This window comes from Novosphingobium sp. BL-A-41-Hi4A-0G (assembly GCF_055521735.1).
Map to the genome: position 1 here is coordinate 394,623 of NZ_JBVFVU010000002.1, position 56,831 is coordinate 451,453.

Consider the following 56,831-nt stretch of genomic DNA (forward strand, 5'->3'; position numbering starts at 1 on the left):
CCATCAGCACGAAGCTGCCGGCAGAGCCATCGGCACGCACCAGCGCCGCGATTTCCGGGGCCTCTTCGCGGCGGAAATCGGTGCCGACAACGGCCTTCGCACCCTCCCGCAGGAAAGCGCGTGCGATTGCAACGCCAATATTGCCCACGCGCCCTGCGCCGGTGACGATGGCGACCTTGCCGTCAAGCTTGCCCATGGCCTCAGTCCACCGCGATCTGGCGGGCGAGATCGGGCATGATCGGCGGGATCTGCTCCTGCATGAAGCGGATGCGGCCACCGATGATCTGCTCGCTCATCTCGGGCTGGCTGTGCACCCAGAACTTGTTCTGCGCCATCTGCTCGAGGAACAGGCGGCAGCCTTCGTCGAGGTCCATGCCGTAGTCGCGCATCATCTCGAACATCGCGCGGCGATGCTTCGCCGCATTGTCAGGCTCGCCTGCGCCTGCTTCGGCGTTGAAGATGTTGGTGCGCAGCATGCCAGGGATGATGGCCGAGACATGGATCGGCAGGTTCTTCAGCTCCATCTCGAGGTAGAGGCATTCGCTGAACGCCTGCACTGCGTGCTTGGTCACGGTATAGGCGGTCTGTCCCGGCATCTGGCCGAAAGCGCCGACCGACGAGAGATTGCCGATCCATGCTTCCTTGCCGCTGGCAATGATGCGCGGCACGAAGGCGCGGACGCCATGGATCACGCCATGAAGGTTGATGTTGAGCGTGGCTTCCCAGCGCGCCGTCGGCACTTCCCAGGTGTTGCCCACCGTCTCGATCCCGGCATTGTTGATCAGCAGGCGCACTTCGCCGTGCCGGTCGAACACCAGTCCGGCAAGGCGGTCGAGTTCTTCGGGGATCGAGACGTCGACCTTTTCGGCCTCGGCCTTGCCGCCCGCTGCCTCGATCGCGGCGACGGTTTCAGCGGCTGCCGCCTCGTTGATGTCGGTCACCACCACGGTCATGCCGAGCGCGCCTGCGCGCCGCGCCAGACCTGCGCCAATGCCCGAGCCCGCCCCGGTGACGACGGCCACGCCGCCTGCGAATACGTCCTTGTCGAGTGCCATCTGGTTTACTCCTGCTGCTCGATCAGTGGGACAGCATCTGCACGTTTTCGCACAGCGCGCCTTCCGGGTCGGTGGAGAATACTACGCGCACGCCGTGCTCGGCCTCCTCACGGACCGGTCCGACCAGCTTGCCGCCATTGGCAGTGATCTTTTCCACGAGCGCATCGACATCCTCGACCACGAAGCCGAGAATGACCTGCTGGTCGCGCGGGGCATGGCGCTCGGTGAAGTTGAACATCACCAGCGAGCCCTTGGTCCAGTCACCCCCAGGGGCAAGGATCACTTCGCGGAACGGCTCGCCATCACTGTTGCCCGCCACGCGCTGGACGATGCCGTAGCCATAGACCGAGGTGTAATAGGCGGCCATCGCCTCCTCGTCGCGGCAGATCAGCTTGGTGAAGCCCGACAGTGCAGTCATTTCCGGTTATCTCCCATTTTGCCCCGATAGCGTGACCTGAAGCCGCCTCGCAGGCCTGTCGCACGCACTCGCTCGGGCAATGTGACTCAGTGCCCACTTACTCTTGATTATCGTAGCTCATTCGCGCATTGATTACGCAATGACAAGATGAAAGACGCATCGGGAGAAGTGATGCAGGCGTTTTCTGACGAGCTGATCCACGAAGTCCATCACGGACGCGTGGTTCGCTGCTTTGCCAGTCGGCCGCGCTCGCTCGCCGACTGCCTCGCGCAGGCCGTCTCGCGCGCGCCGGAAGCGGAAGCGGTGGTGGATGGGTCACGTCGGCTGACCTACCGGCAGCTCGACGAGGCGGTGCAATCGCTCGCCTCGGCCCTTGCAAATGCCGGTCTTGGCAAGGGCGAGCGCGTCGCCATCCTGCTGGGCAACCGGCTGGAATATCAGGTCATCGTCCTTGCCTGCGCGCTGGGCGGGTGGATCGCGGTCCCGCTCAACCTGCGGCTGAGCAAGCCTGAGATCGCGCAGGCGCTCGATGCCAGCGGCGCGGCGGCCCTGTTCCACGAAGCCGGGGCGGCGCTGCCCGATATTCCCGAAGCGCTTGTTCACCGCTTTGCCGTTGCCGACGACGCCGCCCTCCCCGCCGCCGCGCCGCGCCAGTTCGATCCGGTGAACGAAGACGAAGCGGCGGTGATCCTGTTCACATCGGGCACGACGGGCAAGCCCAAGGGAGCAGTGCTGACCCACTGCAACCTGGTCCACTCGCTCCTCCATTTCCGCCGACACTACGATCTGCGGGAAGGCGAGCGCTGCCTGCTTGCCGTCCCGGCCAGCCACGTCACCGGGCTTGTAGCGCTGCTCGGGGTGAGCGTCGCGGTGGCAGGCTGCCTCGTGATCATGCGCGAGTTCAAGGCGGCCAGGTTCGTCGAAATCGCCCGCCGCGAGCGGATGACCTACACGCTCATCGTCCCGGCCATGATCGCCCTGATCCTGATGCAGCCCGACTGCGACCGGACGACCCTGCCCGACTGGCGGGTCTGCGGGTTCGGCGGCGCGCCCATGCCCGACGCGACGATCGCCGAGATCGCCGCGAGCCTGCCCGGCCTTGCCCTGCACAACACTTATGGCGCAACCGAGACGTCGTCGCCTGCGGTGATCATGCCCGCGCAGGAAGCGGCAGCACGCTCACGCCAGATCGGCCTGCCGGTGGCGTGCTGCGATCTGATCGTGATGGACGCGCAAGGCCGCGAAGTGCCGCGCGGCGAACAGGGCGAAATCTGGATGGCAGGACCGATGGTCAGCCCCGGCTACTGGAACGATCCTGCCGCTACCGAGACGGCCTATGCCCACGGCTTCTGGAAATCGGGCGATATCGGGGCAATGGACGAACAGGGCTATGTGTCGCTCCACGACCGGCTCAAGGACATGATCAACCGCGGCGGGTTCAAGGTCTGGTCGGTCGAGGTCGAGAACACCCTCTGCGCCCATCCCGCCGTGATCGAGGCGGCGGTAGTCGGCAAGCCCTGCCCGGTGCTGGGCGAGCGCGTCGTGGCCTTCGTCCATCTCAGCGAACCGGCAACCGCCTATGCTTTGCGCGCCCACGTCGCCGCGCTGGTGTCGGACTACAAGGTGCCCGAGGACATCCACATCGAGGCCGTGCCGCTTCCCCGCAATGCCAACGGCAAGCTGCTCAAGCGCGAACTGCGCGAGCGGCTCGCCGTGAACTGATCGCCGCGAACTGATCGCCCTGAACTGACCCGACATTCATCCGAAGGAACGAGCCGAATGCGCAGCTACAAAGTCGAAAATGGCGTGGTGGATCTTGGCCGGGTCAAACTCGACGTGCCCGATACGATCAGCGAGGAGGCCAAGGCCTACCTCCGTTTCGATCCCAACCAGCAGATGCCCGAAGACGCCCCGCCGGTGCCGATGTGGCTGATGCGCGAGCCACTGGCCCCGATGTTCGAGTGGCTCAACCAGCAGGCGCTCGAAGCCTGGCCCTGCACGATCGAGGAAGCCGCGATAGCGGGCGTGCGCTGCCACCGCATCAAGCCCAGAGACGGCGTGCGCCATGCCGACAAGCTGCTGATCAACCTGCACGGCGGCGGCTTCGTGATGGGTTCGGGCTCGTTGGTGGAAGCCATTCCGATCGCGGGCGAGACCGGTTGCGAGGTCATCGCCGTCGACTATCGCCTTGCGCCCGAACACCCCTTCCCGGCCGCTGTCGACGACATCGTCGCGGTCTATCGCGATGCCCTGAAGAGCCATGCCGCCGGGGACGTGATCCTGTTCGGTACCTCGGCGGGCGGCTTCCTCACGGCGATGGCGATCATGCGCTTCAAGCAGGAAGGCCTGCCCCTGCCCGCCGCGTGCGGCGTGTTCACCGCGGGTGGTGACGTGACGCAGCTTGGCGATACCTTCAACTACCTGACGCTCTCGGGCTTCTACGGCCACCTTGGGGCGAAGCTCGACGATCCGCAATGCGAGCGCGGCGTCTTCGTCGGTACGGCCGACCGCAACGATCCGCTGCTCGCCCCGATCAAGGGCGATCTTTCCGACTTCCCGCCGACCCTGCTGGTGACCGGCACGCGCGATGCCGTGCTTAGTTCCGCCGCGATGTTCCACCGCGCCTTGCGCAAGGCCGGGCGGGATGCCGATCTGCATGTGTTCGAAGCGATGCCTCATGGCTTCTGGTTCAGCGTAGCCATGCCGGAATCGCGTGAGGCGATCGACCTCATGGCCCGCTTCTTCGAACGCCATCTCGGCATTGCTGCTGCGTGAAGCGGAACAGGGAGAGTAACCGCGCAGCCCGGAAGGCTTCGGGCCATCGCGGCAGCGGCAGCAGCGGCACGGGCAACCAGCCCGCGTCGCCCGACGCCACCGACCTTGCCATCATCCGCGCACTGCGTGCCGATGGGCGGGCAAACAACCAGCAACTGGCGGCACGGCTCGGCCTCACGGCGACGACCGTCTCGGCCCGCATCCGCCGCATGGAAGAGGCCAACCAGTTGCGGGTTGTCGCGGTGTCAGACTTTTCGGCGCATGGCTTCAACGTGCTGCTGCGCATTTCGGTATCGGTAAATGGCCGACCCGCGTCGGACGTTGCGGCCGAGCTCATCACCCTGCCGGAGGTCGTGGCTGCGCACATCGTCACCGGCGCCCATGACATCGACATGCTCGTCGCACTGCTCGATTTCGACGACCTGTCGGAATTCCTGCTCGACAAGCTGCCCGCAGTCCAGGGCATCCGCACGCTGACACCGGCAGTGGTGGTGGACATCGTCAAGTACAAGTTCGACGTCGCACCGATCGACTGAATCAGCTGGCCACGGGGTTCGAGATCACCAAGGTTGTCGGCGATCTCTTCCAATCCCTGGCTTCAATCCACATCCGGCCAGACTTGCGCGAAGAACGGGTTTGCCGCCTTGTTCGCATCGTAGCTGTCCTGATCGACCATGCAGGTCGGGCACCAGTGCCCGCCCTTCAGGTAAAGCCGCGGCGTCATCGCGAAGTCGTGGCCTAGCGCGCAGCGGAACTGCGTCGGTTCATCGGCATTGCCCACGGCGCCAAGATGCTTGCCGCCACGGAATTCTGCAGCAGCCTTGAGATCGTCACCGGTCCAGTCATGCTCGGACTTGTCGGTGTCATAACCGTGACTAAGCAGCGAGACCTGGCGGGACGGCTGACGGAATTCGAAATCGGCCCAGTCGCGCGGCAGCTTCTCCCACGCCTCGCGCGATCCGAAATAGGCGTCGATGTGTTCGCGGTCGTCATTGGCGATCCAGTTGAGCGTGCCGCCCGGGCCCTTGGCCAGCTTCTCCATCCGGCTGCGCCCAGCCCCCGGAAACCACCGTGCGATCAGGCGAACCAATGCCGGCATGGTTGCCACCATGCCTCGCGCCCAGTCCTCAAGCGTCTCCGAGCGGAACGGTACCAGTTCCTCGAGCCGGTCGGAATCGGCGTACCACTGGCCGTGGAAATTGCGCGTGGCCGACCAGTGCGGCAAGTAGCTGGCAAAGGCCTCCTTCTGCCCCAGCGCCCGCGCCGTGATCCGGGCGAACTCGTGGTTCACCACCCGCAGCTTCTCGCCGCCGCCGATGTTGTAGAACTGCTTCCAGAACGCTTCGGGCACCGCATCCTCGCAGGTATTTGCCGCAAGACGGGCCGAGTCCCCCACCGTCACCCATTCGAACACGCCGTTGAACGGGTTGTGGAAGATGATCGGATCGAAGATCTTCCACATGTTCGGGTGGGCGATGCCCGTTTGGCGCAGCGAGACCCAGTGCCTGATCCCGCTCTGCGCGACGATCGCCTCGGCCTCGGTCTTGCTCACGGCATACTGGTCGAACCGGCTGATCTTGATCGGATCGCCAGTGCGGCCCCAGTGCACCGGGGCATTGCGATGCCCGGTCTGCGCGACCGTGCCGATATAGACCAGCGCTGTCGTCTCGGCCTGCCCCGCCGCCTTGATCGCCTCGACAATGTTGCGCGCCCCGCCGACATTGACCTTCATTGTCAGTTCGGGGAACTTGTCGGCAAAGGGTGAAACCATGCCGCCAATGTGCAGCACCTGATCGACGCCCTCTACGGCTTGGCGCATATCCTGCGCACTGGTGAGATCGCCCCAGACCCACTCCACCGCGGGATGGCGCTCGAAGCGCTTGACCACCGGATGATTGCGCTCCTCCGGCCGCACCAGCGCGCGGACCCGGAACCGGTCCGACCGGGCGAGCAGTTCCGCCAGGGTAGCGCTGCCCATGTTGCCGGTCGCGCCGGTCAGGAACACGGTCTTCTTCGTGTTGATTGCCACTGCGGCGCTCCCTCAAAAATCGATCCCGAAAGTTCGATAAATTTCGCGATCCGTCAACCGCATGATTCGCGGCTTTACTTGGCATCGCAAATTAATGTAAGCGCCCACTTATAACGTATGGGAGATTGCCGAGATGGCCTCGATTCTTGCCGCAGAGCAAACCAGTTTCACGCCTCTGGCCGACAACGCGGAACTGGCAGGTGCGCTCGACGAGGCCAACGTGCCCACCCTGCTCGCGGCTTACGTCTCTCTTTCGCACGACCAAGCCATGCTCGAGGCTTTTGCGCCCCACATCCGCCCCGCCTTCTCCTACCCGCCGACCGATATCCCCGAGGATCTGGCCGACGAGCTGCGCCTGAAGCTGCGCCACCTCCTCACCACCGGCGAAGGCATTGCCGCGACCGAGCCGACCGACGCCCTCGTGCAGCGGATCATGTCGGTCACTGTGGGCGAGCCGGTCGAGGACGAATTCATCGAGCTGGTCTATGACCAGTGCGGCTTCCGCCCGTGGATCGACCGCAGCAAGCTGCCCGACCGCCCTGTCCCCAAGGCGGGGTTCAAGGTGCTGGTCATCGGCGCGGGCATGACCGGCATGGCCGCCGCCACCAAGCTGCGCGAGGCGGGCTACGAGTTCGTGGTGATCGAGAAGAACGCCGAAGTCGGTGGCACTTGGTACGAGAACCGCTACCCCGGCGTCGGCGTCGATACGCCCAGCCACTTCTACAGCTTCAGCTGGGAAATCTGGCCCGACTGGCAGCACTACCATCCCCACGGCGCCGACATGCAGCGCTACATGACCGGCGTTGCCGACAAGTACGACCTGCGCCGCGACATCCGCTTCAACACCACGGTGGAAAAGCTGTTCTGGGACGAGACGTCCTGCACCTGGACCGTCACCGTCCGCAATGCCGATGGCACCAGCGATGATCTCGTCGTCAATGCGGTGATCAACGGCCATGGTCCGGTAAACCGTCTCAAGATGCCCGACATCCCGGGGCTCTCCGACTTTGCCGGTCCGGTGGTCCATACCGCCGCCTATCCGGCAGACCTCGACCTCAAGGGCAAGCGGGTTGCCGTCATCGGCACCGGTGCCAGTTCGGCCCAGCTCTGCGGTGCAATCGCGCCCGAGGTGGCCGAGCTGACCGTTTACCAGCGCACCAGGCACTGGGTCATCTACAATCCCGAGATCGCGCACGAAGTCAGCGAGGGGATGAAGTGGGCGCTGTCCAATATCCCCACCTTCAAGGAATGGTTCCGCTTCCGGGTCTATTGGGCAGCGGCTGACGGCCTGTTCTCGAACGTGCTCAAGGACCCGGCGTGGGAAGGCAACATGCTCGCCGTCTCCGAGGGCAACGAGATGACGCGCCAGTACGCGCTCGGTTACATGCAGCAGCGCTTTGCCGACCGGCCCGACCTGATCGAGAAACTGACTCCCGATTTCCCGATCTTTTCGAAGCGCATCATTCTGGACAACGGCTGGTTCGATGCGCTTGCCCGGCCCAACGTCCACCTCGAAACGCAGGGCATCGCCCGCATCCTGCCGAACGGCATCGAGGCCAGGGACGGCTCGGTCTTCGAATGCGACGTGATTATCTGCGCCACCGGCTTCAACGTCTCGCAGATGGTCGGCAACCTCGTGATCAAGGGCGAAGGCGGGCGCGAACTTGGTGAGGAATGGGGTGCCGAAGATCCGCGCAGCTATCTTGGCATGTGCGTGCCGGGCTATCCCAACTACTTCCACACCGTCGGCCCCAACAGCGCGCCTAACCACGCCGCCGGCCAGAACCTGATCTCCGAAGCGCAGGTCAACTGGATCATTGAGGCGCTGGACCGCATCAACGAAGCCGGCGCTCGCGGTTTCGAGGTGACGCGCGAAGCCTTCGACGCCTGGAATCGCAAGGTCGACGAGCGCATGCCGCAGATGATCTGGACCCACCCGCGCGCCAATTCGTACTACAACAACTCGAAGGGCCGCGTATTCCTGTCCTGGCCCTGGCGGCTGGTTGACTTCTTCAACGCGACGCGGCGGCCGGAGCCGGGAAGCTATCGCCTGATCGAGTGAGCGATCCTGCACGTCACCTTGCGCGGGATCGCGGTTTGGCCCTATTCGCTTGGCCGTGATCAAGCGCATCCGCCTGCCGGCACGAGAACGCCGAGCCATCATTCTCGCCGACGCCCGGGCCATCTTTGCCCAGTGCGGATACGAGGCCGCGCGCACGCAGGACATTGCCCGGCAATCGGGCGTTTCCGAAGCGCTGATGTACCGCCACTTTCCGTCAAAGGAGGTCCTTTACCGCGCCGTCCTGCGCGACGTGATCCGCGATCAGGACGCAAGCTACGAGAAGCTGTCGCTGCAGGAATTCAACGGTCGCGCACTGGTTCGCAATCTCCACGCCTACTTCAGCATCGTGGTCGACCCTGACGAAGTGCGCATCAGGGAGGGCTTTCGCCTGCTGCTGGCAAGCCTCGTCGGTGACACGGGCTTTGCCACGCTGGTCTATCGCCGTGCCAACCGGCTGATGAACCATCGCATCACGGCGGCCTTGCGGAATGCGCGCGAGGCTGGCGAGATCGTCGGCAGGGAAATCTCGGTCAGGAACACTTCGCTGTTCAGCGAACATGTCGGCACGGTGATCAACGTGCTGGCGGCAAATATCGAACGCTCGCCCTACGAAGGCAGTGCAGAGGATCTGGTCCGCGACGCAGTCTGGTTCTGCTGCCGCGCGGTCGGCTTCACCGACGAAGCGATCGAGCGCCACCTGCAGGACTGAATTTCCCCGGGGCCCCCTCGATCCCGCCTGCCATCCGCTACCCCAACCTTGGTGCGCCCACGCGTGCGCAACGCTGTGCGCCGACTAAATTCGCGAATATCGAAAGCACATTGGCTTTCGTATTGACGATTTGCGTATCTGATGACATCTTGAATTACGAATACACTGCACGTCAGCCGGAAAACGAGTCGCCGTGCGGTGAAAGGGATTTGGGAGAGTTGGGGAACATGGCCAGCGCTGTCGCAATTTCGCAGACGGATGCGATTCCAACGGGTGAAGAACTCGTCGCCCGCGCAAGGGCGATGATCCCGACCTTGCGCAAGCGCGCCAGGGCCTGCGTCGCCGGGCGCGACGTCCCCGCAGAGTCGATTGCCGAAATGCAGGAAGCAGGCTTCTTCCGCATCCTGCAGCCCAGGCGCTGGGGTGGGTACGAGATGCACCCCAACGTGTTCTACGACGTGCAGAAGGCTCTGGCCGAAGGCTGCATGTCCACCGGCTGGATGTACGGCGTCGTCGGTTGCCACCCTTACGAGATCGCCCTGTTCCATGAAGAGGCGCAGGCCGAAGTCTGGGGCAAGGACACTTCCACTCTCGTCTCCTCGTCCTACCAGCCCGTCGGCAAGGTTACCCCGGTCGAAGGCGGCTATCGCCTCTCGGGCCGTTGGGGTTTCTCGACCGGTTCGGTTCACTGCCAGTGGGTCGTGCTTGGCGCGATGGTCCCGCCGCGCGAGGCGGGCGGCGCGCCCGACATGCGCGCGTTCCTGCTGCCGCGCGCCGACTACACCATCGATACCGATAGCTGGCACGTCTTCGGCCTCCAGGGCACCGGCAGCCATGACGTGATCGTCGATGATGTCTTCGTGCCCGAGCACCGCACCCACCGTTCAATCGACGGGTTCCTGTGCACCAACCCCGGGCAGGAGACCAACACCGGCCCGCTCTATACCCTGCCATGGGCGCAGGTGTTCATGCGCTCTGTCTCGACCGCCGCTTTCGGCGGTGCGCGCGCGGCCATTTCCGCCGCGATGGACATCGCCCAGAGCCGCATCTCGACCAACACCGGCAAGGCATCCAAGAACGATCCCTTCCTCCTTGCCGCCATCGCCCGCGCGCAGGCCGAAGTGACCGAGATGGAGCAGACCCTGCGCCTGACCTTCGAGGAACTGATGGCCCTGGCCGAAGCGGGCAACCCGATCCCGATGGAGAAGCGCACGCTGTTCGCCTACAATTCGGCCACGGTCGTGCGCCGCATGGCCGATCTGGTTGACGACATGGTCAAGCTTTTGGGCGGCCGCGCGATTTACACCTCGAGCGCGATCATCCAGCCTTGGCTAGACCTCAACGCCGGCCGCGCCCATGTCGCCAACGATCCGGCCAATCGCACGCTCGATGTTGTTGGCGCAATGCTGGGCGAAGCGCCCACTTTCACCTTCCTTTGATCGGAGCGCTCCTTGGCTGACCTGACCCACGCAACCTACCGCGTCTCCGGCGGTTACGACATCGTCATTGCCGAAGCGGGCGACGCATCCGCGCCTGCCGTCGTGTTCCTCCACGGCAGCGGCCCCGGCGCTTCGGGCGCGTCCAACTTCCGCCAGAACATCGATGCCTTCGTTGATGCCGGATACCGCGTGATCCTGCCCGACCTGATCGGCTACGGCGGCTCTTCCAAGCCCGAGGGGCTGGACTACACCCTCCAGTTGTTCACCGACACAGTGTACGAAGCGCTCGTAGCCCACGGTGTGACCAGCGCGAGCCTCGTCGGCAATTCGCTAGGCGGCGGCATTGCCCTTCTGATGACGCTGGATCACCCCGGCTTCACCCGCAATCTCGTCCTGATGGCCCCTGGCTGCGTGGCCGAGCGCGAGGCCTATTTCGTCATGCCCGGCATCACCAAGATGGTCTCCAGCTTCGGCGGACCGGACTTCAACCTTGCCGAACAGAAGCGCCTCGTCTCCAACCTCGTCCACCCGGATTTCGCGAGCAAGATTCCCGACGCGCTGGTGGAAGAACGCTTCGCCGTCGCCCGCACCCAGCCCAAGGATGTGCTGGTCCGCATGCGCACGCCCGACCTGTCGCCGCGTCTGCCCGAGATCACCCAGCCGGTCTTCGTGCTCTGGGGCCTCAACGACGAGTTCTGCCCCGAGGCGCACTCGCGCCTGTTCCTCGACCATTGCCCTGACGTGCGTGCGATCACCTTCGGCCGCACCGGCCACTGGGTCCAGGTCGAACGCGCTGCAGAATTCAACGCCTATGCCATCGAGTTTCTCAATGCCCGCCGATAAGATCCAGCATTTCGGCGCGGCGCTTTACGAAGCGCTCCGCGCCCGCAAGACCATTGCCCCGCTGATCGAGCAGGACCCCTCGCTGACGCTCGACGATGCCTATGCGATCAACCTTGATTTCCTGTCGCGCCGCGTGGCCGATGGCGAGAAGGTCGTCGGCAAGAAGATCGGCGTGACCAGCAAGGCCGTGCAGGACATGCTCGGCGTCCACCAGCCCGACTTCGGCTTCCTGACCGACTGGATGCATGTTGAGGGCGACATCGATATCGACGCCAAGGCCCTGATTGCCCCGCGCGCCGAGGCCGAGATCGCCTTCATCCTCAAGAGCAGCCTTAACGGTCCCGGCGTCACCGCCGCCGACGTTCTCGCCGCCACGGAAAGCATCGCCCCCTGCTTCGAGATCGTCGACAGCCGCATCGACGACTGGAAGATCAAGATCGTCGATACCGTCTCGGACAACGCATCATGCGGCGTCTATGTGATCGGCAAGGAACGGCTCGATCCGGCAGGCCTTGATCTCCCCAACCTGCACGTCGCCGTCACCAGGAACGGCGAGCCGCTGTCCGAAGGCTATGGCCATGCGGTGCAGGGCGATCCGGCGCAGGCAGTGGCATGGCTTGCGAACACGCTCGGCGCCTATGGCGTGACGCTCGATGCGGGCGACGTGATCCTGTCGGGTTCGCTCGTCCCGCTCGCACCCGCCGTGAAGGGTGATCGCTTCGAAATGACTCTCAGCAACGCAGCAGGCCCCTTGGGCACCTGCGTTGCCAACTTCGTTTAAGGAACTCCGGATGGCACGCGTGAAGGCCGCGATCATTGGCTCGGGCAATATCGGCACCGACCTGATGATGAAGATGATCAAGTACCCGCAGAACATGGAGCTGGCCATCGTCGTCGGCATCGACGAGAAGTCCGAGGGCCTCGCCATGGCGCGCGAGCACGGCATCGCCACCACGCACGAAGGCCTCGAAGGCCTGCGCGCCCACCCGCTCTACAAGGACATCGGCATCGCCTTCGACGCGACCAGCGCCTATGCCCACAAGGTCCATGACGAGGCCCTGCGCGCCGATGGCATCCAGGTGGTCGACCTGACCCCTGCCGCGATCGGGCCGTTCATCGTGCCCCCGGTCAACATGGAAGCCAACCTTGGCGCATCCAACGTCAACATGGTGACCTGCGGCGGACAGGCGACGATCCCGATGGTCGCCGCCGTCAGCCGCGTCGCCAAGGTTCACTACGCCGAGATCGTCGCGTCCGTCTCCTCGCGCTCGGCCGGCCCCGGCACGCGCGCCAACATCGACGAGTTCACCCGCACCACCGCCCGCGCCATCGAGCAGGTCGGCGGCGCGACGCGCGGCAAGGCGATCATCATCCTCAACCCCGCCGAACCGCCGATGATCATGCGCGATACCGTGTTCACCCTGTCCGAAGGCGGCAACGAGGACGCCATCCGCCAGTCCGTCAAGGACATGGTGGCCGAAGTGCAGAAGTACGTCCCCGGCTACCGCCTCAAGCAGGAAGTCCAGTTCGAACGCTTCGGCGACAACAACAAGCTGAAGATCCCGGGCCAGGGCGAATTCAGCGGCATCAAGTCGATGATCATGCTCGAAGTCGAAGGCGCGGGCGATTACCTGCCGCCCTACTCCGGCAACCTCGACATCATGACCGCCGCCGCCAAGGCCACCGGCGAACTGCTCGCCGCGCGCCGCATGGCCGCTGCAGCCGCCTGAAGGAGAACGGACAATGACTTCCACCTTCAACGTCGAACGCGGCGACAAGCTCTACATCCAGGACGTGACCCTGCGTGACGGCATGCACGCCATCAAGCACATGTACGGGATCGACCACGTCCGCGCGATTGCCTCGGCCATCGAAAAGTCGGGCGTCGACGCCATCGAGGTCGCGCATGGCGACGGCCTCTCGGGCGCCAGCTTCAACTACGGCTTCGGCGCGCACACTGATTGGGAATGGCTCGAGGCCGTCGCCGACGTGCTCGACAAGTGCGTGCTGACCACGCTGATCCTGCCTGGCGTCGGCACGGTCGAGGAACTGCGCCGCGCCTATGATATCGGCGTGCGCTCGGTCCGCGTCGCCACGCATTGCACCGAGGCTGACGTTTCGAAGCAGCACATCGGCATCGCCCGCGATCTGGGCATGGATGTCTCGGGCTTCCTGATGATGAGCCACATGATCGAGCCTGACGCGCTCGCCCAGCAGGCGGTCCTGATGGAAAGCTACGGCGCGCAGTGCGTCTATGTCACCGACAGCGGCGGTGCGCTCGACATGGATGGCGTGCGCGCCCGCTTCGAAGCCTATGACCGCGTGTTGAAGCCCGAAACCCAGCGCGGCATGCACGCGCACCACAACCTCGCATTGGGCGTGGCCAACTCCATCGTTGCCGCGCAGTGCGGTGCGGTGCGCATCGACGCCAGCCTCACCGGCATGGGCGCAGGCGCAGGCAATGCCCCGCTCGAAGTCTTCATCGCAGCAGCTGATCGCAAGGGCTGGAACCATGGCTGCGACGTGATGATGCTGATGGACGCCGCCGAAGACCTCGTCCGCCCCCTGCAGGACCGCCCGGTCCGCGTCGACCGCGAAACGCTCGCACTGGGCTACGCCGGGGTCTATTCAAGCTTCCTGCGCCATGCCGAAAAGGCCGCCGAGACTTACGGCCTCGATACCCGCACGATCCTCGTCGAACTCGGCCGCCGCAAGATGGTCGGCGGACAGGAGGACATGATCGTCGACGTCGCGCTCGACATGCTCAAAGCACAAGCCTGACCTGAAAAGAACATCCGGCGAGAGGGCAAGAACGCCCCCGCCCAACTCGGGAGAGAAGCAATGATCCTCAAGGACAAGGTCGTCATCGTCACCGGCGCAGGGCCGGGCATGGGTCAGGCCGCTTGCCGGGGCGCGGCGAAGGAAGGCGCAAAGGTCGTCGTCACCGCCCGCTCCAAGCAGGCCATCGAGGACGTTGCACACGAGATCGTGGCGGCAGGCGGCGAGGCCATCGCCGTCCCGCTCGACGTGACGCAGATGGACGAGTGCCAGGCCGCAGCCAAGGCCGCGCTAGACAAGTGGGGCCGCATCGACGGTCTGGTCAATTCGGCCTATTACCACCCCGATTGGGCGCCCTTGATCGAGCACGACATCGAGCAGGTCCTGCGCGCCTATGACGTCAACGCCGCCGGAGCGCTGCGCATGTCGATGGCGGTCTATCCGGCGATGAAGGCGCAGGGTGCAGGTTCCATCGTCAACATCTCCACGCTCTGCACCCGCAAGCCGATGCCCGGCGAAGGCGGCTATGGCATGGCCAAGGGCGCGCTCAACCACATGACGCGCCACCTTGCGGTCGAGTTCGGCGGCACCGGCATCCGCGTGAACACCACGCTCATGGGCTGGATGATGGGTGCCCCGCTGCAGGGCTATGCCGACAGCCTCGGCAAGGAAGCAGGGGAGGCCTTCCTCCGCCAGCGTGGTTCGGAAATCCCGGTCGGCCACATTCCTCCCGACAAGGACTGCGCCAAGGCCGTGCTGTTCCTGCTTTCGGACTACGCGTCCGAAATCACCGGCGCGATGCTCGACGTCAACGGCGGCGACTGGGTCGCAGCCTGAGGAGAAAGTCGATGCAACTTGAATGGATGAAGACCGCCAAGTCGCTGGCCGACGACCCCATCGAGGGCTTCGATCCCGATGCGGTTACCGAAAGCGAAGTCTTCGAGATCGCCGCGCCTGCCCGCGTGGTCTGGTCGATCCTCACCGATCTTCCGAACTACAGCGCATGGAACCCCTTTTGCATCCGTGCCGAAGGCAAGATCGAACTCGGCCACGCGGTGGTGATGACGCTGATCAACTATGCGGTGCCGGGCACGCTGTTCCCCAACTGCGAATTCATCAGTTCCATCGTGCCGGAGCGCCAGATCTCTTGGGACTTGCCCAACGATCCGGCCTGGCCCTACCCCGCCCGGCGCGATCAGGTGATCGAGCCGACGGGCGATGCCTCCTGCCGCTATTTCTCCACCGATGCCTTCCTTGGTGTAAACGGCATCCACGTCTTCCGCTTTGCCGGCCCCTGGGTAAAGCGCGCATTCGACGATACCGGCCGCGCGCTCAAGGCCCGTGCCGAGATGCTCTACGCGCAAGAACAGAAAGCCTGATCCCGCAATGCCTTATACGCTTCAGCAGCTCTCCGACATGGAAGAGATCAAGGTGCTCAAGCACCGCTACTTCCGCGCCATCGACACCGGCGATTTCGCCGCCCTGCCCGCGCTGTTCACACAGGACATTGCCTGCACCTACAACGGCGGCACCTACAAGGTCTCGCTCTCGGGCCGCGATGCCATGGTCGAGTTCCTGTCGAACTCTTTCCATTCGGGCGCGCTTGCCATGCACATCGGCATCATGCCCGAGATCAACGTGACCGGCGACAACAGCGCCACCGGCCTGTGGTATCTGCAGGATGTGTTCATCGACCTTGAAAAGGACGCCCACACTTTCGGCACCGCGATCTACACCGATGCCTATCGCCGCGAAGGCGGGGTCTGGAAGATCGAGTCCACCTATTACGACCGCGTGATCGAAGTCCTGCGCAAGTTCAGCGAGATGAAGGGCAAGCCCACCGTCCAGCGCCTCGCCACCACCGGACGCAAGCCGCACGAACGGACCGACATCAGCCACCTCATCCACTGGGACGAGTGACGGCGAAGGCCGCGCGCTACTTCAATCCGTAGCGCGCATATTCCTCGACCAGCCCGGGCATGACCTTGCGGAAATAGGCAAGGTCAGCCTTGGCCTCGGGCTTGCCCAGACCATTGGCCACCCATGCCCGAACGTACTGGGTCGAGACCTGCCCAGGCGAAAGCTTCAGCGCGGCCTCGGCATCGACCAGTGCATTGGCCAGATTGCCCTTCGCGATCCATGCCATCGCCCGGCTGTCGAGCACGGCAGAAGCGTTGGAGGCGCGCTCCACCGCCTGGTTGCACACATCCATCATCCCCTCGATGCCCACGCGGAACCGCGCCCGGTACCAGCACGAGGCGTTGAGCAACGAGGTATCGCCCGGCTTCTCGTCGATCAGTCCGTCGATTTCCTTGAGGCCCTCGGCCACCTTGCCGCTACGCGCCAGCACATCGGCACGGATCTGGACGACCGAAGTATGCTCGTCGCCCATGTCGTCGTACTCGGTCAGCAGGTCCAGCGCCTCGTCGGTCTTTCCGGCAAAGCCCAGCAGGTCGGCCAGAGGCAGCGCGGTATCGATCGAAGGCGAAAGCTTCAACGCCTCGCGCAGGTCGGCAATCGCAGCCTCGGTCATCGCCAGCTGCTTCTTGAGATAGCCGCGCCGCACGTGGTTGCCGGCATCAGGGCCCAGCGTGATGGCCTTGTCGTAATCGGCAATGGCACCCTTCAGGTCATAGGTCCCGGCGCGGAAGCTGGCCCGCGCCACCAGCGCCGTACCCTGCTCCGCCGCCGGATCGCGGGCGATGGCAAGCGCATAAGCTTCCTCGACCGGCGCGATCCGCGCACAGTAGGCCGGGGCCTGATAGCGCCAAGCCCGCGCTGCAGTCACCGGAGCGATAAGGAACGGGACGGTATTGCGCAGCCGCAGCGCCTTGGCTTTCTCGGCCGGTATGTCCGCCGCAGCCAGTTCCCCGCCCAGTGCCGAATGCTCCTCGCTCACCACGAACCGCGCGCCGTCGAGCAGGCCCTTGCGGACGACCGTCGTCCCGGCAAAGCTCGCCTCATAATCCGCCTTGCCGCCGGGCTTGTATCCCGGCTCGTCCGCCGGAAGCAGCACTTCCACGTCTTCGCGCGTGCGTCGCGCTGCTCCGAGATCGACCGGCAGCGCCTTCCACGCCGCGCGGCTGCGGTCGTAATCGAGCGAGAGATTGGCACTCGAAAGCGCCCCCATATCCATCCGCTTGGTGCCATCGCGGGAGACGAACTGGGTCGTGACGATGCCTTTGACAACAGCAGTGGCCGTTCCCGTCTCCGGATCGAACGTCATGCTGCCGTCGGTCACCAGCCCGCCGTTCTTTGAAAGCGTGCCGAACATCGACCCGGCAAAGGCGTCGATCATCTGCTTCTTCTGCTCGGCACTGGCCTGCCCGAGCGCCGCACCCAGGTTGCTCCCCAGCATTCCCGAAAGCGTCGTCGTCGCCGTGACCAGCGCCGGAATGTCCACCCCGGCGCGCTGGTCGATCACCATCTTGACCACCACCATCGGCACTTCCGGCACGCGCGGCGCAATGGCGATCAGGCCAGACCCTTCCGCCCGAATCGGCAGGGCATGGCGGAACGGCGGCGTATCGCCGATGGTGGCAAGGCGTGTGCCCGTGGCCGTCCCGTCGAGCCAATAAGTCACGCCGCCGATCTCGGCCCGCACGATCACATGATCGAAGGCCGCGGGCATCGGCAGCGAATCCGGCACCGCATCCCCGGTCTGGCTATTGACCGCCACGACCTCCGCCTTGATCCCCAGCGCTTCGAGCAACGAAAGCAGCAGCAGCGACTTGGCCTTGCAATCGCCAAAGCGCGAAGTCCATGTCTCGGCAGGCGCCTGCGGCACGTAGTTTCCGCCCGACATGCCGTTCATCAGGTAGCTGACCTGATCCTGCACCAGCCGAGTGGCGAGCGCGGCGCGGGTCAGCGGGTCCGGGCTTACAGCGGCGATCTTCGCCACTTCCACCGCCAGCTGGCTGCCCGCCGGAATGGCATCCTTCGTGGCATAGAGCGGCGCGAATACGCGCGAGACTTCTTCCCAGCTGGCAAAGTTGGTCGCCTCGATCGTCGGCCCGCGCGTGAAGCGTGAAGGCACGCCCGCTGGCATGTCCTCGCGCTTGGGCAGTGGCAGCGCCACGCTCACCGTGTGCCACCCATTCTTCACCGTCTCGCTCACCGTGCCGACGGCAGGCCCCGCCTGCCACTTGACGCCTGCGCCCTCGGGCCAGGAAACCGTCGTCCGGGCAAAGCCTGCTTCCACAGGCAGCGTCAGCAGCGGCGTGTCGATCTGCACCTTGCCCTGCAGCGCCTTGTCGCGCGTGGTCTGGCTGTAGGCGATGCGCAGCACGTCGCCCACTTGCAGCCCCGGAATGGCCAGCGTCGCGGTCAGCTGCCCGTCGATCTGCCGACGTTCAAGCCCGGTCTCGCGCCGCAGCACCTGATAGCGCGCGCCGCCCTTGATCACGTCGATCACCTTGTCTGCGCGCAGGATCTCGACGCGGTGGACCGTAAGGTCGCCCTTGTCGGGCATCCACGCCGCCGTGCTGGTGCCGCCCTGCGTCAGCGATTCGGGGCTGGCAAGCTTGTAGGCCTGGTCGACATAGACCGTCAGCGTCTCGCCCTCGATCCGCTCCTGCACGTCATAGAGGGCAAGCGCCGTGTTCGATGCCGTGTCGATCCTTGCCGCGTCGCGCACCTCGGCCCACTTCGGCGCGGGACCATAGAGCACGGCTTCCCCGGCAAGCGCGGGTGCCGTTGTAGCAAGCAAACCCATGATGACCGAAGCGAATCTTCTGCCCACGCAAACCCCCTGAAAGCAAGGGACTTACCTGCCCGCGATCATGGCCGCTGGCAATCGGCGTTCAGGCCTAGGCAGGCAAAACAGCGATCCGGGAAAGCACCATTTCGGCATGTTCCTTCCGGCAGATCAGCAGGTCCGGCATGTAGGTATCAGCCTGATTATAGACCAGCGGACTGCCGTCGATGCGGCTGCAGTGCAGCCCGTGTGCCAGCGCCACGGCGACCGGCGCGCAGGAATCCCATTCGAATTGCCCGCCCGAATGGAGATAGATGTCGGCATCGCCAAGGATCACCGCCATGGCCTTGGCCCCGGCGCTGCCCATCGGGACCAGCTCTGCCCCGATCGCCTCGGCCACGGCCACTGCCTCGCGCGCCGGACGGGTGCGACTGATCACCATGCGCAGCGTTTCCGGCGCTGGCGGAACGACTCGCGGCTGATCGGTGCGCAGCACAACGCCAGCGCCCGGCAGCGCGACCGCGCCAACCGTAGCAACGCCATCGATCGCAAGGCCCACATGCACCGCCCAGTCGACCCGTGCCTCGCCATATTCGCGCGTCCCGTCGACCGGATCGACGATCCACGTACGCGAGAACTGGAGGCGGTCGAGATTGTCCTTTTCCTCTTCGGACAGCAGCCCGTCTTCGGGCCGCTGTTCCCGCAGGGCATGGACGAGGAACTGGTTCGCCGTCGCATCGCCCGCCTTGCCCAGCGCCTTAAGGCTCATCATCCCGCTGTCGCGCACCGTGATCAGCAGCTTGCCCGCAACGTCCGCCAGGTGGGCGGCAAGTTCTGCATCGGTCATAACGGCATCGGTCATTTTGGTCCCCTCAGGCTCGGCTTGCAATTCACCGCTCTGCCCCTAAACCAAAGCTCCCATATGGGAGGAAAAGGTGGCGTTCAATCACAGTGACCAGCAGGAGCTGTTCCTGCCGCTGGTCGAAGGCGTGCACGAAACGCCGCCGTGGGGCGCGTTCATGCGCAATCTCGTCGCGCGCACATATGCCCGCCGCGCCTTCCTGATCATCACTCTTGCCAGCGCCATGCCGACGCAGGAGCCGACCGTGATCCACGTCTCGGCCCCGCGCGCGGTCAACGAGCCCCCGCTCGATTTCCGTCGCCTCGACAGCCTCGGCCTCCACCCCTACGGCCAGCTCCGCCCGGGCCGGGTCTATGGCATCGACGAGATGCTCGATTTCGACAACCCGGAGCGCCTCGCCTTCCAGCGCGGGGCGCTGGCCGAAATGGGCATTCGCTATGGCCGCTGGCTGCGCGTCACCGCCGGCGGCGCGGCCGATGCCTGGCTCCTGCTGGTGCGCGAACGCGAGGACTTCTCCTCGGGTGCCGTGTCCACCCTCGCCGCCATCGGCCCGCACCTTGCCGCCGCCCTGCGCACGCTCGCCGCGCTCACCCAGCAGCGCCTGCAGACCGCCATGGCGCAATCGGCGCTGGCGCGGCTTGGCGTGGGCCAGATGGCGTTCGACGCTGCCGGACGAGTCATGGCGGCTGACCCGGTGGCCGAACAGCTCCTGTCCTTCACCACCACGCCCGAACCGCGCGCCGGTCGGCGTCTCCAGTTGCTGCCATCCGTCTCGTCCGCGCTCGAACAGGCTTGCGCCGCCATTGCCGAAGGCCGCTCCGACGGCGGCAACGTCCTCCTGCTTGACCCGTCACGCGACCTGCACCTGCTCCTGCGCAAGGCGGACCTCGCCCTGCCCGAGCCCCGCGCCTTGCCCACGGCAATCGGCACCCTGCGCACCGGCCACCGCGAGGACGAGCGGGCAGGCGCACAGGTCCTGCGCGGCATCCACGGCCTGTCCGACCGCGAGGCCGCGCTTGCCGAAAAGCTCAGCCGGGGCGAGACCATCATCGACGCCGGCCGCACCCTGCGCCTGACCGACGAGACTGCCCGCAACTACTCCAAGCGAATCTACGCCAAGACCGGCACGCAAGGCCAGGCAGACCTCGTCAGGGAGATCCTCAGCGGATTGGCGCCCCTTGCCTGACCTTGCGCGTACAATGGCCTTCGCACTATCTCGTTTGCATTCTGCGTAGCATTGCACTCTAATGGCTGCGCAAAGAATGGGAGAGTCCGCATGATCAAGGCCATCGCGCTGTTGCGCCGCAAGCCGGGGCTCACCCGCGAAGAGTTCATCGCCTACTACGAAACCCGCCACGCACCGCTGATCCGCTCGCTGCTGCCCGGCATTACCGACTACCGCCGCAACTATGTGGACCTTGCTGGCGCGTTCGAAAGCGCAGTGGCCGCCATCGATTTCGACAGCGTCACCGAAATGCGCTTCGCCGATCGCGCCACCTACGACGCGTTCCTCGCCCGCGCCGCTGATCCCGAAGTGGCCCGCCGCATCGCCGAGGACGAGGAAAACGTGTTCGATCGCGCCGCCACCCGCATGTTCGTGGTCGACGAGACACCGTCGGTACCACCTGCCCCCGCAATCGACGAACTGCTCGCTGAGCGCGCCATCCGCGAAGGCCTTGCCCGCTTCGCCCGCGTACTTGACCGCAAGGATTGGGCCGCGCTGCCCGATGTCTTCGCAACCGACGTGACGTTCGACTATGGCCTCGGCGAACAGGCAGGCCTCGAGGCGCTGACCGCCAACATGCGCCGTTTCCTCGATGTCTGCGGCCCCAGCCAGCATCTGATCGGCAGTATCACCGTCACCGTCGATCCCGGCCACGCAGCAGCCACCAGCTGCGCCTACGTCCAGGCCCGCCACCAGCGCCCCGCCGACAGCGGCGGAGCGGTGTTCGACAGCAATGGCGAATATGTCGACCGCTGGGAAAAGCGCGGCGAATGCTGGCGCATCGTCCGCCGCGACGCGCTCTGGCAGACCCAGAGCGGCGATGCGGCGATCATCTGGAGCGGATCAGCCCCCGCGTGAGACCGGGATCAGCGCGCCCGAGATCGCCCGCGCCGAAGGCCCGGCAAGGAACACGATGACCTTGGCCAGCGCTTCCGGGCTGACCCATTGCGAGAAGTCGGCATCTGGCATGTCGGCGCGATTCACCGGCGTGTCGATCACGCTTGGCAGCACCGCGTTCACCGTGCAATCGGTGCCCGCCAGTTCCACGGCAAGGCTCTCGGTCAGTTTGTGCACGGCCTGCTTGGACGCGGCATAGGCCCCCATCCCTGCGCCCGCGACCAGCGCCGAACCAGCGCCGATGTTGACGATCGCCGCACCCTTCGCCGCGCGCAAAAGCGGCAAGGCGGCAGACGTCATCGTCACGCAAGTCGTCGCGTTCATCGCGAACATCCGCGCCCAGGTGCCCGGCGCCTCGTTGCCAACCGTCTCCCAGGTAAACCCGCCTGCAACATTGACGAGCACGTCCACGCCGCCCAGCGCCGCCCTGACCTGCTCGACCGCCGCCGCAGCCTGCGCCGCATCGGTCAGGTCCACCCCGCCAAGATCGAGCCCGCCGGGATTGGCGTCTGCCGCCGAAGGCGCAAAGTCGATCCGCGCCACCCTGTCACCATTGTCGCGGAACGCTTGCGCCACCGCGCGGCCCAGCACGCCGAATCCGCCCGTCACGATTACCGAACGCATCTGTCTTGAAACTCCTTCAGGGCCGCTGCGAGTGGCGGATGCCGCCATCGACCACGATCTCGGTCGCAGTGATATAGCTGGCCTCGTCTGACAAGAGGAAGCGGATCGCCGTTGCGATCTCCTCCGGCTTTCCAAACCGGCCAAGAAAGATGCGCGGGCCGTAAAGCTGCGCCATCCCGTCACGCATCTCGCCAAGGATCGGCGTGTCGATCATGCCGGGACTCAGCGCATTGATGCGGATGCCGTCGAGCGACAGTTCGTCAGCCATCGCCCGCACCAGCGAGATCACCGCACCCTTGGCGGCAGTATAGATCGGGATCATCCCGTTGCCGAACCAGGCATTGATCGAGGAAATGGCGACGACTGACCCACCGGCATGGGCCTTCAGGTCCTCACGGAAGGCCTGAACCAGCTCGATCACCGCGCGCACGTGCAGCGCCATCCCGGCATCGAAGTTCTCGGGCGTCACACCGCCGATCCCGGTCTGCACCGCCGTGCCCGCGCCGTGGACGATGCCGCCCACGCTGCCGAGCGCGGCGCGCGTCTCATGCGCTGCCGGGGCAACGGCCTGCGGATTGCGCAAGTCCACCACCAGCCCGATTGCGGTCACGCCATGGCGCGCAGCGATCTCCGCCGCTGCCGCCGTCACGCCCTCGGCATTGATGTCCCACAAGGCCACAGGTCGGCCCACTTCGGCCAGCGCATGGGCGGCGGCAAGGCCGATGCCCGATGCGCCGCCGGTAATGACGACGCCGGTCCCCGGCGCGCCGAGCCGTTCATCGCTCACGCTCATGCAGCTTCCTTGCTAGGCCCAAGACCCGCAAGGCAAACGGTATCAAACCCGAGCACGTGCGCCACGCGGCCCAGCCCCGCCCATGCCGCCGTACAATGCGCCAGATCGACGATCTCGGCATCAGTGAAAGCAGCGTTCATCCGCGCCCAGAAGTCCTCGTCGCCCGCCAGCGCCTGCGGCTCCGTCCCGAACCGCTCGGCAAATTCGATCGCCAGCCGCTCGCGCTCGGAGAACACCGGCGAGGTCCGCCACTCGGCAATCGCTTCATAGAACACCTCGTCCGGCGCGGGGCCGTTGTCGGTCACCAGCTTCTGACCCGGATCGCCCGCCACGCTATAGAGCTGCGGCACGTCGCGCTTGGCGCGAAGGTCCTTGCACACCATGCAGCCGTTGATCTGCGCCGTGCGCATCCGCGCGCCTTCGAACACCCGCAAGGGCAACGCGCTATGGCGATAGACCGCCGCAGCGAAGTCGCTGCTCGCGCCGACGATGGGCACGGCATGCGTCTTTGCCGCATAGCCGAAAGGATTGGCCTGCTCTTCCTCGGGAATGTCGATCCGTGCCATCGCGATTGTCTCCTCTGCCCTTATGGTTGTTCTTGCAGCCTCACATGCCGGGCGAGCCGGGGAAGCCCATGTAGTATGTGCCCACTGTCATGCCGCCATCGACCACGATTTCCGCGCCATGCATGTAGGAGGAATCGTCGCTCGCCAGGAAAGCACTGGCCGCCGCCACTTCCTCAGGGCCGCCGATGCGCTGCAGCGGCACGTTGGCATAGCCCTTGTCCACTTCCTCGCGCGGGGCGGCATTGTGGTTGGACATCACCGTATCGACCCCGCCCGGATGGACAGAGTTCACCCGCACGCCCTTGTGGCCCAGTTCCATCGCCGCAACCTTGGTCAGCCCGCGCACGCCCCACTTGGACGAGGCATAGGCAACCAGACTGTTCGCGCCCTTCATCCCGTCCACTGACGAGACGTTGACGATAGAACCCTTGCCCCGCGCAATCATCCCCGGCGCCACCGCCTTGATGCCAAGGAACTCGCCGACAAGATTCACGCCCAGTACGCGCTCGTAATCGGCCTTGGTCGTCTCGAGCAGGCTCTTGAACATCAGGATGCCGGCATTGTTGACCAGCACGCTCACCGGCCCGAGATCGGCCTCGACCGCCGAGACGACCGCCGCCCAGTTCTCCTCGTTGGTCACGTCCAGCCGGTAGAACCGCGCCGCATCGCCCAGTTCTGCCGCCAGCGCCGAACCTTCGGCTTCGAGCACGTCGGCAATCGCCACTTTCGCACCCTCGGCCACGAAGCGCCGGACCGTCGCCGCCCCCATCCCGCGCCCGCCGCCGGTGATGATGGCAACCTTGCCTTCAAGCTTTCCCATGATCTCTCCCGTTTATCTCTTCGTTTTGATGCGCCGGTGCCCACCCCGCTGCGACATCCTTCGACAAGCTCAGGATGAGCGGAAGGTCTCACCCTCTTTACCCCCCTCCCGCAGGCGGGAGGGGTTGGGGGTGGGCATTGGCGCTCACGCCCCGATCTCCGGAACCGGCCCCATCGGCGGCACATTGTGCGTCCAGCCCACCTCCTCGTAGCGCTCGGCAATGCGCCAGCCATCGGCCGTTCGCACCAGCCGGTCGCGATACCAGAGCCCGATGAAGAACACCTGTTCCGTCCCGTCTTCCGCCTTGTGCGTCATCGGGTTGAACAGGATCGTCCGGCTGCGCGCCTCGTCGCCTGCCAGTTCCAGCTTGGTCGTCGCCACCATGTGCTGGAACATTGGAAAACGCTCGAGCGCCACCGGCAGCCACGCCTTGATCTCAGGCAAAGTGCCCTTGGCACCACCCGTCTCGGTGTAGTCGATCCGCGCATCGGGCGTGAACACCGTGTCGAGCGCGTCGAAATTGCGCTCGTCGATGGCAAAGCTGTAGCGCGCGAACAGGTCCTGTATTTCGATCCTGTCCGAAATCTCCTGCAGCGAGAGCACGTGCCGGACTCCCCCTCAGGCGACCTTCTGGCCCGGCCGCTTGTCGAGCGTCACATGCAGCCCGTTGACGCGGTCCTGAATCTCGGGCGCTTGCCCGCGCGGATTGTAGAACTGGCGGTACCACAGGCGCACCTTGGCATAGGGCCCGTCCTTGGGGATCGCCAGCGGGTTGATGCAGGCGCGCTTGTTCGCCCAGATCTCCACGTCCTGCGCAAAGGCAAGGCGGCTGCCCTCCTGATAGGCCAGCGCCATTTCGCGGTCTTCCTTGGTCGTCTCGCGGCTGCCGTCATGGACCTTGACCATCAGCGCGTGCCAGCAGCGCGAAACCCCGTCCTCGATCGGCGTGTTGGCGATCATGATGAAGCTGTCGAACGTGCCCGCCATTTCAGACTGGAGGAAGCCCGGACCTTCATACCAGGTGTCGAGCACCAGCGCGTCTTCCGGATTGGCGGTCAGCGTGCGGTGCCCTGCGCTGTAGTACTGGTGCAGGTGCGGCCCCATGAACTCGTTGGCGAAGTACTGCCAGTCGGTCGCCCCGTGGATCGGCACGAAGTGGCCGAAGTCGGCCATGTTGTCGACGATCTCGATGCCATGGCTGTTCAGATCGCCCATGTAGTCGATCTTCCATTCCACCCAGCCCGGCTCGCCATAGTGGCCGCCGAAGTTGGCCAGCTCGACATCGGGCTCAAGCCCTTCAGGGTCGTGCCACATCCACACGATCCCGGCGCGTTCGATCACAGGGTAAGTGCCAAGCTTCGCCGCCTTGGGAATGAAGTCCGAGTACGGAATGTGATTGCACGCGCCATCGGTGCCATAGCGCCAGCCGTGGAACGGGCAGCGGATCGATTCCCCTTCGACATGCTCGCCATCGCGCACGATGTAGGAGGTGCTGTTCTTCGCCAGATGCGCGCCCATGTGCGGGCAATAGGCATCAACGACATAGGCCTTGCCGCTCTCGCCGCGATAGATCACCAGATCCTTGCCGAAATAGCGGATCGGCGCGGGCGTGCGCGTGGCGTCGGCAGAGGTGCCGATCATGAACCAGCCACGCGGGAAATCGAACTCACCCAGGCCATACTCTTTCGAGGTTGCCATCTGCATCACTCCTGTAACCGGTGCGCCGCTTCTGATTGGCTGCGGCAGCGCATTTAGTGGTCGTTCACCCGAATCATACGCGATTTGCGAATTTCAAACGGGCTCACCGTGCCGTACGAAGATGGCACGCCTTTCGCCCGAGGGCAAGAGACCCGATAGCGCCGTGCTGCGTTGACAGGCGTCAGACAACTTACGCAAATCGATTGTTTGAATGAGAATTCACCAATGATTGCGTCTCGATTTTTGGTTTGCAGTTTGCACCATCTCATGGCAACAATCCGAAAAATGCGTATCGAAACGCTCGCGTTCCTACGCACCCCGGGAGAGACCGAATGACCGATACTGCCCTCCGGTTCGACCGCGAAACTCTGCTTGCCGCAGCGCGCGAACGCACCGGCCTGACCGACTTCGGCGACATCTGGTTCTTCGAACCGATGGACCGCTACATCGCCGCCGCCAATGCGCAAGGGCGGCTCACCGAGGCCGGCTTCGGCGGTCAGACCGAGGCCATCGTCAAGGGCCTCGCCTCCCGCTTGCGCATGATCGAGGACATCCGCCTCCACCCCGAAATCCTCGACGAGAAGGTCGAAGTCGCCGCGATCATCCTTGGCCTGCCGCGCACCGGCAGCACCATCTTCCACCGCCTGCTCGCCTCCGCCCCCGGCATGACCGCGATCCGCTGGTACGAAGCGCAGAACTACGCCCCGCTCCCCGGTGACGAGCCCGGCAACCCCAAGGCCCGCCGCGCCTATGCCGAAGCGATGATCGAAGGCTGGCTCAACCTCTCGCCCGAACTCGCCTCGATCCACCCGCTCGATCCCGATGCGCCGGACGAGGAGATCATCATCCTCGGCCAGCTGTTCATCACCACCATGGTCGAGGCGATGACTTTCGTCCCCGACTTCGCCGCATGGCTCAATGGATACGACCAGTCGCAGGGCTACGAGGATCTCAAGATCATCCTCAAGTACCTGCAATGGCAGGACCCTTCGCGCCGCGGCCGCAAGTGGGTGCTCAAGAGCCCGCAGAACCTGCCCTACACCGAAGTCATCGCCAAGGCCTTCCCCCAAGCCGTGCTGGTCATGACCCACCGCGATCCATTGGAAGTCGTGCCCAGCTACGTCTCGATGGAAGCCGCGCTCTACAAGCTCAATTCCACCCATTCCGACGAGGCGGTCGGCGCTTTCTGGTTCCCTCGCCTCGCCGAATGGATGCACCGCTTCGAAGAGGCCCGCGCCCGCATCGGCGAGGACCGCTTCATCGATATCGACTACCGCGAAGTCGCCCGCGAACCCCTCGCCCAGGCCACCCGCGTGCTCACCCACATCGGCATCCCGGTGGACGATCAGGTCGAAGCCGCGCTCGCCGAATTCATGGCCGGCAACAAGCGCGAACAGCGCCCGATGCACGACTACTCGCTGGCCCGCTTCGGCCTTGACGAAGCCACCGTGCGCGACGCCTTCACCAGCTACCGCCAGCGCTACATCACCAAGGACTAGACTTGCCCTCCCCGCCCTGCTTTTGTAAGTGTTACTAACAAAACAGGGTAGAGGAGCCGCAGCGTGCAAGACTTCGCAAACCAGATCGCGTTCATCACCGGCGGCGCCTCGGGGGCCGGCCTCGGCCAGGCGCAAGTCTTTGGCCGCGCTGGCGCAAAGGTCGTCATTGCCGACATCCGCGCCGATGCCATCGAGCAGGCCCTCGCCACCCTGCGCGCCGAGGGCATCACCGCCCACGGCCTCGTGCTCGACATCATGGACCGCGCCGCCTACGCCCGCGCCGCCGACGAGGTCGAAGCCGTGTTCGGCGCCCCGCCCACGCTCCTGTTCAACACTGCAGGCGTCAACAGCTTCGGCCCGGTCGAGAACACCAGCTACGACGATTTCGACTGGATCATCGGCGTCAATCTCGGCGGCGTGATCAACGGCATGGTCACTTTCGTGCCGCGCATGATCAAGAGCGGCAAGCCCGGCCACATCGTCACCACCTCTTCCCTGGGCGGCCTCATGGGCAGCGCGCTTGCGGCGCCCTATTCGGCGGCCAAGGCGGCGGTGATCAACCTGATGGAGAGCTACCGTCAGGGCCTCGAGAAGCACCAGATCGGCGTCTCGGTCCTGTGCCCCGCCAACATCAAGTCCAACATCGCCGAAGCCAGCCGCCTGCGCCCCGCCCAGTTCGGCCAGAGCGGCTATGTCGAAAACGAGGACTCGATCGCCTCGCTCCACTCGATCCACCAGCACGGCATGGACCCTGTGGAACTGGCCGAGCATGTCAAGCGCGGCATCAAGGCCAACCAACTCTACATCATCCCCTACCCCGAAGCGAAAGACGGCTTGCGCGCCCATTTCGACGCAATCGTCGATTCCGTCCTCCCCCTCGAAGCCGACCCCGAAGGCGCCCGCCTGCGCACCGAAGCCCTGCAGAACTGGGCGGCGGACCGGGCAAAGGTGTTCATGGAGAAGGGGGGCTGAGCGCCTCAAATCCTCCCCGTTTTCGCGAAGCGCAAATGGGGAGGTGGCAGTCCGCAGGACTGACGGAGGGGTAAAGGCCCCTCCAGCCCTGACTCTTCGTCAATTCCTAAAGCCAGAACCTCGTCATCCCCGCGCAGGCGGGGATCCAGTCCATTCAAGGACGCCGTCGCTAAGCGACGACCTAGTCGTTTGCTGGATTCCCGCCTGCGCGGGAATGACGATAAGATCTTTTCAAACGGGCCACGCTTCCCCCAATCGCCGTCATCCTGAACTTGTTTCAGGATCCATCTCTCAACATGACACTGTCGGCGCGTGGGGAGAAATGGACCCTGAGCCGAAGGCCAGCGCAGCTAAACAAGTTCAAGGTGATGGCTTTAGATCTGATGCGAGGGCGTCCAGAACGACTTGGCTCGAACAAAGATCGGCCTTGAAGTAGGTTCCGTCTGAATTGGTGCCCAACACAAGCCATTCCCAGTCTTCTCCAAAGACTGGTCCGCACATCGTTCCCGGAGTGGGTTCACAACCCCCAAACTCCAACGTCTGCTTATCAACCACTTTCAATTCACGATCGACCTTACCAGCTGCCACGCCTCGAACTTCAACAGCATGGGTCACTTGAACGTCATCAATCCAGATCATTGCAATCCAGCGAAGCGGAGGAATGCGACAAACAAATGGTGCATCAGTCGAGACGACGCGCCCCTCAACCACAACCGGATACCGACGCAGCTCACTTTGAAGGTCTTCGACCTGCAATTCTGACATACCGATGCACGAACAAGCAAAGGCCGAAGGTGACGTGAGGCTGAGAACAGCAGAGACCCACCGCTTCATGTTCTGCCTTCCGCTATCACAAGTTTGAACCCTCAGCGGACTTCCGGACAACCTTTCGGTCCGATGATGCAGGAGCGATCCAGCCCAAGATCACTGGTATCAGACCAAGTACCGCCCCGCCCGCATTGAACGTCACATTTTCGGAAAGATGCCACGCTGGCCCGATGCCAAACTGTAAGATCATCAAGAGCAACCATGCGCTTGAAAGGCCTGCATCCCGGAGCCGATGGGAAGTGATGATCGTCAGTACAATCGCTGCGGCCACGCCAAAGCTGAAAGCAAGCCACGCGGGAGTGCCAAGCAGGACCGACCAAATTGCCAGATATGACACAGAGCCTAAAACAATTGAGCCTGCCCTGTAACGTGAGCGATCCGAATAAAGTTTCAGGTCCATAGGCATGAGACAGAACTTAAATGATCGTTCGCCTAATGCACAGCCCAATTATTGGCCTCAACAAGCACACACCCACCGTATCGTGGATCAAGTCTGGGACGACGAGATATGGAGATGAACCAACCCCCTCAAACCGGCCCCTTCACCCCGCCCGCGCCCAGCGCCTCGGTCCACGCCGTGATCCCATCCACCCGCATCGGCTCCATATCCAGCCCCCGCATCACGCTGAGCATCCCGTACCACCCGCTGCCCGGCGCCGCGGGATGGGCGATGTGGTCGCGTTCGGCGAGGGTCTGCACTTCCACGTGATGCCGCTCGATCAGCTCGGCCAGTTGCGCCGCGCCTGCGGGGGATAGCTTGACCGTCTCGGCGCTGTAGATCGTCTCGGGCTGCGAATAGTCGAGTTCGAAGAACGTGCGCTTCATGTGCGCCTCGAACAGCGCGCGCAGCGGCTGCTTTCGGAACACCAGCGCGCGGTCGACCAGCGGGCGCACCCGGCCGCTGCGCAAGCGGTCGATCAGCGCCAGCCGCTCCAGCCGGTCAAGCGCAGCATCCATCGCGGGGGCGGGCACGTTGAAGTCCGCCGCCACTTCATCGGGCGGCACCCCGCCCAGCAGCGCCATGAACAGGAACGACAGGAAGATATTGGTTGAAAGCGCCTTTTCCTGCGCCAGCGTCAGTTCGTGCGCCAGATCGCCGGGGCTCTCCTCCGCCTCGCGCGCCAGATCGCCCAGCACCAGCCCGCATAGCTGCGCCATCCGCTCAAGCCGGTCGATGGTCAGGCCCTTCCCCGCGAGCCAGCGTTTCACGGTCGCCTCGCCCACGCCAAGCTCTTTGGAGATTCGCAGCACAGTCCAGCCTTCGCTGCGCAAATGGCGTCGCAGGGCTGCGATCATCGCGGATGCCGTTGGCTCGTATCGTGTCATGATCCGAATTAGATAACAGGATGATCCTTTTGGCAAGAGCCCCGCTTCGCAAGTCACGGCCTGCGCATATGCTGCACTCAACAAGCGAGATTCTGCACGGATGCTGCGCAGCACGCGTCGGTCCGGCGAACCAAACGGGAGAACACAATGTCCGACATCCTGATCAAGAACGGCACCGTCGTGGACGGCACCGGCGCACCCGCCTTCAAGGCCGATGTGCGCGTGAAGAACGGCGTGATCGCCGAAGTGGGCCAGAACTTGCAGGCCACTGGCGAGCGCGTGTTCGACGCGACCGATTGCCAGGTCACCCCCGGCTTCATCGAAAGCCACACCCATTATGACGGCACGATGTGGTGGCAGCCCGATCTCGATCCGCTGCCCGGCTACGGCGCGACGACGATGGTCATGGGCAACTGCGGCTTCTCGCCCGCCCCGCTGCACAAGTACATGCCCGCCCAGCGCGAGATGATCGGCATCTTCTCGTTCTTCGAGGACATCCCCGAAGGCCCGTTCATGCAGAACCTGCCATGGGACTGGAACACCTGGAGCGAATACCGCGCCTCGGTCGAACGCAACGTCAAGTCGCCGCTCAACTTCGCCGCCTACGTCGGCCACATCGCCATCCGCCTTGCTGCGATGGGCGTCGAGGCATGGGAGCGCGAAGCGACCCCGGAAGAAATCGCCAAGATGGCCGATCTGCTCGATGATGCACTGGCCGCAGGTGCATTGGGCCTTTCGGACAACATGCACGACCATGACGGCCAGAACCGCCCGGTCCCCTCGCTCAAGGCCTGCGACGCCGAGTTCGAAGCCCTGTTCGACGTGATGGAGCGCTACCCCGGATGCTGCTACCAGGTCATCGTCGACACCTTCATGCGCATGACCGGCCCTGCCAACCTCGAACGGCTTGCCAAGCTGCTCGGCGGCCGCAAGATCAAGGTGCAGATCGCAGGCGCCATCCCCACGCTCGAATTCCAGAAGCCGATCCTGCCCGCGATGCAGGAATCGGTGCGCAAGATGCGCGAAGCCGGTGTCGACGTATGGCCGGGCTACGCCCACGTCTCGCCCACCTCGACGCTCAGCCTCGTCAAGTCGCTGATCTTCGCGCAGTCGAACGATTACGTCTGGCATGAAGTCGTGCTCGAGGACGATCACCACAAGAAGGCCGCGCTCCTTGCCGATCCGGCATGGCGTGCCCGTGCCCGCGAAAGCTGGGACACGCAGGCCTGGGATCACTCCCCGCTCAAGAACCCGCAGGAACTGTTCCTGCTCGACAGCGAAAACGGCACCGGCCCCTTGAACATCACGCTCAAGGAATATGCCGACAGCCTCGGCCTGCATCGCTCGGATGCGATGGCAGACTGGATCCTCAAGAACGGCACCCGCTCCACCGTCCACATGGCCCCCTTCCCCAAGGACGAGGAGCTGACGCTCGAGCTGATGAAGGACCCCAGGACCGTCGGCAACATCTCGGACGCAGGCGCCCACCTGCAGATGCTGTGCGGTGGCGGCGAGAATGCGCTGCTGCTCACCCAGTATGTCCGCGAACAGAAGAAGCTGACCCTCGAGGAGGCCGTCCACGTGATGACCGGCAAGCTCGCCGGGCACTTCAACCTGCATGATCGCGGCGTGATCGCGGTGGGCAAGCGCGCCGATATCGCGGTGTTCAACATGGACGAGATCCAGCGCCGCGAAATGGTCAAGGCGCACGACGTGCCCGATGGCCGCGGCGGCACCACCTGGCGCTTTACCCGCGCCGCGATGCCCACCCGCCTCACCCTCGTGAACGGCGTGCCGACCTTCGAGAACGGCGCCTTCACCGGCGCGATGCCCGGCCAGTTCCTCTCGCCCGCCAACGACGATGCCGCGCTGGCAGAGGCTGCCGAGTAATGCCCTTGGCGAGGGCTACTCCCCCAAGATGATCCCTCGCACCTGGGGGCGTCCACTCCCTCCCGGACGCCCCCATACCTCTTTCAGAACAAGACTTTACGGAAAGCCAACGGAAAGGAAGTCCCCATGAGCGAAGCGAAGATAGGCGACGCCGACCGGGCCTACTTCAACGGCCGGATTCAGAAGATCGAGACGCAGAGCTCGGTGCTGGTCAGCTCGTCGAAGTACCTCAACCATTCGGGTCTGCGTGCCCTCATTTCGCAGGAAATGCTGCGCCGCAACGGGCCTGACCTGCCGAACACCGCCTACATCCCCGAAGTCGCGCAGATCCTCCACGATCTCGAGGACATGCCCCGCATCATCGAACTGTTCGAGATGGAAAAGGCGCGCTTGCCGCTGTTCAAGCGCTGGCTTGACCGCAAGAGCCTGTCGAACTTCACGATCGAGGAAACCAAGGGCTGCGCTCCGGGCACGCTGGGCGCAAAGATCCACGATTTCATGGTGAACTCGGGCTACCAGCTCGACCTGTTCTTCCAGGAAATCCAGGTCGTCAACGATTTCACCTACTACCTGCGCCAGACCGCGCTTTCGCACGATATCGAGCACATGATCACCGGCTTCGGCCCCAATCACGGCGGCGAGATCGCACTGCTCTCGGCCAACATGCACGCCAAGGCGCTCTACTTCCACCCGGAACTGTCGAACTTCTTCAGCCGCATCGCCTACTACCTCAAGGCCAAGACGACGATGAAGGACGCGCTGTTCTATCCCGAAGCGATGGTCGTGAACCTCGAGGCAGAGTTCATCGGCGCGCAGCAGGGCCGCAACTGGAAGTACCCGCTGATGCTGGTCGACTGGCGCGAATATGCCGACGTCCAGATCGAGGACATCCGCCGCGAGCTGAACATCACGCCGGTGATCGACAGCCGCTGGGACGACACCAACCGCCTCTGCAACGAGGACGATCCCAACTACGGCGTGCCGATGATGGAAGCTGCCGAATGAAGGCCAGTCCGATCATTTCCGGACCACCAGACTGAATACCGGGGCGGCGGGCGCGATGCGCTCTGCCGCCCCTTTGCATTGCCGCCACGGCAAAAGCCCGGGCGAGACGAAGAACGACAACACAACGGAGGGAGAGACATGATGAAAGCACGGCATTTCCGGACGCGTCTCCTGCGCGGTTCGATCCTCGGCCTGAGCGCCCTGTCGCTGGCGCCCATGGCGCACGCCGAAGAGGCTGCGGCAGATGAACCGCAGGCCACCGACCAGCCGGCGACTGGCCAATCGGCCTCGGTCCAGGAAATCATCGTCACCGCGCAGCGCCGCGAGGAAAGCCTGCAGAAGGTTCCCGTGGCCGTCACCGCCATCGGCAGCGAACAGCTCGCCGCCCTTCGCGTGACCAGTGTGCGCAACCTCGCAGGGCTTGCCCCCAGCCTCCAGTTCAACACGCAGGGGCAGCAGTCCAACCCCACGATCATCATTCGCGGCGTGGCCTCGGGCACCTCGTCCAACTCGGTCGACCCCAAGGTCGGCATGTATATCGACGGCGTCTACATCGGCCGCGCGGTCGGCTCGCTGCTCGATTTCTCCGACATCCAGCGCGTCGAAGTCCTGCGCGGGCCGCAGGGCACGCTGTTCGGCCGCAACGCCACCTCGGGCGCGATCAGCATCGTCACCGCCGCGCCGAAGGGCGAATGGGGCGTGCGCGCCACCGGCTCCTATGGCAACTACGATGCCTTCCGCGGCAAGATCTCGCTCGACCTGCCGCAGATCGGCCCGTTCTCGATCCGCCTGTCCTACCTGCACGACCAGATCGCCGGCGACGTCACCAACACCATGGGCGGCAAGGGCCTCAACATCGCCCTGCGCGCGCCCGAATTCGGCACGCAGCGCTTCGTCAACAAGCTCGGCTATCGCAACGTCGATGGCGGGCAGGTCGCCATTCGCGGCGAGTTCGGCGCACTGACCGCCGATTACCGCTTCGACTATACCGACACCCGCTCCTCGGGCCGCGCGATGCAGAGCCTCGGCGTGATCCCCGATGCCTCGGGCCAGCTGCTTGCTCCCATCGTCTCGCTGCAACCCTTCTTCGGCGGCACCACCAACGAAGGGCTCAACGGTCCGCTCTCCTCGGTCGCCGCTGCGACCAGCGAGGAGCATATCGTCACGCAGGGCCACAGCCTGACCCTGTCGCTCGAAGCCAGCGACAACTTCACCGTCAAGTCGATCAGCGCCTATCGCAAGTTCCGGCAGGACCCGGTGATCTTCGATCTCGGCTCGGCAGGCGGCATGCGCTTCACCTTCCAGCAGCTGGGCGCGTTCCTCACCCCCGGCCTCACCCCGCAGCAGATCCAGGGCATCCTGTTCAACCCGGCCAACGTGCCCGGTCCCAACGACTATTTCTTCCCGCTGCTCTCGGCCCGCGCCACCAACCAGGAACAGTTCAGCCAGGAACTGCAGTTCCAGCTCTCGGGCGACAACTACCAGCTCACTGCCGGTCTGTTCTACTTCAACGAACGCTCGCCTGGCACCGAAGTGCTCGGCATCCTTTCGCCCACGCCCAGCGCGACGATCGTGCCTAGCCCGTTCGACGCGATCTTCGGCAGCGGCATCACCCGCACCGTTGGCGTGAACGATTCGATGGCCGGCTATGCCCAGCTCACCTGGAAACTGTCCGACCAGTTCGAGCTGACCGGCGGCCTGCGCGGCACGATCGACGACCGCGAATTGCAGATCAAGGCCATTTCCGGCGCGCAGGGCGGCTCGCTTGGCGTCGGCACCTACAAGCAGACCTACAAGAAGCTCACCTACACCGGCATCGCCACCTGGCGTCCGAATGACCAGACCATGATCTTCGCCAAGATCGCCACCGGCTACGTCTCGGGCGGCATCCTCTCGGGCATCCCCTATCGCCCGGAAAACATGACCAGCTATGAAGTCGGTGCCAAGACCCAGTTCCTCGACAACAAGGTGCGCCTCAACGTCGCGGGGTACTACAACGACTACAAGGATCTGCAGACCCAGAACTTCATCAACGGGCGGCAGTTCTTCGACAACGCGGGCAAGGCCAAGATCAAGGGCTTCGAAGCCGAACTCGATGTCGTTCCGGTCGCTGGCCTCAACCTGTCGGGCAGCGTGTCCTACACCGATTTCGATTACGACACCTTCATCCTCAACGGGCAGGACGTCGCCGCCTTCGCCCGCCCGACCTACTTCTCGAAGTGGACCGGCCGCGCCGCCGCGACCTACAACTCGCCTGATTTCACCAGCAATGGCGGCCATGTCACGGCGCTGCTCGAAGGCCGTTACCGCAGCACCTACTTCCTCACCTCCACCCCGCTGCGCAACATCCTCACCGGCCAGCCCGCGCTCGAGGACCGCAACAAGCAGCCAGCCTTCTGGCTGGTCAACGGCCGCCTCGGCGTGGCCGACCTTCCCTTGGGCGGCGCGAAAGTCTCGCTCTCGGTGTTCGGGGACAACATCTTCGACAAGCGCTTCATCAGCTTCGGCGCGCCGGTGCTGCTGTTCACCGGCAGCTACGAACGCGGCCGCACTTATGGCCTGGAGCTTGGCGTAAACTTCTGATCGAGTTGCAACAGGGAGAGGGGCCGGGGCGAAAGCTCCGGCCCCTCAGTCATATCATGTCACCGCAACCCGAACGCTGCGGCCGAAAACTCGAACCTGTCATCGTGGGGAAAGGCGGCCAAGGCGATCAGGCGATCCCCCTCATAACGAAGGTGCCAGGTCTTCCCATGGTGCGGCCTCGCCTCGGCAAATGCCGCGGGATCAAGGATCACGACATTGAAGCCCGCCGGATCGCGGACCGACCGTGTCCTTATCGCTTGGGTTTTGGCAACACGCGCTTCCGCAGCAAGCGCCTGACACGCGCTGTAATCGTCAGGGTCTGTCCACGCCGCCTCATCGTCAGCAAATGGGGGAGAAGTGAGGTCCAGCGCGCTCTCGCTTGCCACGCGAACCCAGAAGCTGGTGCATTCGATGGTGGTGACAGGTGGCGCGAAACCCGGAGAGCGCGAGAAGAAGCGCAATCGCCAGTATGATGCTTCCGTCAAAGCCGTGCGCTCGGCCTCGCTCGAATAGAAGATGCCCGGTCGTTCGTCGGCACGGCGAAAGCGGCTGGCCTGGCGATGTCCATAGCGAAAGGGCGATGCCAGCAGAAAGTCCATATGCCGCGCCGCCAAAGGGACCTGCGGCTTCACCTCCTCCGCCAGTTCTTCGAGCGCTTCCTGCTCCGCTCTGGTCCTGGCGAGGCGGTTTGTCGAAATCCGGTGCTGGGCTTCGACCAGTCGCCAGACCTTCCCGCGGTATGGCCGGTGCTCAGACGCGAGCGCGGTAGAAGTCCACATAGTCGCAGACCTCCATCAGGCCCCGCATCGTATCAATCCGGTCGATCGGTTTGCCGTCGAGATCAAGATTGACGTTGTTGAGCCATGCCTTTGCGGCGTTGTCGTCACTGCCCAGCAAGGCGTCCAAGGACCGGAACAGGCGCAGAAGAAACTGGCCAGCTTCGAAAGACTTGGACGCAGGGTCTAGCGCCGTCGTGCCAGCACGCAGGCGCGATACCGTCGCCGGGGATAGCCCCAGAATGGACCCCAGTTTGGCATTGCTCAGGCTCCAGAGATCACCGATCCTGAGGACGGCACCGGACAGCGCACCGGCCTTTTCCTGCAGCGGCTTGGCAAGCGCAACCATGATCGGCGCTCCTTTCAAATGAAAGATATATAGTAAAATCGTTCATTTGGGCAAGAGCGACTGCATCCGGAACCGGCATTTCTGGTGCGGCAACCCAATCAGCTATACTCCGGCCACAGCAGCGAAGCCTCGCGGCTGTCGAGGTCGACCGCGCCGACGATGCCAAGCGCCGCCCGCGCCTCTTCCAGCGGCAGGTGGAACACGTCCTCGTACTTCGCCATCCAGTAGGGGCCAGACTGCTCGCCCACGTCCATGCCGCAGCGCACCGCTTTCAGCACGGTCGGGAACGCCGCCGGATAGTGCAGCCCGGTGCGCGACACGAGCCGCAGCGCGCCCAGCAACTGGCCTGCATTGATCAGCCCGACCAGTTCGGGGTCAAGGAAGCGCGGCAAGTTCGATAGCCGCGCGAAATAAGGCACCAGTTCGCCGATGATGTCGAACCCGCCGCCGCAGACGATATGCTCCAGATCATGCGTCTGCCCGCTGCGCAGCGAGAAATACTCGAACTGGTTGCGCGGGGTAAAGCGCGGCACGATGTCGATCTCGAACCCGTTGTCGCGCAAGTAGCGCCCGAACATGTGGCCGAGCGATCCTTCGGGATTGGCGAGCAGCTCATCCACCGTGAAGTTCGACGAAAAGCCCGCCTCGAACCACGCATCCAGCTCGGGCCAGCGCTTGCGCTCGGCGGTGAACAGCGCCTCGATCCGTGGCACATCGAAGATGTCGGCAAGGATGCCATAGAGCTTGTGCGCATCGAGCGTGGTGGGTGAATCCTTGCCGCTTTTGCGCAAGTACGCCGTCGCCAGCCAGTCGCGCAGGCGCGGCTCGTTCAGGTAGTCCGAATTGCTGACCAGCACGGTGCTGTCAGTCGCCACCGGCTTCGCGCCACGCGCAAGGTAGGGCAGGTCATCGGCCATCGTTCTATCCTTTTTCGAGTTGCGAGCGCGGCACCCGCACCGGCATTTCCAGCAGGTGCTGCGCCATGCTCTTGGCCGCCGCATCAAAGCGCGGCGAAAGATTGATCCCGCCCCCTTGCGCATCGTGGGCCAGCAGATTGATCGCGTGGGTGCCAGGCACCTCGAACCGCTCGACCCGCGCATGGGCAGGATCGTCGAACAGGTGGCGATACCATTCGGTCACGGCCTCCACGCTGAGGCTCGCCCTGATCCACGGCAGGAAGGCAGGCTCACGCGCGATGACGGCCACGTTGAACAGCCGCCCCTTGTCGCCACTGCGCGCCCAGGCCAGCCGGATCAGCGGCACTTCGACAAGATCGTCAGCGACTGGCGAGACCGGCGCTTCGATCTGCGGCAGCACGGCCGGATCGAACCCCGGCACAACCGGATCGGCAAAGTCCAGCGCCACCCCATCCAGCGCCACCGCCTGCGTCACCCGCGCCCGGTCGATCAGGCCGAAGAACATCCCCGTCAGCGGAAAGGCCCTCGGCGCGGCAATGATCGGCGCAATCGAAGTGCCGACGCTCATGTTCATGATCGCCGTGGTCTGCTCGCGCCCGAACAGCATGCAGGCTGCAGGCATGGCATGATCGACCACGATCTTGAGCAGAACTTCACGCGGAGCCAGTGCCGCAGCCCTCGGCCCCCACGCCGTCTCGGTCCCGATCACCTCGACATGGCTTTGCCGCCACGGTCCCCAGCCCCGCTCCTCCAGCATGGCCGAAACCCGTTCGAGCAGGGCATCCGCCGTCCGCCGCGCCTTGGCCACCGCATCGATCCCGCTCACCGGGATCAGCGCGACCGAGCGCCAGCCATCATCGAACGTGCCGCACAGCTTCAGCGTTTCAGGCGGCGCGTAACCCTTGGCCCCGCGCACCAGCACCCTGTCCGGCCCCACCTGCTCCACCGTGATCCCGGTAAAGTCGCAGACCACATCGGGCACGATGTAGGCGCGCGGATCGCCCACTTCGTAAAGCAGTTGCTCGGAAATCGTGCCGACCGAAACCAGCCCTCCGGTGCCCTCAGGCTTGGTCATCACCACGCTGCCATCGGCATGGCATTCGCCCACCGGGAAGCCGATCTGCGCCCAGTCCGGCACGTCCTGCCAGTCGGTGAACGTCCCGCCCGTCGCCTGCGCGCCGCATTCCAGCAGATGCCCGGCCACGGTGCCCGCCGCCAGCAGATCGAGGTCGTCCGCCCCCCAGCCGAATTCGTGGATCAACGGCCCCAGGATCAGCGCGGAATCGACCACGCGCCCGGTGATCACCACGTCCGCCCCGGCATCCAGCGCGCGGGCAATCCCGAACGCGCCGATATAGGCGTGCATCCCGATGCTGCCTTCGGGCAGAGGCGCACCGCTATACATGTCGCGCAAACCCTCGGCGCGAAGGTCGGGCACGAGGTGCTCGACATCGTCGCCAGTCACCGTCGCGACCCGCAAAGTCAGCCCCTGCTCGCGCCCGCGCTGGCGGATCAGCTCGGCAAGGCCTTCCGGGTTCATGCCCCCGGCATTGGCCGTCACCCGGATGCCGCGCGCTTTCAACTCCTTCAGGTACGGCCCGATGTGGATGTCGACGAAATCCGGCAGGAATCCCGAGGCGGGGTCCGCCTGCTTCATCCGCCGGAAGATCCCCATCGCCCCTTCGCCAAGGTAATCGAAGGCAAGGTAGTTCAGCCCCTCCACCTTGAGCAGCCCCGGCACCGCAATCGCGCTGTCGTTCAGCGCCCCGCTCGCCCCGCCGATGCGGACGACTTTTTGCGCGTCAGTCATTGGCGCCGGTCAGGTCTCGTGCCGCAACATAGCCGAAGGTCATCGCAGGGCCGATGGTCACGCCCGCACCCGGATAGCTTTCGCCCATGGCCGAAGCCGCGTTGTTGCCCACGGCATAGAGGCCGGGGATCGGCTTGCCGCCATCGTCCACCACTTGCGCCTTGGCATTGGTGCGCAGGCCGCCATTGGTGCCGATGTCGCCGGGGTAGATCGGCATGGCGTAGAACGGCCCCTCGGTCAGCGGGCGCAGGCAGGGGTTGGGTTGGTGGCGATAGTCTCCATACATCCGGTCATAGGCCGCATCGCCGCGATGGAACTCGGGGTCTTCGCCCTTGGCGGCCCCTGCATTGAAGCGCGCGATCTGCAGTTCGAGCGCGGCGGAATCGACGCCCATCGCCTTTGCCAGCTCGCCGATGGTCCGCCCCTTCTTGAGGATCGACTTGACCGCGCCCGATTGCAGCCAGTCGGGCACCAGCGGCAGCAGCGGGCCCATCGGGAACTGGTGGCGATACTTGTGGTCGAACACCATCCAGCTTGGGGACGCGTCGCCAAATTCCTTCTCCCGCCGCGCCATCTGCTGGCCGACGATGTGATAGGAGGCCGCCTCGTTGAGATAGCGCTGGCCCTTCTGGTTGACCATGATGCACCCCGGCAGCGCGCGCTCGATCGTGCACAACCGCCCGCGATCCTCGCCCGGCACGTAGAACACCGGCGCGGCCCACGCCGACTGCATGTTCATGGTGCCAGCGCCCACGGCCTGTCCCGCCCGGATCGCATCGCCGGTATTGCTCGTCACCCCGCCCGAAGCCCAGGCCTTGTTGTAAAGCGGCGCATTCGCATCGCGCATCTGCTGGTTCTTGTCGAACCCGCCCGCCGCCAGCACCACGCCCTTGCGCGTGCGGATGGCAAAGGGCTTGCCGTCCTTCTCCACCACGATGCCGACAACCCGGCCATTCTCGGTCACCAGCTCCTTCATCGGCGTGGCCAGCCAGAGCGGCACCCCAACCTCGTTGAGCGCCACCCGCAGGCCCCCGGTCAGCGCATTGCCCAGCGTCAGGCGCCGGTCCTTGCGCGAGGTGAAGCGCAGCGGCCAATCGAACCAGTACTTCGCCAAGTTCTTCGCCAGCCCCGTCAGCCAGCCGGGGCCGCGATAGAGCAGCTGGTAGGTCTCGGCGAAGGTCCAGTTGAGGTAGCCGAACAGGCTGGCGGCGGGGGAGGGAAGTCGCTGCGTTTTCAGATCGTTACCCAGCAGGGTGCCGTCGAACATTTCGGGCAGGTGGGTGCGGTATCCCGTTACCGATCCGCCGGGATTCTCCGCATGGTAATCGGGATAGGGTTGCGAGGTGTAGATCACCCCGGTGTTCGCGGTCACCCAGCGCAGCATCGGCGCGGCGTTCTCGACATAAGCGCGGATGTTCTCGTCGGGCACGTTGTCGGCCGAAAGCGCGCGGACATACTTGAAGGCGTCGTCGAGATTATCTTCGAATCCCAATGCCTTGGCCTGATCACTCCCCGGAATCCAGATGCCCCCGCCCGAAGTCGCGCTCGTCCCGCCCCAGAGCTTGTCCTTCTCGACCACCAGCACCTCGGCCCGGTTCTTCGCCGCCACCAGCGCGCTGAGCATCCCGCCCGCGCCTGATCCCACGACGACGACGTCGACTTCCTTTTGCCAGTTCACGGTCATATTGTCCTGCCAGCTGGGCGCATCGGCGCCCTCTCTCCCGAAATTTGACGCAAACGTCGGCCAGACTTGCGCTCGTGTCAACTCCATGCGTAGAATAGACCCAAGGATTCTACGAAAAATATGGGTTAGGAGAGGCTGAAGCGATGGAAAAGATCGTCGCCGCGCTTTGGGCGCCACCGGGCGAAAGTCGCGAGGCTTATGGCGCGCGCCTGCTCGAAACGCTGCCGCAGGCGCTGGTTTCTGCAGGTGCCAGCCGCGTGCGCCTCAACATCCGCGATGCCACGGTAGCGCCGGGCGACGCTTTGGTCCAGCAGTGGCAGGCCCCGCAACAGGCCGCCGTCGCGCAATTCTGGATGCCGTCCGCCAACGCCCGCTTCCGGGGCGAGGTCGACGCCGCGCTCAGCGAACACAGCGCATGGTTTGCCGCGTGGCTGGTCTGCGAATCGGAGATCATTCCGAACACTGCGTATCCGTGTTCTGCAAATGTTTCCCCGGGGAAACGAGCCGAAGGCGAGTTCAGCGAAGCTAAACATGTTGAGCGCACATGGGGGTGGAGCCAGGCGAGCTTCATTTCCTTCCGCCCGGACCTCTCGCGCGAAGCCGCCATCGCCCACTGGCATTCGCACCACACCCGCGTGGCGATCGAGACCCAGGCCAACTTCGAGTATGTCCAGAACCTGATCGTACGCCCATTGACCGAGAATGCGCCCGCTTACAGTGCATTTGTCGAAGAATGCTTTCCGATCAATGCCTTGAGTGAACCCGAAGCCTTCTTCGACGCGGTCGGCAATCCAGCCAAGTTCAAGGCCAACCTCGATGCGATGATGGACAGCTGCCACGCTTTCCTCGACTTCACCCGCAACGACATCATCCCCACCAGCCAGTTCGACTTCGCCCATCTGGGCTGACCTGAATCAAGAGGAACCGACATGTCCGACCAACCGAAAATCGCTCCAAAGGTCGCTCTCGTCACCGGGGCCAGCCGGGGCGCAGGCGCCGGGATCGCCCGGGGCTTTGGCGAGATGGGATACACCGTCTATGTCACCGGCCGCACCGTGACGCCGGGCGATGCCAAGGGCTGGGACGGCACCGTGCTGCCCGGCACCGTTTCCGAAACCGCGCAGAAAATCAATGACCTGGGCGGCAAGGGCATTCCCGTGGTCTGCGATCATGCCGACGATGCGAGCGTTGCGCGCGTGTTCGAGCAGATCATGGACGAGCAGGGCCGCCTCGACGTGCTGGTCAACAATGCCGCCTACATGCACCACCAGCTGATCGACAAGGCGCCGTTCTGGGAGAAGGAGCTGGACGCGCAGAAGATCATCGATGTCGGCCTGCGCAGCGCCTATGTGGCGAGCTGGCACGCGGCGAAGATCATGGTGCCGCAGAAGTCCGGCCTGATCGCGATGACCTCGTCGTTCGGCGCGACCTGCTACATGCACGGCCCCGCCTATGGCGCGCAGAAGGCCGGGCTCGACAAGCTGGCGCACGACATGGAGCATGATTTCCGCGGCACCGGGGTGATCGCGGTCTCGCTATGGCTCGGCCCGCAGCTGACCGAGCGCGCATTGATCGCGGCCAAGACCAATCCGGAGCAGTACGAAGGCTTCCTATCGATGGCCGAAAACCCCGAATTTTCCGCGCACGTGCTGGCCGCGATCGACAAGGCTCCGAACCGCGACGAGCTTTCGGGCCAGACGCTGATCGTGGCGGAGATCGCCAAGGAGCTGGGCGTTACGGACCGCGGGCATGACCGGCCTTCGCACCGCGACATGCTGGGCAGCCCGCGTCCGAAGAATCCGGCGGCGGTTTATTGAGGGGTAGCGCCTTTGCCCACCCCCGACCCCTCCCGCCTGCGGGAGGGGAGTAAGGGTTGGCGACCTCCCGCTTGCGGGAAGGGGACCCTGTTGCGCTTTCTTCCCCCCTCCCGCAAGCGGGAGGGGTTGGGGGTGGGCCTGCGAAGCCTGTCGGCCAAGTTCACCTGATGATCCCCCACGGATCATCGCACGATACCTCCCTACCCTGACCTCTTGCGCCCGATCCCGTGCGCCATAGGCTTCGCCGGTCAAGCCGGAGCAACCGGCCGATTGGGAGAAAATCGCATGGCAAGCGCAGCACCTTCTGCCGGTGGCCTTCCCTTGCTCGATGGGGGCGCGCCACTTCTTGGGCATCTCGCACAGTTTTTCCGCGATCCGGTTTCGGTCCTGAAACGCGGCTACCGTTCGAAGGGGCGGATGTTCGCGATGAACTTCATGGGCCAGCGCATGAACGTGATGCTGGGGCCCGAACACAACCGCTTCTTCTTCGAAGAGACCGACAAGCTGCTCTCGATCCGGGAGTCGATGCCGTTCTTCCTCAAGATGTTCTCGCCCGATTTCTATTCCTTCGCCGAGATGGACGAGTACCTGCGCCAGCGCGCGATCATCATGCCCCGGTTCAAGGCGGCATCGATGAAGCAGTACGTGCCGGTGATGGTCGAGGAATCGCTCAACCTGGTTGACCGGCTGGGCGAGGAAGGCGAGTTCGACCTGATCCCGACATTGGGCCCGGTGGTGATGGACATCGCCGCGCACAGCTTCATGGGGCGCGAGTTCCACGAGAAGCTGGGGCACGAGTTCTTCGACCTGTTCCGCGATTTTTCGGGCGGCATGGAATTCGTCCTGCCGCTGTGGCTGCCGACGCCCAAGATGTTGAAATCGCAACGCGCCAAGAAGAAGCTCCACGCGATCCTGCAATCGTGGATCGACAAGCGCCGCAGCCTCCCGCTCGATCCGCCCGACTTCTTCCAGACGATGATCGAGACGAAGTATCCCGATGGCCGCCCCGTGCCTGACGAGATCATCCGCCACCTGATCCTGCTGCTGGTGTGGGCAGGCCATGAAACCACGGCAGGACAGGTCAGCTGGGCACTCGCCGATCTGCTGCAGAACCCCGGCTATGCCAAAGTGCTGCGCGACGAGACGGCGGTACTGCTGGGCGGTGGCAATGGCGGAAACCTGAGCTGGGAACATGCCATCGCCATGGAGAAGATGGACCTTGCCCTGCGCGAGACCGAGCGGCTTCATCCGGTGGCCTACATGCTCAGCCGCAAGGCCAGCGCCGACATCGAGCGCGAAGGCTATACCATCCGCAAGGGCGAGTTCGTGCTGCTGGCGCCTTCTGTCAGCCACCGCATGGAAGAGACCTTCCCCAACGCCGATGCCTATGATCCCGAACGCTTCAACCCGGCCAATCCGGAAGCGCAGACGACAAGCAATTCGCTGATCGGCTTTGGCGGCGGGGTGCATCGCTGCGCGGGCGTGAACTTCGCGCGCATGGAAATGAAGGTGCTGGTGGCGATCCTGCTGCAGAACTTCGACATGGAACTGATCGACGAGGTCAAGCCTATCGCAGGCGCATCGACCTACTGGCCGGCCCAGCCCTGCCGCGTGCGCTACAAGCGGCGCAAGGTGGACGGGGCTGCGGCAAGCGCGGACGTTGCGGCACTGGCCAAGGCGGCCGGTTGCCCGGCGCATGCGTGAGGCGCACTGAATGGCCAAGGTGACTTTCGTCCAGCCGGACGGTTCGCAGCGCACGTGCGTCAATTTCGAGGGCATGACCCTGATGCAGCTCGCGGTCGGCAATCTTGTCGACGGGATCGACGCGCTGTGCGGGGGGATGATGCAGTGCGCAACCTGCCACTGCTACATCGACCCCGAATGGCTCGACCGCACGGGTGCGGCGCGGCCTGACGAACGCGAGATGCTCGAGGCCATCGAGGGGGTGGAGATCCGTGCCAACAGCCGCCTGTCCTGCCAGGTCCAGCTTGGCGAGGAGCTTGACGGGCTGGTGGTGCACATTCCGGCGGATCAGCCGGGGGTGTAAGTGGCGTATCCGCGCGGGCGTGGTGCACCCTCCCCGCTGCGACTAATTTCGCCTTTGGCTCAATAAGTCTCGCTCCCCTCCCTTTAGGGAGGGGCTGGGGGCGGGTGTACGACGCTCGGTATTTCGAGACCTCCGGCATCTGCAGGGTCGGCACTCTCATTCTACGCATCCGGTTGACATCTTCGATCACCGGAAACAGAATGCGTAGAAACAACAAGAATAATTGCCGAATCATCGGCGCGGAGAGGAACTGTATCCGATGACTGCGGGAACGAACGCCGGGCTTGCTGCGCAAGCGCTGGACTTCACCGGAAAGACCGTGCTCGTCACTGGCGGCGGCGTGGGCATCGGCCGGGCGATTGCCGAGGCCTTTGCGGGCGCGGGTGCACATGTCGTCATCGCCGAGATCGACCCGGCCAACGCCGATGCCGCCGAGGCCGCCATGCCCACCGCGCGCGTGATCCGCTGCGACGTGCGCCAGCGCGGCGTGGGCGCAATGCTGGCCGAGCGGATCGCTGCGGAGACCGGCAGGCTCGACGTGCTGGTCAACAATGTCGGGCACTTCGTCCACGCCCGGCCCTTTGCCATGCTGGAGGAGGAAGAGGCCGAGGAAATTCTCGACGTGAACCTTGGCCAGTTGCTGCGCATGACCAAGGCGATGATCCCGCTGCTGCGCAAGGGCGCGCCGGGATCGAGCATCATCAATGTCACCTCGATCGAGGCCCATCGCGGCATCCCCTATTGCTCGGTCTATGCGGCGGCGAAGTGGGCGGTGACGGGCTTTACCAAGAGCCTTGCGCTGGAGCTTGGGCCCGAAGGCATCCGCGTGAACACCATCGCGCCCGAGACGACGGATACGCCGCAAGTGGCGCTCGACTACATGATCCCGCCGGAGAACCGCGCCCACGAGGAGCGCTGGATACCGCTGGGCCGGTTCGGCCAGCCGAGCGACTGCGCGGGCGCGGCGCTCTACCTCGCCAGCCCGCTGGCGGCGTGGGTAACCGGCAGCACGATCAACATCGACGGCGGCGCGCTGGCGGCGGCAGGATGGTATCGCACGCCGCAGGGCGAATGGACCAACGTCCCGCTCATTTCCGGCAATGGGCTCGTGATTCCCGGAACAGTTTCGTGAGCGACCTTGCCGCCTTGCGGCGCACGGCGGAGCGCTATGCCCTTGGCGCGGACCGGCGCGACAAGGCGCTATGGCGCGAGGTGCTGGCCGACGACATCGAGATTTCGGGACCGGGTTTCAGCATCGCGGGGCTTGAGGCGAACCTTGGCTCAATCGACCATCTGACCCACGCCTTCGTCGCCACGCGCCATGTGGTGCACGACATGGACGTGACCGTGGAGGGCGACACTGCGCATGGCGAGACCCGCTCCACTGCCGAGCATCGCATTGCCGGTGAGCGTGGCGACACGCTGCTGGTCTGGGCGATCCGCTATCAGGACCAGTGGCGGCGCGAAGGTGATGCGTGGAAGTTCACCCGGCGCGCACTGATCGTCGATTGGGAGGAGTTGCGCCCAGTCTCGAACCCGGGTGGGGCTGCGTGAGCGGTCTTGCCGGGCGGACGGCGTTCGTCACCGGTGCGACCGGCGCGATTGCCGAGGCCTGCGCCCTGCAGCTTGCCCGCGACGGCGCACGGCTGGCGCTGATGGCGAGGCGACCGGATGGGCTGGCCGAGGTGGCCGCGCGCATCCGTGCGCGGGTGCCGGGGGCAGAGATCCACCAATTCGTCGGCGATGGCACCGACGAGCAGGCCGTGGCGGATGCGGTACGCGGCGCGCATGACCTTGCCGGACGGCTGGACGTGGCCTTTGCCACGGTCGGCGGGGGCGGGTTCAAACCCATAGTTCACAGCACGGCGGACGACTTCCGCGATGCCTTCGAGAGCAATGTCGTCTCCGCCTTTCACGTGATCCGCGCAAGCGCTCCGCTGATGCGTCCCGGAGGTTCGATCGTGTGCCTGTCCTCGGGCGCGGCGGTGCTGACGTTCCGCCACCTTGCGGCCTACCATGTGGCCAAGGCGGCGCTGGAGGGGCTGGTGCGGTCCGCTGCCGACGAGCTGGGGCCATCGGGCCTGCGCGTCAATGCGATCCGTCCCGGCCTGACCCGTTCAGGCGCGACGAAGGACATGTTCGATGGCGGCGCGGCGCAGGCTTTCCTGCCCGAATACCCGCTCGGCCGGCTGGGCGAGGCGCAGGACATGGCGGGCGCCGTGCGGTTCCTTGCAGGCGACGAAAGCGCCTGGGTGACCGGGCAGTGCATCGCCGTCGACGGCGGCAATCTGCTGCGCCGCAGCCCTGATCTTGCACCACTGCCGGTGGTGAACGCGAATTCCGAAGGGAGAGAATGATGAAAGTACTGGTCATCGGTGGCACGGGAGCGCTTGGCGGCCATGCCGCGCTGCATCTGGCAGCACAGGGGCATGACGTGACGATCACCGGGCGCTCTTCGGCTCCGGCGGGCACGCCGCTCACCGAACTGGGGTTCATGGCGGGCGATTATGTCGCGGGGGACTTTACCGCCGACAAGCTCGAGGGGTTCGACTGGATGGTCTTTGCCGCGGGCAACGATCCGCGCCACGTGCCGCAGGGCGAGGACTTCGGGGCCTGGCTGAAAAAGGCCAACCACGAGGCGCTGCCTGCCGTGTTTGCCGCTGCGCGTGAGGCGGGCGTGAAGCGTGCCGTGCAGCTCGGCAGCTTCTATCCGCAGGCCGCGCCAGACCTTATTGCGGGCAACGTCTACATCCAGTCGCGACTTGCCGCCTGCCAGCTGGCGCGCAACGAGGGTGCCCACGACTTCGACGTGGTCAGCGTCAACGCGCCGTTCATGGTGGGCGCGGTGCCGGGCCTGCCGAGCGCGATCTTCGAGCCCTATGTCGCCTGGGCCAAGGGGCAGATCCCGATCCCGTTCTTCGCGCCCAAGGGCGGCACCAACTTCATGTCGTTCCGGTCATTGTCCGAAGCCATCGAGGGTGCGCTGGAGCGCGGCGAGCCGGGCAAGGCCTATCTGGTGGGCGATGAAAACCTGACCTTCAGCGAATACTTCCAGCTGTTCTTTGACGCAGTTGGCAGCGATGTGGTGCTGGAGGAGCGTGACGAGGAATTGCCGCTGCTGCCCGACATCGCCATCCCGCAAGGGCGCGGCAACACGATCAGTTATGAACCCGATGCTGGCGAAACCGCGCTGCTCGGCTATCGTCGCGGCGACGTGGCGGCGGCTGTCGCTGAAATCGCTGCGCAATACGGCTAACGGAGAGGCCCCAAGATGACGCTCAATCCCCAGGTCGAGGCGCTGCTCGGCATTTTCGCGCAGATGCCGCCGGTCGATTACGAGACGGTGACGCCCGAGCAGCTGCGCGAGGCGAACAAGCCGATGCAGATGGGCCCGCCGCCTGCGGTGGCGCACGTGCGCGATGTGACGCTGGCGCTTACGGGGCGCACGATCACGGCGCGGCTCTACAAGCCCGAGGGCGCGGGCGAGAATGCGCCGCTGGTGTTGTTCTACCATGGCGGCGGCTGGGTGATCGGATCAATCGAGAGCCATGATGCCACGGCCCGCGCGCTGGCTGTGGCGAGCGGGGCGGCGGTGCTTTCGGTCGAGTACCGGCTGGCGCCCGAGACGCCCTTCCCCGGCCCGCTCGACGATTGTCACGATGCGCTGTTCTGGGCGCTGGAGCACGCGGGCGAGCTGGGCATTGATCCGGCGCGGCTGGCGGTGGCGGGTGACAGCGCGGGCGGCAATCTTGCCGCAGCCGTGGCGATCCGCGTGCGCGATGCGGGCGGGCCGAAGCTGGCGCACCAGCTGCTGATCTATCCGGTGACCGACACCGATTTCGAGAACGGCTCCTACACCGAGAATGCCGAAGGATATTTCCTGACCACGCGGATGATGCAGTGGTTCTGGGCACATTACGTGGGCGACCACGGCGACCCGCACCCGCACGCGGCGGTCCTGCGTCACGACAATCTGGAGGGCCTGCCGCCCGCGACGGTGCTGGTGGCGCAGTACGATCCCTTGCGCGACGAAGGGCTGGCCTATGCCGAGGCGCTGAAAGCCGCAGGGGTTCCGGTGGAGACCGAGCTGGCGCCGGGGATGATCCACGGCTTCTTCTCGATGTTCGAGGCGGTGCCCGATGCCATGCCCTATATCGAGCGGGCCGGTGCGCGATTGAAGGCGGCTTTCGCGGGCTGACCGCCGCCGCTCACCCCACCAGCCGCGCCGGAGCCTGCGTGCCGGCGCGGAAGCCATTTGCCAGACGGGCCGCGAAGGCATCGATCGGCATCGGACGGCCGAACAGGTAGCCCTGCAGCTCGTGGCAGCCCGCAGCGCGCAGGACCTGCGCCTGCGTCTCGTTTTCCACGCCCTCGGCGATGACCTGCATGTCGAGCCCGCAGGCCAGCGTGATCGCGCCGGTAACCAGCATGGTCGCCTTGCTGCCGGGAGCGAGGCCTTCGAGCAGCGACTTGTCGATCTTGATGTGGCTGAAGCCGTAGGATCGCAGGTAGTGGATGCTGGTGAAGCCGGTGCCGAAATCGTCGAGGGCGATGGACATGCCATTGGCCTTGAATGCTTCCACCGCGCGCAGGACGCGCTCGGGATTGGCCAGGAGGTAGCCTTCGGTGATCTCGAACTGCAGGCGGTGCGGCGGGAACTTCGTCTGCTCCAGCACATGCGCGACCTGCCGTTCGAAGGTGGAATCGCGGAACTGCGCGGGCGACACGTTGACGCTCAGTTTCAGATCGCCGAGCGGGCCGATGTCGCGGCAGGCACGTTCCAGCACGAACAACCCCAAGGGATGGATCTGGCCAGTGGCCTCGGCGATGTCGATGAACTCGTCCGGCGGCAATTCGCCTTCCGGACGCCGGGGCCAACGCACCAGCGCCTCGACCGAGACGACGGTACCCCGATCGGCATCGACGATGGGCTGGTAGAACACTTCGAATTCACCGCGGGCGAGGCCCCGGCCGATCTGGCTCTCGATGGCGAGGCGGCGCAGGCGACCCTCGTCGAACCCGGCATCGTAGATCGCGACCTGTCCCTTGCCCTGGGTCTTGGCGTGATACATCGCGGTATCGGCACGGCGCAGGAGTTCGCGCGGGCGGCCTGTGTCATCGCGGTTGGCAGCAAGGCCGATGCTGGCTCCAACCTGCAGGACATGGCGGTCGACCAGCACCGGCAGGGCGATTTCCTCGAGCAGGGTGGCTGCGAGCTTGCGCGCTTCCTCCTCGGCGCCTGCGCGACCGGCCGGCATTTCCAGCACGACGGCAAATTCGTCGCCCCCGACACGGGCCAGCGTGGCATGGCGCGGGCAGTGCTGGCCGAGCCTGATACAGACGCTGCGGATAAGCGCGTCACCTGCCTGATGCCCATGCTCGTCGTTGACCGCCTTGAAGCCGTCGAGATCGATGAAGATCAGCGCAAGGCTGTCGGGCATCAGGTCGACGCGGGCCTCCAGCCGGTCCAGCCGGGTCAGGAGTTCGCGGCGGTTCGGCAAGCCGCTGAGCGAATCGCTGAAGGCGATGCGGCGGTTTTCCTCGGAGAGCTTTTCAGTCTCGAGCTGTCGCATGTGCAGGGTGCGCTGCGAGAGGATCAGTGCCGCATAGGACTGGTTGTAGCGGTGGGTGACGACGACCATTCCCGTGCCGACCAGACACAGCACGATCGCCTGCGACAGCATGTGGCCGCCGTCTGCCCACGAGAAGTAGAACACGAACGAGAACGTGCTGGCGACGGCCACGCGCATGGCGGCGGCGCGCAGTGGCATAAGGCAGAACACGGTGCTGACCTCGGTCAGGCCAAGGAAGAAGGTCAGGTTGCCCTTGGTGTAGGGATCGCCATCCTGATAGACCCAGATGCACCAGACCTCGAACGCGATGGTCATCAGCACAGCCAGCGTGCAGGTACGCCGGAGGTAGTGGCCGATCTGGGCGTCAGTGAGCTTGGCCGGATCACCCTGACGCCACCACCAGACCGCACGCGAGATGGCGATGCTGCAGATCACGGCGGGCAGGACGACCGTCTTGACCATCATTTGCAGATTGAAGAACGAGACCGTGATCGCCACCGCGTTGCACACGAGGATCGCGTAGAGCAGCGGCATGTGAACCGAGAACGAGCGGAATTGCGCGCGGGCAAGCTCGGCATCGCTGGTGTCCAGCCGGAAGAAGTCCAGTAATGCCCGCATCGCGTCGCTTGTTGGCTGCCACCCGTTTCAGCTTGGTTAAGCTGCGGACAATGCAACCGATTTTCTAACAATCCGGACGTGGAGGTTGCGTAACTTCACCTAGGTGCGGCCAGCAGGAACAGCGCATAGCCGCGGAACCCGGGATGGCGTTCGAGGCCCGGCGGGGCCTGCCATTCTCCGCCTTCGACAAGGGCCACGCGGAACGGGATCGGGAAGTTGTCCATCCTTGCGAAATAGGCTTCGTAGCCGGGGATGGTCGTGCGGGCCTGGTAGGTCTGGATGACGACCTCGTCGACAGTTCCAGCCAGCTGGTGGAGCGCCTGCGGATCGCCGTGCGCGCTCCAGTCCATCAGCCCGGTGATCGACAGGCGCACGTCCGTGGGCAGACGGGCGCGCAGGTCTTTCAGGAACGCGGCATAGCCTGACAGGCCCTTGGTCGTGGCGTCGAAATCGACCTGCAGGCCTGCGACATCGTTGCCCGCCGCGCGCCACTTCGCCAGATCGGCAAGGATCGCGGCGCGTGTGGCGTCGGTCCAATCGAGCCGTTCGGCGCGCACCACCAGCCAGAGGGTGCGGCCAGGCAGGCGCGGGGTGCCCATGCGCAAGCGGTGAAGCCGCGCTGCGCCTTCGCGGCGGATCTCGCCGTCGAGCAGATAGATGGTGCGGGCCCTGATTCCGGGCGCGGGGTGGACGCCGGGCCAGACGAAGATGGCGTCGGCGGTTTCGGCAGACACGCGCGGGGCCTCAGCCTGCCGCTCGCAGCAGGCCAGAAGCAGCGACAGCAGCAGGATCGGGGCGCGCCAGTTCACCAGTAGAAGCGCAGCGCCCGGGCCCACTGGCTTTGCGGGTAGCGCTTCTTCAGCTCGTCGTACCAGCCCTTGCGCGTGGCCAGCGGCACTTGGGCGGCTTCGAGTTCTGTCGTTGTGCGCGCTGGCCCCGCACAGCCGTTGTAGCCCGCAGGCGCATAGCAGCGGACCGCGCGGTAGAGCGCATAGGCCCTGATATCGGCAGACGCGGCTTTGTCGGCAATGATCGCGGCGTAGATGGCGTCGCGGTAGCTGGCCTTGCCGGGAAACAGATCGGCTGCCTTGCCCAGCACGTTCGCGCCATCGCCGGGCGTGTGCAGGGCGAAGCCATCGAACCCGTTGAGGCGCCAGAAGTCGCCAAGGCACAGGCGGGCGCGCTGGTCGGCAGGGTTGCGGGCGAGCGTGGCGGCGGTCTGCGCGATGGAAGGACAGACAAAACCATCGGACCACCGGCCCTTGGTGAACAGGCCGACGGGCACGCGCTCCTGCTGGGCAAAGCCCCACAAGCCGCCGTCGACATTCGCATCGGCAGGCACCAGCGCCACGTCGCGGGTGAAATCGGCAAAGGCACCGCGCGTCAGGTCCTTGTGGAGCAAGGCGAAGCGGGCGACGTCGCGTTCATGGCCTGAACGCGAGGCGTCCGCCGCACTGGCGCGAAGGATCGCGGGGCTGGCCACGGTCTGCAGCAGCACTTCGCGGATCGATTGTTCCTGCACCGGCGATCCGGGGGCGAAGACCTGATCGACACGGCCATCGCGCTGCCAGCGCAGGGCAAGGCCCAGTTCGGCCAGCGGGCGCTGGTGGAACGGGCTGGCGGCACCGATCAGCTCGCGCCAGAACCCGGCCTCGTTGGGATCGCGCAGGGCGGAAAGCGCCTGTCCGCGCACGAACTGGCGGCTGAAGGCGAGCGGGGTCATGCCTTTTGCCCGCGCGGCATCGGGCAGGAGGGCGAGGATCGGCCTGGCGTTCTCGCCCGCATAAGTGATGCGGGTCGCTTCGAGCAGGCCGTAGAGATCGGGATGGGCGGCGAACTGCGGCTGGTGTGCGGCGAGGGTTGCGGCGGAGAGGCCCGGCTTGCTGCTCTCGCTCCCGTCCAGGACCGGGCGGATTTGCTTCATGTCGGCAAGGGCGAGCAGCAGCGGGGCCTTGCCTTGCCTCGCCACAACGGCGGCAGCGTCCTCGCGGTCGAGCAGCTTGCGGTCGATCTCCTCGGCGAGAGAGGCCGCCTCGACGCTGGTGGCCGGCGTTGCCCTGAGCAGCGCTTCATAGGTGGCGACCAGCGTATCGGTATCGCCGCCAAGCCATGCCACGCGGCGCTTCAGGCCTTGGGCGGATGCGGCGTAGCGGCCCTTGGGATAAGCGGCGAGGTAGGCGTCGATCGCCTTGGCCGCCGAGGTCAGTGCTGCCCGGTCAACCTTGTCCGGACCGGCAAAATCGCCCCATTCATCTAGCGACGTTGCCGCCGCGCCGCGCAGGCCGATGCGGATCGGCATGTAGCGCGCGGTTTCAGCGATCCATGCGTTTTCCGCCTTCTCCAGCGCGGCAAAGCCTGCTTCCGCCGCCGAATAGTCTGCCTTGTGGAATGCATCGGCGGCCTTGAGATAGGCGAGGAAGGCGCGGCCCTGTTTGCTGGTGATGGCGGCATCGTTCCATTCGCCCTCGTGGCATCCGGCGGCCTCACGCATGGTCTTGAGCAAGGCGCGTTCGCCTGCGGGAACAGACGCTTCAGCCGCCAGCGCGGCGAGGAAATCGGCGCTTCCGGGTTCGGCCTCGTAGCATTTCTTCTCGTCGTACTCCGCCGTCTCGTCCACGGCAGGTTCGGGCCAGAGCGACCCGCGCAGGCCTTCCCATGACAGGAACACCTTGCCGAACTGCGGATCATTGGGATCGACCCTCGCCTCGGCGGGCAGCGCCGCGCCCGGCTGAATGCTCTGCATCAGCATGACGAGATTGATGCGGGTATCGTTGCCGGGACTGATCAGCGCGCGGCCTGCGCAGTCATACTCCAACGCGCCCAATTGCCAGCCGGGATAGCAGGAACTGTCGGCACAGGCCCACACGGCCCCGCCAATGCCTGCGCTGCCCAGAACGAGCGCGCCGACCGTGCCGAGAACGGGATGCTTGCGGAAGAATGGCTTGATCATGGCCGCAATTCTTGCGCGCGCGACCGGCGCGGCGCAATGGCGTTCATCACATCGTCACTGGCATCACATCGGCACGCGCTTCGCCTTGCGTCAGACGAACTCCGCCGCCCTTGTCTCGGCGGGCGCCAGCGGAGGCAGGCCGCGCAGCTGGTCGGCGATCTTTTCCGCGATCATGATCGTGGGCGCGTTGGTGTTGCCGCCGATCAGCGTGGGCATGACCGAGGCATCGATCACGCGCAGGCCCTGAAGCCCGATCACGCGGCAGCCCTTGTCGACCACGGCCATGGGATCGTCGCTCGTGCCCATCTTCGCGGTGCCGACGGGGTGGTAGATCGTCTCGCCCTTGGCGCGGACCCAGGCGTCGATCTCCTCGTCGCTCTGCACGTGCGGGCCGGGCCAGATCTCCTCGCCGCGATAGGGGGCGAAGGCCTCCTGCGCAGCGACATGCCGCGCGATGCGGATGCCTTCGCGCACGGCGCGGCGGTCTTCCTCTGCGGCCATGAAGTTGGTGAGGATTGCAGGATCGGCGTACGGGTCTGCCGAGGTCAGGCCGACGTGCCCACGGCTCTCCGGGCGCAGCTGGCAGACATGGATGGTGAAGCCGTCGCGGTTGGCCTTGACCTTGGCGTGCTCCTGCATGATCGCGATGACGAAGTGGATCTGCAGGTCGGGCCGGTCGAGATCGGGGCGGGACTTGAGGAAGGCGCCTGCTTCCAGCCCGTTCTGGCGGCCGGTGCCCTTGCCGGTCAGCAGGTATTGCAGTCCGACCTTCAGCTGCCGCAAGCCCTTGATCTCGTTGTAGAGCGAGATCGGCTGGGTGCAGGCCCAGTTGAGCGTGACGTCGAGATGGTCCTGCAGGTTCTCGCCCACGCCCTTGAGCGCATGGACCGGGGCAATGCCGTGGGCCTTGAGCTTGTCCGGATCGCCGATTCCCGAAAGCTGGAGGATCTGCGGGGACTGGAACGCACCCGCGCTGAGCAGCACTTCGCGCCTGGCATCGGCGCGGGTCACGGGTTTGCCCAGCCCCAAGGAATACTCGACGCCCGTCGCACGCCCGTTCTCGACGACGATGCGGTGGACGCGGGCGCCCGTCACGACGGTGAGGTTGCTGCGCTTGTCCGCAATCGGGGCGAGGTAGCCGCGCGCCGCGCTCCAGCGCTGGCCGTCGTGGATGGTCAGCTGATAGCGGCCGAAGCCTTCCTGATCCGCGCCGTTGAAATCGGGCGTGACCTTGTGCCCGGCCTGCCGCCCCGCCTCGATCACGCCGCGATAGAGCGGATGATCCGAATTCTCGCCCCAGCTGACCTTGAGCGGGCCGCCTGCGCCGTGGAACTGGTCGGCGCCGCCCGCGTAATCCTCGGCCTTGCGGAAATAGGGCAGGACATCGGCATAGGACCAGCCTTCGAGGCCCAGCTGCCGCCACTGATCGTAATCGCGCGCGTGGCCGCGGATATAGACCATGCCGTTGATCGCCGACGATCCGCCAAGGCCCTTGCCGCGCGGGTGCCACATGCGGCGGTTGTCCATGTGCGGTTCTGGTTCAGACCAGAAGCCCCAGTTGTGCTTGCTCTTCTGCTTGATCAGCGTGCCCACGCCTGCGGGCATGCGCACCAGCACCGAGGTGTTGCGCCCGCCCGCTTCGAGCAGGAGGACGCGCACGTGGGGGTCTTCGGTCAGCCGTGCGGCCAGCACCGATCCGGCACTGCCCGCACCGATCACGATATAGTCGAACGCGCCATCAGCCATCTCGCCACCTGTCCCGAATCCGCTTGTCCTGCGGTTACTGCTTTGGGGTTATTGGCACAGGGGTAATTAAGCGGCCGATTAAAGGCAAGTGATCAGAAGGCTGTAGCGCCCCCGTCCACCACCATGGCATGGCCGGTGACAAAGCTTGCCGC

The 56,831-nt window shown here is 65.0% G+C and carries 53 protein-coding genes (2 of these 53 cut by a window edge); 29 read left to right on the forward strand and 24 right to left on the reverse strand.

The window, feature by feature from the left end:
• The 3 genes in view from ACZ1JX_RS19485 to ACZ1JX_RS19495 are tightly spaced (at most 22 nt apart) and all read right to left on the reverse strand, a layout consistent with a single transcriptional unit that may run on beyond the window.
• Window positions 1–196, reverse strand: the start of a protein-coding gene (locus ACZ1JX_RS19485) for an SDR family NAD(P)-dependent oxidoreductase (protein ID WP_465126601.1). It extends 620 nt beyond the left edge of the window; the window shows 196 of its 816 coding nt (coding positions 1–196); it begins with the start codon at window positions 194–196; its stop codon lies beyond the left edge, outside the window.
• A gap of 4 nt (window positions 197–200) precedes the next feature.
• Window positions 201–1,055: an SDR family NAD(P)-dependent oxidoreductase gene (locus ACZ1JX_RS19490; protein WP_465126602.1), complete on the reverse strand. Its 855-nt coding sequence runs from the start codon at window positions 1,053–1,055 to the stop codon at window positions 201–203.
• A 22-nt stretch (window positions 1,056–1,077) separates the two neighbouring features.
• The gene (locus ACZ1JX_RS19495; protein ID WP_465126603.1) at window positions 1,078–1,473 is read right to left on the reverse strand and encodes a VOC family protein; all 396 of its coding nucleotides are present in this window, start codon (window positions 1,471–1,473) and stop codon (window positions 1,078–1,080) included.
• Window positions 1,474–1,620: 147 nt separating this feature from the next.
• On the opposite strand from ACZ1JX_RS19495, the gene ACZ1JX_RS19500 reads away from it, so the two are divergent.
• From ACZ1JX_RS19500 to ACZ1JX_RS19510, 3 genes are read left to right on the forward strand one after another with little or no spacing between them, the layout of a single operon-like run.
• Entirely contained in the window at window positions 1,621–3,195 is a 1,575-nt protein-coding gene (locus ACZ1JX_RS19500; protein ID WP_465126604.1) for a class I adenylate-forming enzyme family protein, read from the forward strand.
• 57 nt (window positions 3,196–3,252) lie between these two features.
• Window positions 3,253–4,248 carry an alpha/beta hydrolase gene (locus ACZ1JX_RS19505; RefSeq protein WP_465126605.1) on the forward strand — a complete coding sequence of 332 codons (996 nt, stop codon included), beginning with the start codon at window positions 3,253–3,255 and terminating at the stop codon, window positions 4,246–4,248.
• Window positions 4,245–4,784: an Lrp/AsnC family transcriptional regulator gene (locus ACZ1JX_RS19510; RefSeq protein WP_465126606.1), complete on the forward strand. Its 540-nt coding sequence runs from the start codon at window positions 4,245–4,247 to the stop codon at window positions 4,782–4,784. The genes ACZ1JX_RS19505 and ACZ1JX_RS19510 overlap by 4 nt, the downstream gene beginning before the upstream one ends.
• Window positions 4,785–4,846: 62 nt before the next feature.
• Here ACZ1JX_RS19510 and ACZ1JX_RS19515 read toward each other — a convergent pair whose 3' ends face one another.
• Complete coding sequence (locus ACZ1JX_RS19515) at window positions 4,847–6,277, reverse strand: NAD-dependent epimerase/dehydratase family protein (RefSeq protein WP_465126607.1); 1,431 nt, start codon at window positions 6,275–6,277, stop codon at window positions 4,847–4,849.
• 133 nt (window positions 6,278–6,410) lie between these two features.
• Here ACZ1JX_RS19515 and ACZ1JX_RS19520 point away from each other — a divergent pair, with 133 nt between their 5' ends.
• The 10 genes from ACZ1JX_RS19520 (at window position 6,411) to ACZ1JX_RS19565 (ending at window position 16,028) form a co-directional block, all read left to right on the forward strand.
• Window positions 6,411–8,339 (forward strand): flavin-containing monooxygenase, encoded by a 1,929-nt coding sequence (locus ACZ1JX_RS19520; RefSeq protein ID WP_465126608.1) that lies wholly within the window; start codon window positions 6,411–6,413, stop codon window positions 8,337–8,339.
• 55 nt (window positions 8,340–8,394) lie between these two features.
• A complete protein-coding gene (locus ACZ1JX_RS19525) occupies window positions 8,395–9,048 on the forward strand; it encodes a TetR family transcriptional regulator (RefSeq protein ID WP_465126609.1) in 654 nt (217 codons plus the stop codon).
• 227 nt (window positions 9,049–9,275) lie between these two features.
• On the forward strand, window positions 9,276–10,487 hold the full coding sequence (locus ACZ1JX_RS19530; RefSeq protein ID WP_465126610.1) for an acyl-CoA dehydrogenase family protein: 1,212 nt from the start codon (window positions 9,276–9,278) through the stop codon (window positions 10,485–10,487).
• Between the two features lie 12 nt (window positions 10,488–10,499).
• A complete protein-coding gene (locus ACZ1JX_RS19535; protein ID WP_465126611.1) occupies window positions 10,500–11,330 on the forward strand; it encodes an alpha/beta fold hydrolase in 831 nt (276 codons plus the stop codon).
• Window positions 11,317–12,111, forward strand: coding sequence for a fumarylacetoacetate hydrolase family protein (locus ACZ1JX_RS19540; protein ID WP_465126612.1), 795 nt, complete (start codon window positions 11,317–11,319; stop codon window positions 12,109–12,111). The genes ACZ1JX_RS19535 and ACZ1JX_RS19540 overlap by 14 nt, the downstream gene beginning before the upstream one ends.
• Window positions 12,112–12,121: 10 nt before the next feature.
• Window positions 12,122–13,060, forward strand: coding sequence for an acetaldehyde dehydrogenase (acetylating) (locus ACZ1JX_RS19545; RefSeq protein ID WP_465126613.1), 939 nt, complete (start codon window positions 12,122–12,124; stop codon window positions 13,058–13,060).
• A gap of 13 nt (window positions 13,061–13,073) precedes the next feature.
• On the forward strand, window positions 13,074–14,111 hold the full coding sequence (gene dmpG / locus ACZ1JX_RS19550; RefSeq protein WP_465126614.1) for a 4-hydroxy-2-oxovalerate aldolase: 1,038 nt from the start codon (window positions 13,074–13,076) through the stop codon (window positions 14,109–14,111).
• 60 nt (window positions 14,112–14,171) lie between these two features.
• On the forward strand, window positions 14,172–14,945 hold the full coding sequence (locus ACZ1JX_RS19555) for an SDR family oxidoreductase (protein WP_465126615.1): 774 nt from the start codon (window positions 14,172–14,174) through the stop codon (window positions 14,943–14,945).
• 11 nt (window positions 14,946–14,956) lie between these two features.
• Window positions 14,957–15,487: an SRPBCC domain-containing protein gene (locus ACZ1JX_RS19560; RefSeq protein WP_465126616.1), complete on the forward strand. Its 531-nt coding sequence runs from the start codon at window positions 14,957–14,959 to the stop codon at window positions 15,485–15,487.
• A 7-nt stretch (window positions 15,488–15,494) separates the two neighbouring features.
• The gene (locus ACZ1JX_RS19565) at window positions 15,495–16,028 is read left to right on the forward strand and encodes a nuclear transport factor 2 family protein (RefSeq protein WP_465126617.1); all 534 of its coding nucleotides are present in this window, start codon (window positions 15,495–15,497) and stop codon (window positions 16,026–16,028) included.
• A 16-nt stretch (window positions 16,029–16,044) separates the two neighbouring features.
• Here the strand turns inward: ACZ1JX_RS19565 and ACZ1JX_RS19570 are convergent, their stop codons facing one another.
• Both ACZ1JX_RS19570 and ACZ1JX_RS19575 read right to left on the reverse strand, forming a co-directional pair.
• On the reverse strand, window positions 16,045–18,849 hold the full coding sequence (locus ACZ1JX_RS19570; RefSeq protein WP_465126618.1) for a DUF3857 domain-containing protein: 2,805 nt from the start codon (window positions 18,847–18,849) through the stop codon (window positions 16,045–16,047).
• 67 nt (window positions 18,850–18,916) lie between these two features.
• A complete protein-coding gene (locus ACZ1JX_RS19575) occupies window positions 18,917–19,666 on the reverse strand; it encodes a 3'(2'),5'-bisphosphate nucleotidase CysQ (protein ID WP_465126619.1) in 750 nt (249 codons plus the stop codon).
• Window positions 19,667–19,739: 73 nt separating this feature from the next.
• Between ACZ1JX_RS19575 and ACZ1JX_RS19580 the strand changes: the two genes are divergently transcribed.
• A complete protein-coding gene (locus ACZ1JX_RS19580) occupies window positions 19,740–20,852 on the forward strand; it encodes a helix-turn-helix transcriptional regulator (protein ID WP_465126620.1) in 1,113 nt (370 codons plus the stop codon).
• Between the two features lie 90 nt (window positions 20,853–20,942).
• Complete coding sequence (locus ACZ1JX_RS19585) at window positions 20,943–21,749, forward strand: nuclear transport factor 2 family protein (RefSeq protein ID WP_465126621.1); 807 nt, start codon at window positions 20,943–20,945, stop codon at window positions 21,747–21,749.
• Here ACZ1JX_RS19585 and ACZ1JX_RS19590 read toward each other — a convergent pair.
• The 6 genes from ACZ1JX_RS19590 to ACZ1JX_RS19615 form a co-directional block, all read right to left on the reverse strand.
• Window positions 21,735–22,412: an SDR family NAD(P)-dependent oxidoreductase gene (locus ACZ1JX_RS19590; RefSeq protein WP_465126622.1), complete on the reverse strand. Its 678-nt coding sequence runs from the start codon at window positions 22,410–22,412 to the stop codon at window positions 21,735–21,737. The genes ACZ1JX_RS19585 and ACZ1JX_RS19590 overlap by 15 nt on opposite strands.
• 16 nt (window positions 22,413–22,428) lie before the next feature.
• Window positions 22,429–23,205: an SDR family NAD(P)-dependent oxidoreductase gene (locus ACZ1JX_RS19595; RefSeq protein WP_465126623.1), complete on the reverse strand. Its 777-nt coding sequence runs from the start codon at window positions 23,203–23,205 to the stop codon at window positions 22,429–22,431.
• Window positions 23,202–23,771, reverse strand: a complete 570-nt coding sequence (locus ACZ1JX_RS19600) for a carboxymuconolactone decarboxylase family protein (protein ID WP_465126624.1) — start codon at window positions 23,769–23,771, stop codon at window positions 23,202–23,204. The genes ACZ1JX_RS19595 and ACZ1JX_RS19600 overlap by 4 nt, the downstream gene beginning before the upstream one ends.
• Window positions 23,772–23,811: 40 nt before the next feature.
• Window positions 23,812–24,591 (reverse strand): SDR family NAD(P)-dependent oxidoreductase, encoded by a 780-nt coding sequence (locus ACZ1JX_RS19605; protein ID WP_465126625.1) that lies wholly within the window; start codon window positions 24,589–24,591, stop codon window positions 23,812–23,814.
• Window positions 24,592–24,735: 144 nt separating this feature from the next.
• Window positions 24,736–25,194: a nuclear transport factor 2 family protein gene (locus tag ACZ1JX_RS19610; protein WP_465126626.1), complete on the reverse strand. Its 459-nt coding sequence runs from the start codon at window positions 25,192–25,194 to the stop codon at window positions 24,736–24,738.
• Window positions 25,195–25,209: 15 nt separating this feature from the next.
• The gene (locus ACZ1JX_RS19615; RefSeq protein WP_465126627.1) at window positions 25,210–26,289 is read right to left on the reverse strand and encodes a Rieske 2Fe-2S domain-containing protein; all 1,080 of its coding nucleotides are present in this window, start codon (window positions 26,287–26,289) and stop codon (window positions 25,210–25,212) included.
• Between the two features lie 332 nt (window positions 26,290–26,621).
• Here ACZ1JX_RS19615 and ACZ1JX_RS19620 point away from each other — a divergent pair, with 332 nt between their 5' ends.
• The gene (locus ACZ1JX_RS19620) at window positions 26,622–27,788 is read left to right on the forward strand and encodes a sulfotransferase family protein (protein ID WP_465126628.1); all 1,167 of its coding nucleotides are present in this window, start codon (window positions 26,622–26,624) and stop codon (window positions 27,786–27,788) included.
• A gap of 63 nt (window positions 27,789–27,851) precedes the next feature.
• On the forward strand, window positions 27,852–28,760 hold the full coding sequence (locus ACZ1JX_RS19625) for an SDR family NAD(P)-dependent oxidoreductase (protein WP_465126629.1): 909 nt from the start codon (window positions 27,852–27,854) through the stop codon (window positions 28,758–28,760).
• A gap of 360 nt (window positions 28,761–29,120) precedes the next feature.
• Here the strand turns inward: ACZ1JX_RS19625 and ACZ1JX_RS19630 are convergent, their stop codons facing one another.
• Both ACZ1JX_RS19630 and ACZ1JX_RS19635 read right to left on the reverse strand, forming a co-directional pair.
• Window positions 29,121–29,594 (reverse strand): hypothetical protein, encoded by a 474-nt coding sequence (locus ACZ1JX_RS19630; protein ID WP_465126630.1) that lies wholly within the window; start codon window positions 29,592–29,594, stop codon window positions 29,121–29,123.
• Window positions 29,595–30,116: 522 nt separating this feature from the next.
• Window positions 30,117–30,914 (reverse strand): helix-turn-helix domain-containing protein, encoded by a 798-nt coding sequence (locus ACZ1JX_RS19635; protein WP_465126631.1) that lies wholly within the window; start codon window positions 30,912–30,914, stop codon window positions 30,117–30,119.
• Between the two features lie 147 nt (window positions 30,915–31,061).
• On the opposite strand from ACZ1JX_RS19635, the gene ACZ1JX_RS19640 reads away from it, so the two are divergent.
• The 3 genes from ACZ1JX_RS19640 (at window position 31,062) to ACZ1JX_RS19650 (ending at window position 36,392) form a co-directional block, all read left to right on the forward strand.
• On the forward strand, window positions 31,062–32,804 hold the full coding sequence (locus ACZ1JX_RS19640) for a D-aminoacylase (RefSeq protein ID WP_465126632.1): 1,743 nt from the start codon (window positions 31,062–31,064) through the stop codon (window positions 32,802–32,804).
• A gap of 126 nt (window positions 32,805–32,930) precedes the next feature.
• On the forward strand, window positions 32,931–33,809 hold the full coding sequence (locus ACZ1JX_RS19645; protein WP_465126633.1) for a Coq4 family protein: 879 nt from the start codon (window positions 32,931–32,933) through the stop codon (window positions 33,807–33,809).
• A 138-nt stretch (window positions 33,810–33,947) separates the two neighbouring features.
• Window positions 33,948–36,392 (forward strand): TonB-dependent receptor, encoded by a 2,445-nt coding sequence (locus ACZ1JX_RS19650; protein WP_465126634.1) that lies wholly within the window; start codon window positions 33,948–33,950, stop codon window positions 36,390–36,392.
• 59 nt (window positions 36,393–36,451) lie between these two features.
• Here the strand turns inward: ACZ1JX_RS19650 and ACZ1JX_RS19655 are convergent, their stop codons facing one another.
• The 5 genes from ACZ1JX_RS19655 to ACZ1JX_RS19675 form a co-directional block, all read right to left on the reverse strand.
• On the reverse strand, window positions 36,452–37,171 hold the full coding sequence (locus ACZ1JX_RS19655) for an RES family NAD+ phosphorylase (protein ID WP_465126635.1): 720 nt from the start codon (window positions 37,169–37,171) through the stop codon (window positions 36,452–36,454).
• Window positions 37,143–37,517, reverse strand: a complete 375-nt coding sequence (locus ACZ1JX_RS19660; RefSeq protein ID WP_465126636.1) for an antitoxin Xre-like helix-turn-helix domain-containing protein — start codon at window positions 37,515–37,517, stop codon at window positions 37,143–37,145. The genes ACZ1JX_RS19655 and ACZ1JX_RS19660 overlap by 29 nt, the downstream gene beginning before the upstream one ends.
• Window positions 37,518–37,615: 98 nt before the next feature.
• Window positions 37,616–38,434: a Coq4 family protein gene (locus tag ACZ1JX_RS19665; protein WP_465126637.1), complete on the reverse strand. Its 819-nt coding sequence runs from the start codon at window positions 38,432–38,434 to the stop codon at window positions 37,616–37,618.
• A gap of 4 nt (window positions 38,435–38,438) precedes the next feature.
• Complete coding sequence (locus ACZ1JX_RS19670) at window positions 38,439–40,244, reverse strand: acyclic terpene utilization AtuA family protein (RefSeq protein WP_465126638.1); 1,806 nt, start codon at window positions 40,242–40,244, stop codon at window positions 38,439–38,441.
• Window positions 40,237–41,928 (reverse strand): FAD-dependent oxidoreductase, encoded by a 1,692-nt coding sequence (locus ACZ1JX_RS19675; RefSeq protein ID WP_465126639.1) that lies wholly within the window; start codon window positions 41,926–41,928, stop codon window positions 40,237–40,239. Before ACZ1JX_RS19675 ends, ACZ1JX_RS19670 begins: the two co-directional genes overlap by 8 nt.
• Window positions 41,929–42,071: 143 nt before the next feature.
• Here ACZ1JX_RS19675 and ACZ1JX_RS19680 point away from each other — a divergent pair, with 143 nt between their 5' ends.
• From ACZ1JX_RS19680 to estDL136, 9 genes are all read left to right on the forward strand, one after another.
• Window positions 42,072–42,836: an EthD domain-containing protein gene (locus tag ACZ1JX_RS19680; RefSeq protein ID WP_465126640.1), complete on the forward strand. Its 765-nt coding sequence runs from the start codon at window positions 42,072–42,074 to the stop codon at window positions 42,834–42,836.
• 21 nt (window positions 42,837–42,857) lie between these two features.
• Window positions 42,858–43,745, forward strand: a complete 888-nt coding sequence (locus ACZ1JX_RS19685) for an SDR family NAD(P)-dependent oxidoreductase (RefSeq protein ID WP_465126641.1) — start codon at window positions 42,858–42,860, stop codon at window positions 43,743–43,745.
• Window positions 43,746–44,030: 285 nt separating this feature from the next.
• Window positions 44,031–45,449 (forward strand): cytochrome P450, encoded by a 1,419-nt coding sequence (locus tag ACZ1JX_RS19690; RefSeq protein WP_465126642.1) that lies wholly within the window; start codon window positions 44,031–44,033, stop codon window positions 45,447–45,449.
• A 10-nt stretch (window positions 45,450–45,459) separates the two neighbouring features.
• On the forward strand, window positions 45,460–45,792 hold the full coding sequence (locus ACZ1JX_RS19695) for a 2Fe-2S iron-sulfur cluster-binding protein (RefSeq protein WP_465126643.1): 333 nt from the start codon (window positions 45,460–45,462) through the stop codon (window positions 45,790–45,792).
• A gap of 259 nt (window positions 45,793–46,051) precedes the next feature.
• Complete coding sequence (locus tag ACZ1JX_RS19700) at window positions 46,052–46,924, forward strand: SDR family NAD(P)-dependent oxidoreductase (protein WP_465126644.1); 873 nt, start codon at window positions 46,052–46,054, stop codon at window positions 46,922–46,924.
• The gene (locus ACZ1JX_RS19705) at window positions 46,921–47,346 is read left to right on the forward strand and encodes a nuclear transport factor 2 family protein (RefSeq protein ID WP_465126645.1); all 426 of its coding nucleotides are present in this window, start codon (window positions 46,921–46,923) and stop codon (window positions 47,344–47,346) included. The genes ACZ1JX_RS19700 and ACZ1JX_RS19705 overlap by 4 nt, the downstream gene beginning before the upstream one ends.
• A complete protein-coding gene (locus tag ACZ1JX_RS19710; protein ID WP_465126646.1) occupies window positions 47,343–48,149 on the forward strand; it encodes an SDR family NAD(P)-dependent oxidoreductase in 807 nt (268 codons plus the stop codon). Before ACZ1JX_RS19705 ends, ACZ1JX_RS19710 begins: the two co-directional genes overlap by 4 nt.
• On the forward strand, window positions 48,149–49,048 hold the full coding sequence (locus tag ACZ1JX_RS19715) for an NAD-dependent epimerase/dehydratase family protein (RefSeq protein ID WP_465126878.1): 900 nt from the start codon (window positions 48,149–48,151) through the stop codon (window positions 49,046–49,048). Before ACZ1JX_RS19710 ends, ACZ1JX_RS19715 begins: the two co-directional genes overlap by 1 nt.
• A gap of 15 nt (window positions 49,049–49,063) precedes the next feature.
• Window positions 49,064–49,990 (forward strand): chloramphenicol hydrolase, encoded by a 927-nt coding sequence (gene estDL136, locus ACZ1JX_RS19720; protein ID WP_465126647.1) that lies wholly within the window; start codon window positions 49,064–49,066, stop codon window positions 49,988–49,990.
• Between the two features lie 10 nt (window positions 49,991–50,000).
• On the opposite strand, the gene ACZ1JX_RS19725 is transcribed toward estDL136, so the two are convergent.
• The 5 genes from ACZ1JX_RS19725 to ACZ1JX_RS19745 form a co-directional block, all read right to left on the reverse strand.
• Complete coding sequence (locus ACZ1JX_RS19725; RefSeq protein WP_465126648.1) at window positions 50,001–51,983, reverse strand: putative bifunctional diguanylate cyclase/phosphodiesterase; 1,983 nt, start codon at window positions 51,981–51,983, stop codon at window positions 50,001–50,003.
• Window positions 51,984–52,078: 95 nt separating this feature from the next.
• Window positions 52,079–52,792, reverse strand: coding sequence for a DUF3142 domain-containing protein (locus tag ACZ1JX_RS19730; protein WP_465126649.1), 714 nt, complete (start codon window positions 52,790–52,792; stop codon window positions 52,079–52,081).
• Window positions 52,789–54,933, reverse strand: coding sequence for a PA5441 family protein (locus ACZ1JX_RS19735; RefSeq protein ID WP_465126650.1), 2,145 nt, complete (start codon window positions 54,931–54,933; stop codon window positions 52,789–52,791). Before ACZ1JX_RS19735 ends, ACZ1JX_RS19730 begins: the two co-directional genes overlap by 4 nt.
• 90 nt (window positions 54,934–55,023) lie before the next feature.
• Window positions 55,024–56,679 carry a choline dehydrogenase gene (locus ACZ1JX_RS19740; protein ID WP_465126651.1) on the reverse strand — a complete coding sequence of 552 codons (1,656 nt, stop codon included), beginning with the start codon at window positions 56,677–56,679 and terminating at the stop codon, window positions 55,024–55,026.
• Between the two features lie 92 nt (window positions 56,680–56,771).
• Window positions 56,772–56,831, reverse strand: partial view of an SDR family oxidoreductase gene (locus ACZ1JX_RS19745; protein ID WP_465126652.1) — the final stretch only. It continues 699 nt past the right edge of the window; only the last 60 of its 759 coding nucleotides appear in the window; the start codon falls outside the window, past its right edge — the gene reads right to left on this strand; the stop codon is at window positions 56,772–56,774.

Coding starts and splice junctions, on each gene's coding strand:
- ACZ1JX_RS19630 (WP_465126630.1), bottom strand. CDS start 29,594: ATGAAGCGGTGGGTCTCTGCTGTTCTCAGCCTCACGTCACCTTCGGCC.
- ACZ1JX_RS19640 (WP_465126632.1), top strand. CDS start 31,062: ATGTCCGACATCCTGATCAAGAACGGCACCGTCGTGGACGGCACCGGC.
- ACZ1JX_RS19575 (WP_465126619.1), bottom strand. CDS start 19,666: ATGACCGATGCCGTTATGACCGATGCAGAACTTGCCGCCCACCTGGCG.
- ACZ1JX_RS19700 (WP_465126644.1), top strand. CDS start 46,052: ATGACTGCGGGAACGAACGCCGGGCTTGCTGCGCAAGCGCTGGACTTC.
- ACZ1JX_RS19590 (WP_465126622.1), bottom strand. CDS start 22,412: ATGCGTTCGGTAATCGTGACGGGCGGATTCGGCGTGCTGGGCCGCGCG.
- ACZ1JX_RS19490 (WP_465126602.1), bottom strand. CDS start 1,055: ATGGCACTCGACAAGGACGTATTCGCAGGCGGCGTGGCCGTCGTCACC.
- ACZ1JX_RS19695 (WP_465126643.1), top strand. CDS start 45,460: ATGGCCAAGGTGACTTTCGTCCAGCCGGACGGTTCGCAGCGCACGTGC.
- ACZ1JX_RS19635 (WP_465126631.1), bottom strand. CDS start 30,914: ATGACACGATACGAGCCAACGGCATCCGCGATGATCGCAGCCCTGCGA.
- ACZ1JX_RS19505 (WP_465126605.1), top strand. CDS start 3,253: ATGCGCAGCTACAAAGTCGAAAATGGCGTGGTGGATCTTGGCCGGGTC.
- ACZ1JX_RS19600 (WP_465126624.1), bottom strand. CDS start 23,771: ATGGCACGGATCGACATTCCCGAGGAAGAGCAGGCCAATCCTTTCGGC.
- ACZ1JX_RS19690 (WP_465126642.1), top strand. CDS start 44,031: ATGGCAAGCGCAGCACCTTCTGCCGGTGGCCTTCCCTTGCTCGATGGG.
- ACZ1JX_RS19540 (WP_465126612.1), top strand. CDS start 11,317: ATGCCCGCCGATAAGATCCAGCATTTCGGCGCGGCGCTTTACGAAGCG.
- ACZ1JX_RS19560 (WP_465126616.1), top strand. CDS start 14,957: ATGCAACTTGAATGGATGAAGACCGCCAAGTCGCTGGCCGACGACCCC.
- ACZ1JX_RS19605 (WP_465126625.1), bottom strand. CDS start 24,591: ATGGGAAAGCTTGAAGGCAAGGTTGCCATCATCACCGGCGGCGGGCGC.
- ACZ1JX_RS19670 (WP_465126638.1), bottom strand. CDS start 40,244: ATGACTGACGCGCAAAAAGTCGTCCGCATCGGCGGGGCGAGCGGGGCG.
- ACZ1JX_RS19565 (WP_465126617.1), top strand. CDS start 15,495: ATGCCTTATACGCTTCAGCAGCTCTCCGACATGGAAGAGATCAAGGTG.
- ACZ1JX_RS19735 (WP_465126650.1), bottom strand. CDS start 54,933: ATGATCAAGCCATTCTTCCGCAAGCATCCCGTTCTCGGCACGGTCGGC.
- ACZ1JX_RS19620 (WP_465126628.1), top strand. CDS start 26,622: ATGACCGATACTGCCCTCCGGTTCGACCGCGAAACTCTGCTTGCCGCA.
- ACZ1JX_RS19545 (WP_465126613.1), top strand. CDS start 12,122: ATGGCACGCGTGAAGGCCGCGATCATTGGCTCGGGCAATATCGGCACC.
- ACZ1JX_RS19520 (WP_465126608.1), top strand. CDS start 6,411: ATGGCCTCGATTCTTGCCGCAGAGCAAACCAGTTTCACGCCTCTGGCC.
- ACZ1JX_RS19530 (WP_465126610.1), top strand. CDS start 9,276: ATGGCCAGCGCTGTCGCAATTTCGCAGACGGATGCGATTCCAACGGGT.
- ACZ1JX_RS19685 (WP_465126641.1), top strand. CDS start 42,858: ATGTCCGACCAACCGAAAATCGCTCCAAAGGTCGCTCTCGTCACCGGG.
- ACZ1JX_RS19660 (WP_465126636.1), bottom strand. CDS start 37,517: ATGGTTGCGCTTGCCAAGCCGCTGCAGGAAAAGGCCGGTGCGCTGTCC.
- ACZ1JX_RS19555 (WP_465126615.1), top strand. CDS start 14,172: ATGATCCTCAAGGACAAGGTCGTCATCGTCACCGGCGCAGGGCCGGGC.
- ACZ1JX_RS19655 (WP_465126635.1), bottom strand. CDS start 37,171: ATGTGGACTTCTACCGCGCTCGCGTCTGAGCACCGGCCATACCGCGGG.
- ACZ1JX_RS19715 (WP_465126878.1), top strand. CDS start 48,149: ATGAAAGTACTGGTCATCGGTGGCACGGGAGCGCTTGGCGGCCATGCC.
- ACZ1JX_RS19680 (WP_465126640.1), top strand. CDS start 42,072: ATGGAAAAGATCGTCGCCGCGCTTTGGGCGCCACCGGGCGAAAGTCGC.
- ACZ1JX_RS19585 (WP_465126621.1), top strand. CDS start 20,943: ATGATCAAGGCCATCGCGCTGTTGCGCCGCAAGCCGGGGCTCACCCGC.
- dmpG (WP_465126614.1), top strand. CDS start 13,074: ATGACTTCCACCTTCAACGTCGAACGCGGCGACAAGCTCTACATCCAG.
- ACZ1JX_RS19500 (WP_465126604.1), top strand. CDS start 1,621: ATGAAAGACGCATCGGGAGAAGTGATGCAGGCGTTTTCTGACGAGCTG.
- ACZ1JX_RS19650 (WP_465126634.1), top strand. CDS start 33,948: ATGATGAAAGCACGGCATTTCCGGACGCGTCTCCTGCGCGGTTCGATC.
- ACZ1JX_RS19740 (WP_465126651.1), bottom strand. CDS start 56,679: ATGGCTGATGGCGCGTTCGACTATATCGTGATCGGTGCGGGCAGTGCC.
- ACZ1JX_RS19645 (WP_465126633.1), top strand. CDS start 32,931: ATGAGCGAAGCGAAGATAGGCGACGCCGACCGGGCCTACTTCAACGGC.
- ACZ1JX_RS19665 (WP_465126637.1), bottom strand. CDS start 38,434: ATGGCCGATGACCTGCCCTACCTTGCGCGTGGCGCGAAGCCGGTGGCG.
- ACZ1JX_RS19725 (WP_465126648.1), bottom strand. CDS start 51,983: ATGCGGGCATTACTGGACTTCTTCCGGCTGGACACCAGCGATGCCGAG.
- ACZ1JX_RS19675 (WP_465126639.1), bottom strand. CDS start 41,928: ATGACCGTGAACTGGCAAAAGGAAGTCGACGTCGTCGTCGTGGGATCA.
- ACZ1JX_RS19615 (WP_465126627.1), bottom strand. CDS start 26,289: ATGGCAACCTCGAAAGAGTATGGCCTGGGTGAGTTCGATTTCCCGCGT.
- ACZ1JX_RS19495 (WP_465126603.1), bottom strand. CDS start 1,473: ATGACTGCACTGTCGGGCTTCACCAAGCTGATCTGCCGCGACGAGGAG.
- ACZ1JX_RS19595 (WP_465126623.1), bottom strand. CDS start 23,205: ATGAGCGTGAGCGATGAACGGCTCGGCGCGCCGGGGACCGGCGTCGTC.
- estDL136 (WP_465126647.1), top strand. CDS start 49,064: ATGACGCTCAATCCCCAGGTCGAGGCGCTGCTCGGCATTTTCGCGCAG.